Source organism: Mycobacterium sp. 852002-51613_SCH5001154, from assembly GCF_001667425.1.
In the GTDB taxonomy this organism is placed as follows: Bacteria; Actinomycetota; Actinomycetes; order Mycobacteriales; family Mycobacteriaceae; genus Mycobacterium.
This window is the reverse complement of sequence record NZ_LZII01000010.1, coordinates 1-57671: the sequence shown is the minus strand read 5'-3', so window position 1 is coordinate 57671 and position 57671 is coordinate 1. Positions and strand designations below refer to the sequence as shown.

General features: G+C 67.1%; 51 protein-coding genes (1 of these 51 running past the window's edge). 34 read left to right on the top strand and 17 right to left on the bottom strand.

What is annotated here, in order from left to right; genetic code table 11:
- The 5 genes from A5750_RS04320 to A5750_RS25160 all read right to left on the bottom strand — a co-directional run.
- Positions 1-1318, bottom strand: partial view of a LuxR C-terminal-related transcriptional regulator gene (locus A5750_RS04320; protein WP_066944887.1) — the 5' portion only. Its footprint begins 959 nt before the window's first position; only the first 1318 of its 2277 coding nucleotides appear in the window; the start codon lies at positions 1316-1318; its stop codon lies beyond the left edge, outside the window.
- A 1032-nt stretch (positions 1319-2350) separates the two neighbouring features.
- A complete protein-coding gene (locus tag A5750_RS04315) occupies positions 2351-3454 on the bottom strand; it encodes an alpha/beta fold hydrolase (RefSeq protein WP_082959032.1) in 1104 nt (367 codons plus the stop codon).
- A gap of 454 nt (positions 3455-3908) precedes the next feature.
- The gene (locus A5750_RS04310) at positions 3909-6722 is read right to left on the bottom strand and encodes a LuxR family transcriptional regulator (protein WP_066944879.1); all 2814 of its coding nucleotides are present in this window, start codon (positions 6720-6722) and stop codon (positions 3909-3911) included.
- A 93-nt stretch (positions 6723-6815) separates the two neighbouring features.
- Positions 6816-9608 (bottom strand): LuxR family transcriptional regulator, encoded by a 2793-nt coding sequence (locus A5750_RS04305; RefSeq protein WP_066944875.1) that lies wholly within the window; start codon positions 9606-9608, stop codon positions 6816-6818.
- 475 nt (positions 9609-10083) lie between these two features.
- Entirely contained in the window at positions 10084-10299 is a 216-nt protein-coding gene (locus tag A5750_RS25160; protein WP_082948373.1) for a hypothetical protein, read from the bottom strand.
- A gap of 369 nt (positions 10300-10668) precedes the next feature.
- Here A5750_RS25160 and A5750_RS04300 point away from each other — a divergent pair, with 369 nt between their 5' ends.
- From A5750_RS04300 to A5750_RS04245, 14 genes are all read left to right on the top strand, one after another.
- Positions 10669-12366: a sigma-54-dependent Fis family transcriptional regulator gene (locus A5750_RS04300; RefSeq protein ID WP_304441114.1), complete on the top strand. Its 1698-nt coding sequence runs from the start codon at positions 10669-10671 to the stop codon at positions 12364-12366.
- A 437-nt stretch (positions 12367-12803) separates the two neighbouring features.
- Positions 12804-13184: a hypothetical protein gene (locus A5750_RS04295; protein WP_066944867.1), complete on the top strand. Its 381-nt coding sequence runs from the start codon at positions 12804-12806 to the stop codon at positions 13182-13184.
- Positions 13185-13226: 42 nt separating this feature from the next.
- Positions 13227-13538 carry a protein UsfY gene (gene usfY / locus A5750_RS04290; RefSeq protein ID WP_156659082.1) on the top strand — a complete coding sequence of 104 codons (312 nt, stop codon included), beginning with the start codon at positions 13227-13229 and terminating at the stop codon, positions 13536-13538.
- Positions 13539-14094: 556 nt separating this feature from the next.
- Positions 14095-14451 (top strand): phosphoenolpyruvate carboxylase, encoded by a 357-nt coding sequence (locus A5750_RS04285; RefSeq protein ID WP_231989125.1) that lies wholly within the window; start codon positions 14095-14097, stop codon positions 14449-14451.
- Between the two features lie 649 nt (positions 14452-15100).
- Positions 15101-15346: a hypothetical protein gene (locus tag A5750_RS04275; protein WP_082948372.1), complete on the top strand. Its 246-nt coding sequence runs from the start codon at positions 15101-15103 to the stop codon at positions 15344-15346.
- On the top strand, positions 15346-16266 hold the full coding sequence (locus A5750_RS04270) for an NADP-dependent oxidoreductase (protein WP_066944855.1): 921 nt from the start codon (positions 15346-15348) through the stop codon (positions 16264-16266). The genes A5750_RS04275 and A5750_RS04270 overlap by 1 nt, the downstream gene beginning before the upstream one ends.
- A 259-nt stretch (positions 16267-16525) precedes the next feature.
- Positions 16526-16972, top strand: coding sequence for a cupin domain-containing protein (locus A5750_RS25155; RefSeq protein ID WP_082948371.1), 447 nt, complete (start codon positions 16526-16528; stop codon positions 16970-16972).
- Between the two features lie 84 nt (positions 16973-17056).
- Entirely contained in the window at positions 17057-17569 is a 513-nt protein-coding gene (locus A5750_RS26260) for a hypothetical protein (protein WP_231989124.1), read from the top strand.
- Positions 17566-19071 (top strand): NAD(P)/FAD-dependent oxidoreductase, encoded by a 1506-nt coding sequence (locus tag A5750_RS04265; RefSeq protein WP_066944850.1) that lies wholly within the window; start codon positions 17566-17568, stop codon positions 19069-19071. The genes A5750_RS26260 and A5750_RS04265 overlap by 4 nt, the downstream gene beginning before the upstream one ends.
- Positions 19072-19130: 59 nt before the next feature.
- Positions 19131-20060: an NADP-dependent oxidoreductase gene (locus A5750_RS04260; protein ID WP_231989135.1), complete on the top strand. Its 930-nt coding sequence runs from the start codon at positions 19131-19133 to the stop codon at positions 20058-20060.
- A gap of 51 nt (positions 20061-20111) precedes the next feature.
- Positions 20112-20501, top strand: coding sequence for a Rid family hydrolase (locus A5750_RS04255; protein WP_066944843.1), 390 nt, complete (start codon positions 20112-20114; stop codon positions 20499-20501).
- A gap of 46 nt (positions 20502-20547) precedes the next feature.
- A complete protein-coding gene (locus A5750_RS25145) occupies positions 20548-20697 on the top strand; it encodes a hypothetical protein (RefSeq protein WP_231989123.1) in 150 nt (49 codons plus the stop codon).
- A gap of 70 nt (positions 20698-20767) precedes the next feature.
- The gene (locus tag A5750_RS04250) at positions 20768-22234 is read left to right on the top strand and encodes an MFS transporter (RefSeq protein ID WP_231989122.1); all 1467 of its coding nucleotides are present in this window, start codon (positions 20768-20770) and stop codon (positions 22232-22234) included.
- Positions 22235-22521: 287 nt separating this feature from the next.
- A complete protein-coding gene (locus tag A5750_RS04245; RefSeq protein WP_066944838.1) occupies positions 22522-23277 on the top strand; it encodes an SDR family oxidoreductase in 756 nt (251 codons plus the stop codon).
- A gap of 347 nt (positions 23278-23624) precedes the next feature.
- Here A5750_RS04245 and A5750_RS04240 read toward each other — a convergent pair whose 3' ends face one another.
- Both A5750_RS04240 and A5750_RS04235 read right to left on the bottom strand, forming a co-directional pair.
- Complete coding sequence (locus A5750_RS04240) at positions 23625-24038, bottom strand: VOC family protein (protein WP_066944835.1); 414 nt, start codon at positions 24036-24038, stop codon at positions 23625-23627.
- A complete protein-coding gene (locus A5750_RS04235; RefSeq protein WP_066944832.1) occupies positions 24035-24577 on the bottom strand; it encodes a carboxymuconolactone decarboxylase family protein in 543 nt (180 codons plus the stop codon). Before A5750_RS04235 ends, A5750_RS04240 begins: the two co-directional genes overlap by 4 nt.
- Before the next feature lie 118 nt (positions 24578-24695).
- Between A5750_RS04235 and sigI the strand changes: the two genes are divergently transcribed.
- The 6 genes from sigI (at position 24696) to A5750_RS04205 (ending at position 30815) form a co-directional block, all read left to right on the top strand.
- The gene (gene sigI, locus A5750_RS04230) at positions 24696-25586 is read left to right on the top strand and encodes an RNA polymerase sigma factor SigI (RefSeq protein ID WP_066944829.1); all 891 of its coding nucleotides are present in this window, start codon (positions 24696-24698) and stop codon (positions 25584-25586) included.
- A gap of 118 nt (positions 25587-25704) precedes the next feature.
- On the top strand, positions 25705-26097 hold the full coding sequence (locus tag A5750_RS04225; RefSeq protein WP_197505344.1) for a nitroreductase family deazaflavin-dependent oxidoreductase: 393 nt from the start codon (positions 25705-25707) through the stop codon (positions 26095-26097).
- Positions 26098-26110: 13 nt separating this feature from the next.
- Positions 26111-26983 carry an alpha/beta fold hydrolase gene (locus A5750_RS04220; protein WP_066944820.1) on the top strand — a complete coding sequence of 291 codons (873 nt, stop codon included), beginning with the start codon at positions 26111-26113 and terminating at the stop codon, positions 26981-26983.
- A gap of 58 nt (positions 26984-27041) precedes the next feature.
- Positions 27042-27950: an alpha/beta fold hydrolase gene (locus tag A5750_RS04215; protein WP_067261319.1), complete on the top strand. Its 909-nt coding sequence runs from the start codon at positions 27042-27044 to the stop codon at positions 27948-27950.
- Between the two features lie 28 nt (positions 27951-27978).
- Entirely contained in the window at positions 27979-29388 is a 1410-nt protein-coding gene (locus A5750_RS04210; protein WP_067261316.1) for an acyl-CoA synthetase, read from the top strand.
- 98 nt (positions 29389-29486) lie between these two features.
- Positions 29487-30815, top strand: coding sequence for an MFS transporter (locus tag A5750_RS04205; RefSeq protein ID WP_082959030.1), 1329 nt, complete (start codon positions 29487-29489; stop codon positions 30813-30815).
- A 6-nt stretch (positions 30816-30821) separates the two neighbouring features.
- Here A5750_RS04205 and dapD read toward each other — a convergent pair whose 3' ends face one another.
- Entirely contained in the window at positions 30822-31775 is a 954-nt protein-coding gene (gene dapD, locus A5750_RS04200) for a 2,3,4,5-tetrahydropyridine-2,6-dicarboxylate N-succinyltransferase (protein ID WP_156659143.1), read from the bottom strand.
- Between the two features lie 36 nt (positions 31776-31811).
- Here dapD and dapE point away from each other — a divergent pair, with 36 nt between their 5' ends.
- Together dapE and A5750_RS04190 are read left to right on the top strand one after the other, a co-directional pair.
- Complete coding sequence (gene dapE, locus A5750_RS04195; protein WP_067261314.1) at positions 31812-32876, top strand: succinyl-diaminopimelate desuccinylase; 1065 nt, start codon at positions 31812-31814, stop codon at positions 32874-32876.
- Between the two features lie 116 nt (positions 32877-32992).
- Positions 32993-35641, top strand: coding sequence for an NB-ARC domain-containing protein (locus tag A5750_RS04190; RefSeq protein ID WP_231989121.1), 2649 nt, complete (start codon positions 32993-32995; stop codon positions 35639-35641).
- Positions 35642-35749: 108 nt separating this feature from the next.
- Here A5750_RS04190 and A5750_RS04185 read toward each other — a convergent pair whose 3' ends face one another.
- Positions 35750-37864: an AAA family ATPase gene (locus A5750_RS04185; RefSeq protein ID WP_067261308.1), complete on the bottom strand. Its 2115-nt coding sequence runs from the start codon at positions 37862-37864 to the stop codon at positions 35750-35752.
- Positions 37865-37924: 60 nt separating this feature from the next.
- On the opposite strand from A5750_RS04185, the gene A5750_RS04180 reads away from it, so the two are divergent.
- From A5750_RS04180 to A5750_RS04150, 7 genes are all read left to right on the top strand, one after another.
- The gene (locus A5750_RS04180) at positions 37925-38488 is read left to right on the top strand and encodes a TIGR00730 family Rossman fold protein (RefSeq protein ID WP_066946066.1); all 564 of its coding nucleotides are present in this window, start codon (positions 37925-37927) and stop codon (positions 38486-38488) included.
- 68 nt (positions 38489-38556) lie between these two features.
- Complete coding sequence (fadD6, locus tag A5750_RS04175; protein WP_067261305.1) at positions 38557-40341, top strand: long-chain-acyl-CoA synthetase FadD6; 1785 nt, start codon at positions 38557-38559, stop codon at positions 40339-40341.
- A gap of 141 nt (positions 40342-40482) precedes the next feature.
- Positions 40483-41307: a dihydropteroate synthase gene (gene folP, locus A5750_RS04170; protein WP_231989134.1), complete on the top strand. Its 825-nt coding sequence runs from the start codon at positions 40483-40485 to the stop codon at positions 41305-41307.
- Positions 41304-42308 carry a glucosyl-3-phosphoglycerate synthase gene (locus tag A5750_RS04165; protein WP_067261302.1) on the top strand — a complete coding sequence of 335 codons (1005 nt, stop codon included), beginning with the start codon at positions 41304-41306 and terminating at the stop codon, positions 42306-42308. The genes folP and A5750_RS04165 overlap by 4 nt, the downstream gene beginning before the upstream one ends.
- Before the next feature lie 50 nt (positions 42309-42358).
- Positions 42359-42706 carry a DivIVA domain-containing protein gene (locus A5750_RS04160; RefSeq protein ID WP_067261300.1) on the top strand — a complete coding sequence of 116 codons (348 nt, stop codon included), beginning with the start codon at positions 42359-42361 and terminating at the stop codon, positions 42704-42706.
- A 2-nt stretch (positions 42707-42708) separates the two neighbouring features.
- Positions 42709-43287 (top strand): DNA-3-methyladenine glycosylase I, encoded by a 579-nt coding sequence (locus A5750_RS04155; protein ID WP_067261298.1) that lies wholly within the window; start codon positions 42709-42711, stop codon positions 43285-43287.
- Between the two features lie 202 nt (positions 43288-43489).
- Positions 43490-43663: a DUF3117 domain-containing protein gene (locus A5750_RS04150; protein WP_003878471.1), complete on the top strand. Its 174-nt coding sequence runs from the start codon at positions 43490-43492 to the stop codon at positions 43661-43663.
- A gap of 22 nt (positions 43664-43685) precedes the next feature.
- On the opposite strand, the gene glgA is transcribed toward A5750_RS04150, so the two are convergent.
- Positions 43686-44849, bottom strand: coding sequence for a glycogen synthase (gene glgA, locus A5750_RS04145; RefSeq protein WP_067261296.1), 1164 nt, complete (start codon positions 44847-44849; stop codon positions 43686-43688).
- A gap of 159 nt (positions 44850-45008) precedes the next feature.
- Here glgA and glgC point away from each other — a divergent pair, with 159 nt between their 5' ends.
- Complete coding sequence (gene glgC, locus A5750_RS04140; RefSeq protein ID WP_066952894.1) at positions 45009-46223, top strand: glucose-1-phosphate adenylyltransferase; 1215 nt, start codon at positions 45009-45011, stop codon at positions 46221-46223.
- Between the two features lie 9 nt (positions 46224-46232).
- Here glgC and A5750_RS04135 read toward each other — a convergent pair whose 3' ends face one another.
- From A5750_RS04135 to A5750_RS04110, 6 genes are all read right to left on the bottom strand, one after another.
- A complete protein-coding gene (locus A5750_RS04135) occupies positions 46233-47918 on the bottom strand; it encodes a CocE/NonD family hydrolase (protein WP_067261293.1) in 1686 nt (561 codons plus the stop codon).
- 30 nt (positions 47919-47948) lie between these two features.
- Positions 47949-48623, bottom strand: coding sequence for an isoprenylcysteine carboxylmethyltransferase family protein (locus A5750_RS04130; RefSeq protein ID WP_067261290.1), 675 nt, complete (start codon positions 48621-48623; stop codon positions 47949-47951).
- 7 nt (positions 48624-48630) lie between these two features.
- A complete protein-coding gene (locus tag A5750_RS04125; protein WP_156664264.1) occupies positions 48631-50271 on the bottom strand; it encodes an ABC transporter permease in 1641 nt (546 codons plus the stop codon).
- Complete coding sequence (locus A5750_RS04120) at positions 50268-51182, bottom strand: ABC transporter ATP-binding protein (protein ID WP_066953040.1); 915 nt, start codon at positions 51180-51182, stop codon at positions 50268-50270. The genes A5750_RS04125 and A5750_RS04120 overlap by 4 nt, the downstream gene beginning before the upstream one ends.
- The gene (locus tag A5750_RS04115; protein ID WP_066952900.1) at positions 51172-51810 is read right to left on the bottom strand and encodes a TetR/AcrR family transcriptional regulator; all 639 of its coding nucleotides are present in this window, start codon (positions 51808-51810) and stop codon (positions 51172-51174) included. The genes A5750_RS04120 and A5750_RS04115 overlap by 11 nt, the downstream gene beginning before the upstream one ends.
- A 224-nt stretch (positions 51811-52034) precedes the next feature.
- Entirely contained in the window at positions 52035-52703 is a 669-nt protein-coding gene (locus A5750_RS04110) for an O-methyltransferase (RefSeq protein ID WP_066953042.1), read from the bottom strand.
- 202 nt (positions 52704-52905) lie between these two features.
- On the opposite strand from A5750_RS04110, the gene sigE reads away from it, so the two are divergent.
- From sigE to tatB, 4 genes are all read left to right on the top strand, one after another.
- Positions 52906-53667 carry an RNA polymerase sigma factor SigE gene (gene sigE / locus A5750_RS04105; RefSeq protein ID WP_067261287.1) on the top strand — a complete coding sequence of 254 codons (762 nt, stop codon included), beginning with the start codon at positions 52906-52908 and terminating at the stop codon, positions 53665-53667.
- Between the two features lie 131 nt (positions 53668-53798).
- Positions 53799-54197, top strand: coding sequence for an anti-sigma E factor RseA (gene rseA / locus A5750_RS04100; protein WP_066952904.1), 399 nt, complete (start codon positions 53799-53801; stop codon positions 54195-54197).
- A 187-nt stretch (positions 54198-54384) separates the two neighbouring features.
- Positions 54385-55899 carry a S1C family serine protease gene (locus A5750_RS04095; protein ID WP_067261284.1) on the top strand — a complete coding sequence of 505 codons (1515 nt, stop codon included), beginning with the start codon at positions 54385-54387 and terminating at the stop codon, positions 55897-55899.
- Positions 55900-56301 (top strand): Sec-independent protein translocase protein TatB, encoded by a 402-nt coding sequence (tatB, locus tag A5750_RS04090; RefSeq protein WP_066952906.1) that lies wholly within the window; start codon positions 55900-55902, stop codon positions 56299-56301.
- A gap of 50 nt (positions 56302-56351) precedes the next feature.
- On the opposite strand, the gene A5750_RS04085 is transcribed toward tatB, so the two are convergent.
- Positions 56352-57497: an Mrp/NBP35 family ATP-binding protein gene (locus A5750_RS04085; RefSeq protein WP_156664263.1), complete on the bottom strand. Its 1146-nt coding sequence runs from the start codon at positions 57495-57497 to the stop codon at positions 56352-56354.
- Positions 57498-57671 lie beyond the last annotated feature (174 nt).

Sequence of the window (57671 nt, the reverse complement as noted above, 5' to 3'; positions counted from 1 at the left end):
TTAGGGCGATCCAGGCGCGGGCTACGCTGAGCCGCGGATCCTGTAGAACGGTCTCCTCGGGAAGCAGATCAAGCAAACCGGAGACGGTCGACACGCCGCCCCCGTTGAATTCGTCGGCCCAGTCCGCGGCGATCAGATCAGCACTGCGGGCGATGTCACCGCCGGCGACCAGGTGGCGCACCGCCTCGTCGATGAGGCCCTCGGCCTCGAACCAGGTCGCGGCTCGTCGGTGCAGATCAGCGACGAGCTCCGGCTCGGTGCGACGCAGCTCGGTGCGCAGCAACTCTCCGAACAGCTGGTGATATCGGTACCAGTGACGCGATGTGTCCAGCGGCGCCACAAACAGGTTTTCGCGTTCGGTCTTCTCCAAGACCGAGGCCGAGCCGGAGGTTTGCAGCGTGGCGTCGCAGAGCGCACCGCTGAGCCGTCCCAAGACCGAGGTACGTAGCAAAAAGCTGCGCAGGTGCGGCGGCTGACCATCGAGCACCTCGGCCATCAAGTAGTCGACGATATGACGGTTGTCCCCCGCGAACGTTTTGATGAACGCGGCGGTGTCAGCACGCCCGGCCAGCGAGAGGGCGGCGAGGTAGAGCCCGGCCGCCCACCCCTCGGTGCGCCGATGCAAAAGTTCAATATCCGCCTGAGCCAGGTGCAACCCGAGCACATCCTTCAGCAGATGCTCCGCCTCACCGGCCCCGAAACGTAAATCGTCGGTTCGCACTTCGGCAAGGTCGCCGCTGGCCCTCAGCCGCGCTAACGGCAGTAAAGGATCCGATCGCGTTGCTAAGACCATGTGAAGGTTCGCCGGCAACCGGCTGATGAAAAATCCCAGCTGCTCATGAACTGCTCGATTTATGACCAGGTGGTAGTCATCCAGGATGAGCACCATCGGGCTGGCGATCGTGTCCAGATCATTGAGCAGGGTAGGCAGTACGACCTGCACCGGGTCGGCGCCCATCGCGAGGAGTTCGACCGCACGAATCCCCACCCCGGGACTGATCTTCTGCAGCGCGGCGATCACGTACATCCAAAACCACACCGGGTCGTTATCGGAGGGATCAAGCGACAGCCAGCCAAACTGCTGGTCCTCGCTCGCGGCCAGGGCCCACTGCGCCAGCACGGTCGTCTTGCCCCAGCCCGCCGGCGCACTCAATAGGGTCAGCTTGCGCCGGCGACCCGCCGACAGTATGTCGAGCAGGGCGGGCCGGTGAACGAGCTGGGCCCCGATGGCCGGGACGTTCAGTTTCGTCGCGAGCAGAACTGCTCGCGCGGCGGCTTCTCCGGCGCGTTTGTCGTTGCGTCCGGCTGAGCCGGTCATGTCCGAACTCCGCGAATTCGTTGGCCCCAGCGGCCGGGCGGGAAGCCTAGGCGTTGACGCGTCTTGGGTGGGCGCTGGCGTCTCGGCATCCCAATTGTTCTCTGCAGGGTCGGGCGGGCTCGTTCTGCCCGGCAATCGCGGTGAACCTATTGAATCAGACCTGTTGTCTTCGATTACCTCCGCCGCACGCCCGCGGTGCCCGTTCCGGCTGGCGGGCCCAAGTGCCGCCAACGGCTCGAGGATTTTCTTGTGCGCCGCGCTCACGCTGTGCCCGCTCACCGTATTTCCCCTCTTTTCCCATCGATGGGATGACTCCTGCAACTGATGACACCGCGGTGCGCGGATGGTGAGCGTCTCAACATGAGGTGATCGGACGTCTCAAAGTGAGACGCCGTGGTAGCGCCGGAGGGTCTGCCCTTCGGCGTCGTCGCATGCTCACGGTCGTCGGTTCTCCAACACGTACCCCCCGACGCCGACCACCACTGGGATCAATCATCAACATTCCCAACACCGCGCTCATCGTCGTTACTCAATTCCTCTGTGTCATTGCTCTCCGGCGCCGGTTCCTGGTCGAGCGGCGGCGGTCGCGGCGATCCAGAGCTCAATGACTACGTTCGCAGCGCGGACAGCCCGTCACCATCACCCAGCGGGTGATCTTTAGGACCGGGTCGGTGTATAGCTAGTGACCTTGATAATTGACCGACTGGTCAATCCGAGCGGCGCATGAGTTGCGCCAATTGGGCGCGCGGATCGGATGTCGAGCTCGGCGACGCATTGTGCACGTGGGTCGCCAGCGTGTAGGGGGAGTGCAGTTCTCAGAAAGATCGCAAGCGGGTGACGCGATCAGAGTCATTGCCGGCCAGGAACTCTCGTCTGAGCGGCGAAAGAAGCGGTCTTCGCACTGAGTCCTTGCACATGGAATTCGGCGGGCTGGAACGCGCTCACGCAGCCCCAGCCCGCCGAACGGTCATGCTGCCGACGTGTAATCGCCTGCGAAGACTCCGAGTAGGGCGGAGGCCGTGCCTAGCCGGGTCATGACGCTCGCTCCTCAATGTCAACGGGCGAGGCCATGGCTGCCGAATCGCTATGGTCGATGCGGAAGTCGCCTGGCGGGCTTTCCGACGCCGCGGTCGCGGCGGGGTCACACGCTCCAGAACGACCATGGTCGATGCCCCGGGTAACGGCGTCGGACTGTGCCAACCGACTTACCTGGCTCCCGGCCGCGAGCGCCGGACTGCCGGCGGCGATGGCGGAGCTGATGGCTCCGGTGACCACTTGTGGGACTTCATGCAAAAGCGTATGCCCTGCGGTGGGCCGGTGGATGAGCGTCGCCCCGGGGATAGCGTCGGCCAGCTCGCGGGCGTGCCACATCGGCGTGAGTCTGTCCGCTCCTCCACTGATGATGGTTGTTTTGGCCGTGACAGAGCTCAGGGTTTGAGTGCAGTCGTACTCTTTCAGACCGCGCAGGAAGCCGACTTTGGTAGTTGACGGGGTGGCGTTGATGGCGGCAGCGGACATCGCGACCAACGATTTTGGCGCGGCTTCACCGTATCCGCCATATCGGGTCAGTGCCGCGCAGACTGGCCGGGCGAGGAATTGGACTACCTCATCGGTACCCCCGCGGGGCATGCGGTGTACGAGGTGGTAGAGCATGCTTGTCGCGGGGGTGCTCAGCAGCCGGCCCAGCCCATGCGAGCAGAGGTTTCCCGCAGCGGTCGCGACGAGAACAAGGTTCTCCGGCTCAACGGGACGCTTGCTGGCCGGCCGGCGAAGATAGGCCAAGGCCGCCATGCCTCCCATCGAGTGCCCGACCAGGGTGGCCGGGCCCGTAACACCAAGTGCGACAAGCAACTCGGCGAGGTCGTCGGCGAGTCGGTCGATCCGGTAGGTGTGCATTGACGCATTCCCGGAGTCGCCGTGACCACGGTGGTCGTAGCTGATGATTCGGATGCTGTTGCCCCAGCGACCGATCAGCTGGCTCATCTGGATGTTCCAAGACTGTTTGTTCAAGCAAAAGCCGTGGAGAAGTACGACTGTATGGCCGGCGGTGTCAGATCCCCAGTCACGAACCGACAGCGAGACGCCATCGCTCGTGGTAACTGTGCGGTCGCGGGCCAGCGATCGGCGTGTCCGCATTCGCCTACGGCCGCATCGCGTTGGCGGCGTCTGGGGCGTCATCGCTTCGTTACCGGGCATGGCAGTTTTTCGCGGGCGAGGAATCCAGCCAGGCATCGTCATTGCCGCTCAGCTAGCCCGGCACGGGTGCGCATCGAGATGTACGGTCCTGCTTGCTGGTTCGGCGAGCTGGCGTGACCGGCGGTCATCGGGACACCATCGCGTACCCAGCAAGACCGAAAGCCACTGGCACCATCGCCAGCATTCCAAGCACCGCGTTCAACATTGTTCGCTCATTCCCTTGTGTGCTCACCCGCACGGGGCGTGGCCCAGCAGGCCGTCGGTTTGGGTGAAAACGTGATCAGTTGTCGGCTACCACGGTCGTCGTGCGGGCCGCGCAAAACCATCGCCCGAGGATTGATGTTTAGGGCCGGATGGGTCTAGTACCAGGCGGCGCCCGTATTTGACGTGTTGGTCAATCAGCGCCGCGCATCAGCCGCGCCAATTGGGCGCGGGAGGCAATGCCCAGTTTGGCAAATGCGTTGTGCACGTGGGTCTTCACCGTGTGGGGGGACAGATGGAGTTGCTGTGCGACGGAGCGGTTGGTCGCGCCCTGTGCGATGAGATTGATGACCTTGAGTTCGGAGTCGGTGAGGCTGTCCCAGCCCGTTTTAGCCCGCTGTTGGCTGACGATGCGGCGCTCCACACCTAGTGGGCGCAGCGCGCGGCCGACCCGGCGAGCATCGGCGATGGCTTCGCACTCGATGTAGGCGTCGAATGCTGCGTTCAGCTGGTCGAGCGCTTCGGCATTGCGCTGTGCGCGACTCAGCTCGGCGCCGGCGTCCTCGGCAGCGCCCGCGTACAGAAGCGGCCGCGAAGACGAGTGAAGCAACTGCGCGGCAGCCACCAATGCGTCGGCATCACGCTCGAGTATCCCGCGGGCATATCCGGCGACCCCAGAGAACACGGGCACGGCGGGCCGCTCGCACTCCAGCATCTCGGTGGCCTGCAGGACCCGTGCGCGCAAGCCGGCATCACCGGCGGCCGAGGCCACCCGCGCACTCAAGATCAGCCGATCCAAGGCATAGACCTGCAGTGGCGTTCCGAGTAGGGCGATGTCGCCGCCGAGCCAGCGCACCGCTTCATGAACGTCGTCGCGCTGCCAAGCCGCCAGCGCGAGCACATACGCTGCTCCTCGACGGATGGCAGGTGAGCCGCTCGAGTAGGCATCATGTGCGTCATTAGTCATCTGCTGCAACATGTTTCGGTCATCCGTGCGCACCGCCACCGAAGCCATAATCACGATGCGCAGCAGGTCCGGCTCACTCACGCCTGTCGGCTGTGGGGACGGCAGGGGCTCAGCCGCGTCGCGTGCGGCCGACAACCGGCCCGCAGCGAGGTGAACAATCCCACCAATGACAGTCCACATATTGAGGACCATCGCGTTGCCTTCCCGGCGGGCCTGCACTGCGCCGTCGGCGATCCGGGTCGTCGCGTCGTCCAACCGGCCGACCACTGCCAGCAGGATTGCGAAGTACATTGCGGCATAGTGATGCGCCAAGGCCGCATCATTCGTGTAGCCCAGCGAACAAAGCTGTTCGAGACGGCCTAGGGCGCGGACCCTGTGCCCCTCACCAATGTCGAGCAAAGCGAGGGTGACCTCGGCCATGATCGTGGCCTCGAGATCATCGGTGGCTGCCGCGGCGGCGGCAGCCTCGTCGGCTGCCGTGCGCTGTTGCCCCCTTTTGTCCTGCAACACAAGGTTGTATGCCAGCCACGCCAGGTGCCGCGCGCGGGTGACCTCGCTGATGTCGCTCAACTCGAGCGCTCGGCGATTCTCCTCCGCCCGCCATTGGGTGGTGTGCTTGGTGTGCGCCGGGAGCCGGAGGCGGATCTCGGCCTCGACTTCGGGCGAGACCACCCCTGAGAGCGCCACGACTGCTATTTCTTCGGCCTCACCGTGGCGGCCGGCCCTATTGAGCCACTCCACCGTTTCGGCGACCAGCGATCCATGCTCAGCGTCGTCGGCTGGCAACAGCTCCAACGCGCGCCTGCTTAAGTCCGCGGCCCCACTCGCATCGCCGCGGCCAACCGATTGGGCGGCTTGCCGTAGCGCGTCGATCGCCTCCCGGTCCCCCGGCTCGGCGCTACGCGCCAGCTGGGTGGCCACCTCGGCCGGGGCTGCGCCGATACTCAGCATGACCGACGCCGACTGGCGTTCCATCGCCCGCCGCAGCGACTGCGGCAAGCACTGGCGGGTGGCCTCACGCAGCAGGTCGTGCCGAAACCTCAACTGCTCACCGTCTTCGACGAACAGGTCCGCGCGCACCGCCTCCTCGAGCGCCGACAACAACGCGACCGGCCGACGGTCCAGCATCGCGGCCAGCAAGCCCGCCGAGAACCGGTCGGGCAGCACTGCGGCCACCCGCACCACCTCCGAAGCACCCTCGGAGAGCAGGTCCAGTCGCTGCTGCATACCGACGCCCAGCCGGCGCGGCAGCGCATCTCCGGTGGCCATCGCCCGTCCGCCGCTGACGTTCAGGCGGTTCTCCTCGCCCAAACCCTGCACAAGCTCGCTGACAAGGAATGGATTGCCGTGCGCTTTGGCGGCCAGCGTCAATAGAGACTCATCCGCCGTCGCCCGCACCGCGTCTTGAACCATGTCGGCGACCGCATCCGGCGCCATGGCCCCCAATCGTACGAATGTGGCGTTCGCGCGGTGCAGCACCGACAAGGTTTCCTGCACCGCCGGCCCACCGGCCCCGGTGCGGGCAGTCAAGACCCACAAAACCGCTGCATCCGGGCCTGCGGCGGCCAGCGACCGCAGTGCCAACAGCGTGCCCGTATCGGCCCAGTGAAGGTCCTCCAACACGATCACCAGCGGAGTTTCCGCCGCCGCGGCATTGATCGCATTGTGCAGATCGTTGACCACCCAATAGCCCAGATCCGCCGAGCCGCCCAGTTCGCGCAGTGCCTCGGCGTCTCCAACCGGGGGATCGGCGCGCAGCGTCGCCATGAACAGCGAGAAGAACGGCACCGTTTGCTGATACTCGAAGGCCTCGCCGAATAGTGCCCGAACACCGGCTTTCTCGGCGCGTGCCAAAACCTCGGTCAGCAAGCGGCTCTTCCCGATTCCCGGTGGCCCCTCGATGACCAGTACGCCCCCGTGCCCCTGGGCGACCGCAGCGAGCAGCGCGCCGATCACCTTCAGCTCGTCTGCCCGCCCGCGAATCGGCGGAGTGACCAGGCGCTGGCCGCCGACGTCGAATAGGCCGGTCGAAGACCCCATCGGGTGTCCTGTCTAGCGGATTGTCCACCGCACTGTGCATTGCAGTGCACGTCATTGTAGGCCGTGCACTGCATCGACCAGATTTGCTGTCGGTCAATCCGAAGGCCGCATGAGCTGCGTCAATTGGGCGCGGGATGTGATGCCGAGTTTGGCGAATGCGTTGTGGACGTGGGTCTTGACGGTGTGGGGCGAGAGGTGCAGTGCAGTGGCGACGTCGCGGTTGGTCGCGCCTTGTGCGATGAGGTTGATGACCTTGAGTTCGGAGTCGGTGAGGCTGTCCCAGCCGGTTGCTGCGCGCTGGTGGGTGACGATGCGCCGTTCCACGCCTTGTCGGCGCAGCGCGCGGCCGACCCGGCGGGCATCGGAAATCGCTTCGTGCTCGACGTAGGTGTCGAATGCCGCGTTGAGATGGTCGAGCGCCTCAGCGTTGCGTTGTTCATGGCTCAGCTCGCCGCCGGCATCCTCGGCCGCGCTTGCGTAAAGGAGCGGCCGCGCCGACGAGTGAAGCAACTCCGCGGCCGCCACCAATGCGTCGACGTCGCGTTCGAGGATTCCGCGGGCATATCCGGCCACCCCCGAGAACAGCGGCACCGGTGACCGCTCACGCTCCAGTGCCTCGGTGGCCTGCAGGACACGTGCGCGTAAACCGGCATCGCCGCCGGCCGAGGCCACCCGCGCACCCAAGGCAACCAGATCCAAGACCTCAGGCGTGAGTGGTGTCCCGAGTAGGGTGATGTCGCCGAGCCAGCGCATCGCGTCATGGACGTTGTCGCGCTGCCACGCTGCCAGCGCGAGCACGTGTGCCGCTGCCCGACGTACGGTAGATGCGCCGGTGGGGTACGCGTTACGAGCGTCATTGGCCGTCTGCTGCAGCAAGTTTCGGTCATCGGTGTGCGCCGCCACTTTGGCCAGAAGCGCCATGCGGATCACGTCCAGGTCGGTCGCGCCTGTCCGCCGCGGGCGTGGCAGGGATTCAACCTCGGCGCGAGCTGCGGACAACCGGCCCGCGGCGAGATGAACCCAGGCGTCGATGTCGGCCCAGATATCAAGGGCCATCGCGTTGCGTTCCCGGCGGGCTTGCTCCATTCCGTTGGCGATCTGGGCTGCGGCGTCGTCCAACCGGCCGACCACCGCCAGCAGGTTCGCGTGGTGCGCCGCAAGCAAGTCATGGGCCGGTGTCGGATCACTCGCGCGGGCGAGCGCGCCGGCCTCCTCGAGGCGGCGAAGGGCGCGGCCCGCATAGCCGTCCGCACAGTCGAGACAAGCGAGGGCGACATCGGCCACGATCTTGGACTCGATATCGCCGGTCGCTGCCGCAGCCGCAGCGGCCTCGTCGGCCGCCGCGCGCTCTTGCCCACGCTGGTCGTAGAGCAGGTTGTAGGCCAGCAAGGCCAGATGCCGCGCCCGGGTGACCTCGCTGACGCCGCCCAACTGCAGCGCTCGGCGATTCTCCTCGACCCGCCGCTGGGCACTGTGCATATTGATCGTCGGGAACCGGAGGCGAATCTCCGCCTCCTCCTCCGGCGACGCCGCCTCCGAGAGCGCGGTGACCGCCAATTCTTCGGCCTCGCCGTAGCGGCTGGCCCGGTTGAGCAACTCCACCGTTTCAGCTACCAGTGAGCCGTGCTCAGCGTCATCGTCGGGCAACAAATCCAACGCACGCTTGCACAAGTCCGCGGCCGCACTCGCATCGCCGCGGCCCACCGACTGAGCGGCCTGCCGCAGGGCACCGACCGCCTCCCTGTCCCCGGGCTCCGCGCTTCGGGCCAGCTGGGTGGCGACCTCGGCCGGGGCCGCGCCCATGCCCAGCATGACCGAGGCCGACTGGCGCTCCATCGCTCGCCGCAGCGACTGGGGTAACGACTGCCGGGTGGCCTCACGCAGCAAGTCATGCCGAAACCTCAGCCGCTCACCATCTTCCACGAGCAGATCCGCGCGCACCGCCTCCTCGAGCGCCGAGAGCAACGACGCGGGCGACCGTTCCAGCATCGCGGCCAGCAAGCCCGCCGAAAACCGGTCGGGCAGCACCGCGGCCACCCGCACCACCTCGGAAGCACCCTCGGAGAGCAGGTCGAGCCGCTGATGCATCGTTGCGCCCAGGCGCCGCGGCAACCCGTCTCCGGTGACCATCGCACGGCCCCCGGAGAGATTGAGCCGGCCTTCCTCGCCCAGACCCCCGATCAGCTCGGTGACCAAAAACGGATTGCCGTGCGCCTTGGCGGCCAGATCCAATAGCGATGCATCTGCCCTCGCCCGCACGGCGTCGCAGACCATGTCGGCGACGGCGTCCGGCGCCATGGCGGCCAATCGCACGAACGTGGCGTTCGCGCGGTCCAGCACCGACAAGGTCTCCTGCACCGCAGGCCCGCCAGCCCCGGCGCGGGCGGTCAGCACCCACAAAACAGGCACATCCGGGCGCATTGTGGCGAGCGACCGCAGCGCCAACGCCGTGCCGGTATCGGCCCAGTGGATGTCCTCCAGCACAATCGCCAGCGGGATTTCCGCAGCTGCCGCATGAATCGCGTCGGCCAGATCGTGTACCACCCAGTAACGCAGATCGGCCGAGCCGCCTAGGCGGCGCAACGCTTCCGCATCGCCGACAGGGGGATCCGCGCGCAGGGTTGCCATGAAGAGCGAGAAAAACGGCACCGTCTGCTGGTACTCGAACGCCTCGCCGAATAGTGTCCGAACACCGGCTTCCTCGGCGCGCGCCAAGACCTCGGTCAACAAGCGGCTCTTCCCGATGCCCGGCGGCCCCTCGATGACCAGGACGCCCCCGCGCCCCTGAGCCAGCGCCGCGACCAGCGCGTCGATCACCTTCAGCTCGCCCGTTCGCCCACGAATCGGCGGTATGCGCACGTTCCCCGACGTCCTGGCGGTGCTCACGCGAACAGCCGCCCCCCGACGTGAAGCAGGTGGGCGGAAGGCCTCCCCGTTGTATCGTCCACAGTTGTCGCGACCATTAGCGCTGGTAGCCAGTGTAGGCGTGTTACCGCGCCCCACCTCCTGTGAAACGGCTTCGACCATTTGTTGCGACGCACCTGGCACATTCACGCGCTCGGGTGGGCGCTGACGATCCACGGGAACACAAGGGGCAGAAGTTGGTGGCCTGACCGTCATCGGAGCCCGCCCCTACACGGTGCGGGGGCGTTAGCCTCGCTGGCCCACCACCGCAACGCGAAGTCGCCAGACTGGCTCCGGCGACCCTCGATCGCGAGCGAATGGCGGCGATCGGGATTCTGGATGTCCACCGCGGTGGGTGACCGGCGATCAAAGTTGTCGAAGGCGGTCTGAAACAGCGGCCTCGTCGGTGAGGGGATCGAGCCTGCCTCAAAAAGCGGTTCCGACTCCCCCCGCGACGTCATGCTGCCACCTGGACTTCGACCGACAGATAGTCCGCTATCTCGTGCGTTGCAGGCCAGTCACCATCGCGCACCGCTCGGCTGAGCAGCTCTACTAATGGACTGCAGGCGCCCAGCTCGGCCAGCCATGACGCCACTGTCGCCGCGATTTGATCTGCTTGGACGCGTACGGTGCGGCCGTCGTGTAGGCGATCGGTCAGCTGATAGATGGTCATTTCTCCACGCCTTTCGCTGCATCACCGCTGTGGTTGTCGCGCTGCATCGGGTGACTCGAGCGGGGATGGCCGGCCTTGGATCGCCCGGCGGCCAAGCCGCCGTTGCGTTTCGGCGCTGCATCCGCCGCGGCCTCACCATCACTCTTCCGATCCGTCCGATGTGTTAGCTGACATGACCCATGACACCGCCGCGGGCGTACACTGAACGTCTCAATCTGAGCAGGGTTGGCCGTCTCAATCTGAGACGCCAGTATTGGGGGGCGGCTGCACCGCTCTGTCGGGAGCGAGGTCCATGCGTCGATGATCTTGCGGGCCGGCGTCCAAACCGATGTTCGCCGGGTGAGGGAACGGTTCTTGTGCGAGGGGTCCTTGGAGGCGGAGACCTTGCCCCCAAGCGTGCTGGATTCCTGGCGTCGGTCCGAGGCCCTGCACGTTCACCCGGACCGGGTCGAGCTGCCGTATGTGCGTGAACCAAATATGGGTTCGCGGTTGGCGCGTGCGGCCGCGCCGGTGCTGCGGTGCGTCACCGATGACCTGGCTGCGCAAGCTGTCAGCGTCATCCTGACATCAACCGACGCGGTGGTGGTTGAACGGACCGCCGCAGAAGTGTCCATCCTCAACGCGTTGGACAGGGTGAGCCTCATACCGGGCTATAGCTTGGCTGAAGAGGTGGCGGGCACCAACGGGATTGGCACCGCGCTCGAGACCGGGCGGCCCGCGTTCATTTGCGGCGGCGAGCATTTCGTCGCTATGTTCACCGGTTTCGCGTGCGCGGGTTCGCCGATCCGGGATCCGATAACGCGCAGGGTAATCGGCACCGTCAATCTGAGTTGTCTGGCCGACGAATCCGACCCACTGTTGCTCGCGCTGGCTACCAGCGCCGGTCGTCAAATTGAGGATCGCATGCGGGCGGTGGCCCATCAGGGTGAGACTGCGCTGTTGGAGGCGTATCTGCAGCAGGCACGGCGGTCTTCGAGCGGTGTGCTCGCGATTGGTGGCGATGTGGTGTTGATCAACCCCTATCTGCGTCGGGCACTGGACGGCAACGAGCAGACCGCGCTGCTCGAACACGCCTCGGATCTGCTCAGCTCCAAGCTGTCGGGCACGGCGCTGGCTGTTCTGCCAAGCGGGCGCATCGCCAAAATCACTGCCGCCGACCGCTCGACGATACGCAGCGGCCGGACCAATGTCGTTTTCCACGTTGATCTTTCCGCCGAGACGAGCTCGCGCTCGGCGCCAGTCGGCCACTCGTCGTACACCCAAATCCCTGGTCTGGCAGGTCGCAACAGCGCGTGGTTGCGCTGCTGCCAGCAGGTGCGGCAGTGCTGCCGCGACCGAGACTGGGTAATGCTCGAAGGAGAGAAAGGATCCGGCCGGGCACGGTTGGCCCAGGCGGTGGGGCGGGACGTGAAACCGGGCCGAACTGTCCGGGTGATGCGCGCCGAGACCTTCCCCAACGCGACGCGTCTCGTTGCCGAGCTGGCGGCTGCGTCCGGCGATGAGGACTTCGCGGTGGTGATCGGCGACGTGGATGACATCGACAAGGACACACTCGAATCGATCACCTCGATGCTGGCCACGCGCGCAGGCCGGGGATGGATCGCGGCGACCAGGAGTTCCGGGCCTCCTTCAGCACCGATCAAGCAGCTGCTGCCGCTGTTCACCCATACCGTCACAGTGCCGGCGCTGCGACACAGGATTGACGACCTCGAGGAATTGGTGCCTCTGTTGCTGCGTGAGATCACCCGGGGTGCTGATGTGAAGCTTGCACCCGATGCCATGCGCCAACTCAGCAGGCTGCCGTGGCCGGGCAACGTCTCGCAGCTGCGGCGCGTTCTGACCGAAACCGTTGCCCGCCAACGATCGGGAACCATCAGCGCCGACAAGTTGCCACCGGAGTGCCGCTCCATCACGCGGCGGAAGCTGACCCAAATGGAAGCCCTCGAGCGCGACGCGATCGTCCGTAGCCTCCAAGACAACCGTGGCAACAAGCAAGAGGCGGCGCGCGCCCTGGGAATGTCGCGGGCGACCATCTACCGCAAGATAAACGACTACGGCATCGCGTAATCCCCGACGCTTGTCGGCCCAAAAGCATTGGCCCACAGTCATCCCGCGTAGCGCCGCGGCCCCCGTCATTTGCTGTCGCTGCCTCCGGATAGCCAAAGCAGAGGACTGCAGCGCACCGCGGCGTCTTAAAATGACGCGCTCAGCTTTGATTCACCCCGCGCTCGGTGGTGAACCCCGGTTGCCGGGAATTCGGAGAATCACCCGGGTGAATCGGCGACTCGGACGATGACAACTGACCCCGACTAGGCCCAGGATGTGCCCATGGCAACAACGGTTGACCACCCGGCAGCCATCGGCTCGCGGTTGGCTTCGCGCGACCCAGAGCTGACCTGCGCGGTTCGTCAACGACGCGCTCCCGTATCTGAACCAACTCGACGACTCGATGCACTGGATGCGTTGCCCGAGATCGAACTCGCGGACGCGTTGGCGACATTGCCATGAGACAAGTCGTCTTGTGGGCAGTTGTGCTGCTGGCATCGTGGGCGATCGGACTACTGATTGCGGCCTGGATCGTTCCTGCGGTTTCGTTGTCGGCATCGGGGTTCGTCGTCGCCGTAGTGGTGTTCGCGGCAGCGCAGGCGGTCCTGTCATTGTGGATCTTGAAGTTGCCCCATCCGTACGCGTCGCTGTTTCTTGGGGGCACCGGTTTGGCATTGACGATCGTCGCGTTGATCCTCGCGTCGGTCTTGACGCACGGGCTAACTATTGACGGCGTGCCATCCTGGCTGGCCACGACGGTTGTGGTGTGGCTGGTGACAACGATTGGGGCGATTACGCTGCCCGAGTTGCTCATCCGCGACGGGGCCGGCTCCGCTTGACCAAATATTTTGATATCTCATCCGACGACGGAGGGAGCCGTGATGGGAGACACCCATGACGATCCGACGGATCACGCCCGGACCACGCAACCGCACGCGGGTATTGCGATGAAGGATAACTTCTTCTGGCCAGGGCTGATCCTGCTGGTCGTGGCGATGTTCGGCCTGATCAGCACGGCGGCAGCCGCTGCCTATCGACATTACGAATGGCTTTCCACCACGGTGCTCATCGCCGTCCTCGGCGCGGTCGCCGGAGCGCTCTGGCTCATCATCGAGAACCACCGTGTGACCCGCATCGATGCGCAGTGGGACGCCGCACACCCAGGCAGTCGGACGCACCCGCGCACTCGCTGATCACACAGCGGAGCGCCCCGTCGACAATGACGTTCACGGACGTGCAAGCCGTAACGCCTGCGCACCTATTATGATGTTGCACTCCAACATATTTCGTATTTCTGCTTGTGAGTGAATCGCCCCCGCCCCGTTTCCAGGCGCTTCTTCCGTGATCGCCATTGCCGCAATCGCAAACCGATTACTGCCTTACCGCTAGCGATACTCGCCAAATCGCCCGGGTGAATCAGTTTGCGGGGTGATGTCCACTCATCCCACCTCACTGAATGCTGGCTTAACAGATCGCAGCCGAGGATACGTGGAACCGAACCTTGTACCCGGTCTGCGTTCGGAGCCGCATAAGTGAGCAACGGGTCGCGGTGGTGGTGGACACCTTGCTGCGTTAGCCACCGCAGAAACCATCGCCACAAATTGGAGAAATCAGATGAGGCGTCGCCAATTTCAACGACCGGCTGCTGAATGCGCATCCGGCGCCGCGCGAACACCATGGCTGCCGCATCGAATCCGGGACGCCGCCGCGTCTGCCCGGCGTTGGGCCCATCGGAAAGGAGATGCCGTCATGGAGACCGTGCCGACGATCGAAGATCAACTACACGCGCTGCAGCCCATCTGTAGTGCCCAGGGCGTGTCGACCGGCATTGCGTGCGGTGCGCCGGCGGTCGCGGTCGCCGAGATACACGCCGTCGACGGATGTGACCAGATGGGGCTAACCCCAGACGGCGACCTCATCGAGACGCTCTGTCAACCCTGTCTGGCTACCGTGCAGTGGGCGATGGCGACCTACGTCGGCGATAAACGCGAGGTGGCGTCCCGATGCGGCACACATCCGATGTGCGCCACATGCGGGCGTCCCACTGGATACCTGCGCAGCATCTTTGCCGTCCGCTCGATCGGGCTCGACGGGCTGGCGCCATGACGCGATTACGCATTGCCTCCCTGTTTGTGGCTGTGGCGGCCGGTGATTATGCGGTCCTCGTGTTGATCAATGGTCAGCTGGTCGATTTCGGCGTCGCCGCCGCCGTTTGTGCGGGATCCTTGGTTGCGGCCGGGATGATCGCCTGCGGGGGTAGGCGACGCCGCAAGGCGTTGGGGCGGGGACGAGCGGCCGTCTGGGAGCGCCGTGACCATCAGGCGGCTGCCGCCGGCCAAGAGTGCCCGGTGTGCGGAGGTGCATGTCAAAGACTGAGTGCATCACCAAGATTCGCCGACCGCCAGAGTGCGCGCTTATGCCGGGCATGCGCGTCGGCCGTCAAACCAGAGCTGGCACAATGAGCCCGGGGCCTGGCTCGGCGCCAGTGCACCATGACTGTGACACCGCGGCCGCGAGATGGCGGCGACTGGCGCTGACACCGCGCTGGCTGCGGTGGAACGCTGAACCTCGCCGTCTTGGGTAAGGGCAGCAGCGCTTGAGATGTGAACCCAGAGTCCTCCTGTCGCCGGCCTGATGCTCGCCGATCCGCCCAGTGATGCCTATGCATTCACCCGGGTGAATTAGCTCGCCGGGTGATGACGACTCACCCCGCGTCGGTGAACGCTGAATCATCAGCTGGCGAGCGGAGGATCAAGTGCAGCCGACGATGTACCGGATCTGCATTCGGGGCAGCCTGAGCGAGCGGCTCGGGTCCGCGCTAGAAGGGATGAGCCTGCAGGCCGGTCCGGCCGGAACCGAATTCACCGGTGAAATCCGCGACCAGTCACAGCTTTACGGGCTCCTGGACCGGGTCCGTGATCTGGGCCTTGAGCTCGTCAGCGTACAACCGCAACCCACGGCTGACCCGGCGACAACACCCAACATCAGGAAGGACGTGTAATGCAAGCCATCACTGTTTCAGATCGGGACGCCGGTGTCGCTGGCCTGTCGCTGACCGACCTGCCTTATCCCCAGGCCGCCGACAACGATGTCGTCGTGCGGGTACACGCCGCGGGTTTCACACGCGGGGAGCTTGACTGGCCGCACACCTGGATCGACCGCGCAGGCCATGACCGGATGCCGAGTGTGCCCGGCCACGAGCTTTCGGGCGTCGTGGTTGAGTTGGGCTACGGCACAACACTTTTAAGCATCGGTCAGCGGGTGTTCGGGCTCGCCGATTGGGCCCGCAACGGCTCGCTTGCGGAGTACACCGCTGTGGAAGCCCGCAATCTGGCACCGCTGCCGATGGACATCGACCATGTTGTGGCGGCGGCGCTGCCGATCTCTGGATTAGCCGCCTGGCAGGGCCTGTTCGACCACGGCCGCCTCGTACCCGGACAAACGGTTCTGATCCACGGTGCCGCGGGTGGGGTTGGGTCGATAGCGGTGCAGCTGGCTCGCGAGGTCGGTGCGCGCGTCATCGGTACCGGCCGGACCGCAGACCGAGACCGGGCGCGGGAGGTCGGCGTCCACACCTTCGTCGATCTGGAGACCGAAAAGCTAGAGGACGCCGGCGAAGTCGACGTGGTGTTTGACGTGATAGGCGGAGAGGTCCTCGACCGATCGGCTGCTTTGGTGCGGGCCGGCGGAACGCTCGTCACCATCGCCGAGCCGCCAAAGACCCAGCCGCGCGACGGGCGGGCAGTTTTCTTCCTTGTCGAAGCCGATCGCGCCCAGCTGGCCGAGCTCGCCGTGCGAGTACGCGATGGACGCCTCAAACCGGTGGTGGGTGCCGTGCTGCCATTGGCCGAAGCTGTCACCGCATTCGCTAACGGCAAGCGCGTCCCTGGCAAGACGATCCTGCGCGTCGCAGAAGATTGAAATGGAACCTTTCGTGATTGGAGTGCGTGCACGCGTGCATACACTCGTTTGCTCGCGTGTTACTGGGAGGCGTCTTACCCCCACGTCGGTCCACCGAACCCTTTGGGGTACAACAGAAACAAGCGACCGCGCGCCGTCGCTGCCAGCTACCGGTGCCGGTTACGGGGTGCGATCCGTCTCCGGGCGTGCGCGGGTCAGCCCAGATCGTGCAATCACCTCAGCTAGTCGTCAAGACATCCGAAGCGAAGGCAAGTCAAAAATGGTCTTAAAAATACCACTCGCCGCTCTCACTATTGCGGTGTTGCTCGCGCCCGCGGCCCATGCCGAACCGGCGCCAGAGAACTCTGATCAAAACCCGGTTGTCCGAACAGTTTTCAATCAACCGACCAACGTTCCGGGCAAATCATTTGAAGCGGTGACCGTGAGCTATCCGCCCGGAGCAAGAAGCGGAGCTCACCACCACGCGAAATCGGCGTTCATCATGGCCTACGTGATCTCCGGAGCGATCCGCAGCCAAGTCGAAGGTGAGCCTGCACGCATCTATCACGCCGGTGAGACTTGGAGTGAAGCCCCCGGCGCACACCACACGATCAGTGAAAATGCCAGCGCCACCGAACCTGCTGAACTTCTCGCCGTCTTCCTACTCGATACGGGCGACGCCCCGCTCACCACGGCCGACAACGCGAGAACTGAGCCGACGCGTTAGCGATCCAGAAGTTTGGATTGCTCGACATGAACGAATTTGACGACAATCATCCATCGCCGCAATACGACACAGCGGGAGCAGTCCATGCGCACGCATGATTCGAGCCAGGTTGTCCAGATAGCCCTACGGTTGTCGCTCGCGGCGGCCTTTCTGTCCGCTGTTGCCGACCGATTCGGTTGGTGGAAGCCGTTTGGGCAGGGTAGCTGGGGGAGCATGGGAGCTTTCGCCGGCTATGTCCACAGGCTTGTTCCGTTTGCTTCCGGATGGCTATTGACCGTCATTGTCTGGGCCGCCACCGTGACCGAAGCGACCCTGGCGGTCTTGCTCCTGGCCGGCTGGCGGCCAAAACTCGTCGGCGTGGCGACTTGCTTGGTGCTCATAATATTTGGAACCGCGATGGCTGTATCCCTCGGGATAGAGTCACCGCTTAGCTATAGTGTCTTCTCCGCAGCAAGCGCAGCCGCGGCCTACGCGATACTTGGCACAACGCCGCCGCCCACACCACACACACCTGGCACCTCGTCCAGTCCGGACACTCGCAACCGTCGCAAGCCAATACAGCCGCCCGTAGCGGCCATCGGGAGTGACGGTAGATGAAGGCCGGCAAAGACTTCGACGTGGTCGTCGTGGGCGGCGGGGTCGGCGGCGTGGCCGCCGTACGAAAGCTCGCGTCGGCAGGTCTCTCGGTAGCGCTCATCGAGGATCGTCTGGTAGCTGGGGAGTGCCATTACTGGGGCTGCAACCCGAGCAAAACACTGCTTCGTCCGATCGAGGTGTTCAATCTAGCGAAGGCCGTTCCTGGCGTGCGAGAAACCATTTCGGACGAAGGATTGGACATTGCGGCCGTCTTCGCCAAACGCGACGCGATCATCGAGCACCTCTCGGACCAAGACCGAACAGCATCACTGCGGCAAGCGGGTGTAGCAGTGTTTCATGGGCTCGGCCGGTTGAGCGGCGAGCGAACAGTGCGGGTGACGTGTGCCGATAACACCCAAGCCGTTTTGGAGGCACGCCACGCGGTCGTGGTGGCCACCGGCACACGTCCTAACGTGCCGGAGATACCTGGGTTGGCGCAAGCACGCCCGTGGACCAATCGGGACTTGACGACCATGACGGCAGTGCCACCTCGCGCGCTGGTGGTGGGTGGCGGCCCCGTCGGTGTGGAGTTCGCGACAATCCTCACCGGTTTGGGCTCGGCGGTAACACTTCTGGTACGCGGGAACGCTCTGCTTCCCGGCTGCGAACCCGAAGCCCGCGACCTGGTCGCGCAGTCACTGCGAAGCAAAGGCCTCACGATCCACTTTGACACGGAGTTGTCGGCGGTAGCCCGCCCCGTGGCGGGCGGGCCCGTCACCGCAACTTTCGACGGCCAGACCATCGAGGTAGACGAGGTCGTCCTGGCCGCCGGACGGCGCACCAACACCGACGACATCGGACTGGAAACCCTTGGCCTGCCAAGCGGCGGGTTCGTTTCTGTTAACGACCATCTTCAGGCGGTCGGCGTCATAGGCGACTGGCTGTACGCCTTGGGCGATACCACCGGGCGTGCTCGGTTGTCGCATATCTCCACCTACCACGGCCATCTCGTGGCCGACATCATCGCGGCGCGGGCCGCGGGGCGAGAACTCAGGGAGAACGAATTGGCCGCCCGTGATGCGGGCAGCCTTGCACAGGTTATCTTCACCGAGCCTCAAGTCGTCAGAGCAGGGCGGTCGGAAAGTCAAGCTCTAGCAGAAGGATTCGTGGTGCGGACGCGAACGGCCCGTTACCCCGGCACACTGTCATTTCTGGCCCTTTTCCGGGATGGTTTCCAGGGATGGGCGAAGTTGGTCATCGACGCCGAGACGAACACACTGCTCGGGGCGACATTTGTCGGCCCGGAGTTCTCCGAACTAGTGCAAGCAGCCACCCTGGCTATTGTCGCGAAGATTCCAGTCAGTCTCCTGCGCCATGCCGTCGCGCCACATCCGACGGTCAATCAGGTCTGGGATCTGCTACTCGACCAAGAGTCCGAACTCACCCCGTTACCGGAAAACGGGAGGCAGAGAACACAGGACGACAGCGGTCAAGCGAATCACCTTGTTTATCAGACCGGTTAGAGAACGACCCTTGAGAGGACCACAATGACTTACGCCTGGCTGGTCGTCTCACCGTGACCATGCTCGCAGCGGGGGTCCGAGCTTTCGGCGGCGAAGTGGAGACGATCGAAGTAAACGAACCGCGGCCATTGGCGGCCGACGAGGTCCTCATCGAGGTTCGCAGTGCCGGAGTTGGTAACTGGGACGACATCATTCGCACCGGCGGCTGGGACGTCGGCATCAGCCCTCCACTGGCGCTCGGCGTCGAGGCCGCCGGGGTCATCAGGGCCGTGGGTGCCCACCCGAACGGATTCAGTGTGGGTGATGACGTGCTGTGTCACCCGGTGCCGCTGCGCGACCAAGGCGCGTGGGCGCCCTTTTTGATCGCAGCCGTGGGATCGCTAGCCCGTAAACCGCAAGGGATTTCGTGGGAGACCGCAGCGATCTTTCCGGTGCCGGCGTTGACCGCCGAGCAGGTGGCCGGCGAGGCGTTGGCCCTTCACGCTGGAGGAACGTTGCTCGTTCACGGCGCGGGCGGAATCACCGGCGGGCTCATTGTCCAGCTGGCCGCCCTACGCGGCGTCGACGTGCTCGCCACCGCCAGCCCGCGGAGCGCCGACCGAGTCCGGGGGTATGGCGCGCGCGAAGTAATCGACTACCGCGATCGGATGTGGCCACAACAGGCAAGGGGATTGGCGAAGAACCCCATCAACACCGTCGCTAACGCAGCCCCCAGCGGTGCCGCTGCGGCGATGACCGCGCTTGCCGACGGCGGCCGGCTGGCCACCATCACTCCCGACCCGCCCGCATCCACCCGCGGCATCACCGTGACCGCGGTCTACGTCCGTTCCGACGGCGCTCAACTCGACCGCCTGACCGCGCTACTCGCCTCTCAGCGGCTGAGCATGCCAACCCCGCGTTCCTGCAGCCTGGATCAGGCCGCCTACACCCTCGCACAAGTCGTCGCAGGCCACGAGCCCAGCGGAGTGGTCATCAAGACAGACACCTGACGAAGATGCCATCACACACCGAAAAACCTCACACTACCAAGGAGTCTCGAGATGACCACCATTACCCGGATCCGCACCGGAGTGGCCGATCACATCGGCCAATACGCCGACGCTGTCGCCGTATCCGGCGGCGGCACAGAGATTTTCGTCTCCGGAACGCCCGGCGTGCGCGAAGACGGCACCCTGCCTGAGGACTTCGCCGACGAAGCCCGGCAGTGCTGGGCCAATGTCGAAAAGGCGCTCGCCAAGGCCGGCGCCAAGCTCACCGACATTGTCTACATGCGCCAATGGGTCACCAGCCGTGACAACGCGTCCGCCTACCTGGCGGTGAGCAAAGAGATCATCCGCCACGAACCCGCCGCAATGTTCAGCATCATCGACGGGCTGGTGTGGCCAAACATCCGCGTGGAAGTCGAAGTCACGGCCATCCTGCCGGCATGAGCGAGTACCTCGGGGCTTGGGAACCACGTGGACCGGGGTGACCGTAATGGCCGACGACGAGATGCGGGCCATCCTCGGCCTGCGCGAGAACGTCAATCACGCGACGACCATTCCCGCCGCCTACTACACCGGGACGACCTTCCGCCGTGCTCGACGGATTCCGCTCGACGACGTGGGGCATTTCGACCGGTGGTGAGCAAGCCAATGAATAATGCACACAACGGTTCTGACGCTCGGTCATCGCCACTCGCCGAACGGTGGCGGCAGTGACGTTGCGCGACGCGGCACCGACCAACCGTGCGATGGTGGTTGCGGTGATGGTGTCAATGGTCGCGTTCCTCGACTCCACCGTCATCAACCTGGCTTTGCCGGCCATCGAGCACGACCTCGGCGGCGGCCTGGCGTTGCAGCAATGGATCATCGATGGCTACCTGCTGGCAACGGCGGCCGCGATTCTTCCCGGCGGGTCCATTTCGGACTTGTTCGGACGCGTTCCGGTAATGAGGTTCGGGCTGTTGACGTTTGGGGCGGGCTCGGTTCTGGCGGCGGCTGCCACCTCACCGGCGACGCTGGTCACCGCGCGCCTCGTCCAGGGGCTGGGTGCGGCTTTCCTCGTGCCGGGTTCGCTGGCACTGATCAACACGGTGTTCGACAAGGCACGCCAGTCCGCGGCGATCGGCGTCTGGACCGGGTGGACGGGAACCGCCTTCGCGTTGGGCCCCCTGCTGGGCGGGATGTGCGTCGATTTCTTGGGCTGGCGTTGGATTTTCGTGTTGTCATCGATCCCCATGGCGGTCGCGTATGCACTCACGTTCTGGCTCTGTCCGATGTCGGGGCGCGTCGAAGGCGCCCGTGTCGATACGGCCGGGGTGGGCTTATCGGCGGTAGGGCTGGCCGCGACCGTATACGCGTTAATCGAATCGCAACGCGACGGCTGGACCGTCCCGACGGTCTTCACACCAGCGGTGATCGGGATCGCCGCACTGGCCGGCTTCGTGAGTTGGCAGCACCGCAGCAGGTCTCCGATGCTTCCGTTGCCGCTGTTCACCTTTCGCAACTTCGCTGCCGCCAACCTCGTCACCGCGTTCGTCTACGGCGGGTTGACGCTGGGATCGCTGGCCATCGCCCTCTACACCCAAGAAGTTGGCGGATACTCAGCCACCGCGGTCGGACTGGCCACCCTGCCGATCCCGGCGCTGTCGTTCCTATTTGCCCGCCATGTCGGCCGCATTGCCGCGCGGCTGGGACCACGTGCGTTCCTGATTGTCGGCCCCGCTTTGGCGGGAATCGGGTTGCTGCTGATCCGCCCGAAACCTAGTGGTTTCCAAGCGATCACCGACCTGGTTCCCGGGATGACCGTGCTGGCCATCGGGCTGGTCGTGACGATCACACCGCTGACGTCGGTGACACTGGCGTCGGTGCCGACCGAGAACAGCGGGGTGGCGTCGGCGATCAACAACGGCGTCTCGCGTTTGGCCGCGCTGGTATCGATCGGGTCCCTGGGCCTGATCAGCACTGATACGGCGAGCGCCATCGGATTCGCCCACGTGTTAGAGCTGAGCGCGGCACTCTTCGGCCTTGGCGCATTATGCGCCGCGCTGTTGATAACCAATCTCCCTGCGTGTGAACCTGTGCCCTGCGACATCGCGGCGCTATGCCGCGACCGGCCCGGTGTGCAACCCGCCCTGGCCAGCAGCCCCTCGGCCGCGACTGAACCATCACCTCCGCAGTGATCGTTCACCCGACCGACCCAATCACGCTTCGGTTCACGGCGGCGTACTACTCACCCCGGGTGAATAGGTGGTTGGGGTGATGACAACTCACCCCGCCTCGCTTCATGCTCAGTACGACCAGACCCGGGCGGGATCGTCACTTCCTTTGCGGGGCGCCTGATCACGGGCCGTATGCGGCGTCGATACGAAGAGCCCATCGGTGAGACTACCGACTTTCGGCGGTTCGAACGGCGGCGGAAGGCACGAAACCGAAGTGACCAATCAAACGCAACTCTGAAAGGTTCATCATGAAGATCGTAGTCATGGGCGGGCGCGGGCTGATCGGCTCGAAAGTAGTGTCCAAACTCAGCGTGCAGGGGCACGACGTGATCCCCGCCTCACGCCGATCAGGTGTCGATTCACTCACCGGTGAAGGCCTCGCCAACGCCGTCGCCGGCGCGGATGTCCTGGTCGACGTGGCCGATTCACCACTGTTCGACGACGGACCTGTGATGCATTTCTTCACAACCACGACCACGAATCTTCTTTCTGCTGAACGGGAAGCAGGAGTCAAGCACCATGTCGCGTTGTCCGTAGTGGGCGCGCAGACCATGCCAGATAGCGGTTACAACACCGCGAAAGCAGCTCAGGAAGACCTGATCAAGGACTCGGGCCGGCCCTATTCGATCGTGCGGGCAACTCCGTTCTACGAATTCGCGGTTGGCTTGGCCGATTCCGCGACAGACGGAGACATTGTCAGGTTGCCCCACGCGTTGTTCCGTCCTATCGCGGCCGACGATGTCGCCACCGCCGTGGCCCGCGCGGCGGTCGGGCATCCCATCAACGGAGTAACGGAGATCGCTGGACCCGAAGCAATGGGAATGGACGACTTCGTCCGCACGGGCCTTGCCGCCATTGGTGATCAACGTCAGGTCGTGACTGACGCCCTGGCGCCATACTTCGGTGCGGTGATCGACGATCACACCCTCGCACCCGACGAGGACGCCACCATCTTCACGACTCGATACTCCGACTGGATCGACGCGTACTCCAGCCGCGTTTAGCGAAATTGAGTGGAACTCAAGTGATCCCAATCGACCGCCCCGCGCTTGCCCGCGTAGCAGGCAGTTTGCATTGTCTCGGAGCGTTAGCCTGCGTTTAACGTCGACGGAGGCCCGGCTGTGCTTCCGTTTTCGCAACCACAAGGGGGATAACAAATGTTGCAGAATACGACTGACTCCGAATCGAAATCAACAATAACCGTGGTGCAGGAAGTACGGCCACCGTCGATTCCTGACGATGCCCATGTGCTGACCGTTCTCGTCAACCATCCACCGGGCACCCCTGGTTACCCAGTCCGCGGACGAGTTGGCGACCCTGCGGGCAGAGCGGGTCATCGGCGAGCGGCTGCTCAACGCCTGAAATCTTCTGTGGTGGAGGACGAAACATTGATGAGGTGGCCGTAGGGGTCGCGCAATAGCATCGACCTTCTGCCCCAGGGTTGCGTCGTGGGCGCCATCAACCAGGCCGCGCCCAGGGTGTTGATGCGCGTATATTCGCCGTCAACATCGGCGGCTGTGAAGTCGAGAATCATCTCGCCTTCCTGTGCCGCCAGGGCCATCTTGCCTGCCGCACGCGGCGCACGGTCCTCGGTGAATCCGACTCGGGAGAATCCGACCGACGCCGGACCCGCCGGCATTTCGAGGTAATGACCATTGAACGGCACCGAGACGCCCAACAGAGCCGCATAGAACGCGGCGATCGGTTCGATCGCTGCCGAGACGAAGCGCACCTGCGCCAGTTCGAGCCGCGGCGCAGTCGTCATACCGCAACCGGAACGTCGAGATCGGTTTCCGCATAGTTCAGGAAATAGGCGGTGAACACGGCCAGACCCAGATACGCGAAGGCCTCCGCCAGCTGTTCGTCATTCCAGCCGGCATCGAGTGCCTGGCTCCACGTGGTGTCGGCGACCTTCCCACGGTTGGCAGCCGCTTCCCTGACCAGTCCGGCGATTGCGTCGATCTTGTCGTCGCCAGTGGCGCTTCCGACGCGCAATGCCGCGACCTGTTCGTCCGTCCATCCCGCCAGCTGTGCCAGCCGACTGGTGATTCCGGCGACATAGTCGTTGGCGACGGCGCCGCCCGCCGCGAGCATCAGGGCGGCAGACAACTGCGGGCCGAGCGTGCCGTGCTCAGCGGTTGCTGCGCGAAGCGATGTGTATGCGACGAACACCGCCGGTGAATGCGCCATCTGAGCATGCAGATTCATCGGGCGCCCGGTCGGCGAAAATTGGATCACGTGTTCCAGCAGGCCGCGGCAGGCTTGCGGGGCGTCGCCAACGGTGTGTGTGGGTATCCGGCTCATCTTTCTAACCTCGTCTGATCGGTTTGGATGGGTGACTGGAAGGACGGTGCAGCGCCCTGAAATGTGACTGCCGGGGCCGCGATGTCACATTCGGCCGGCCCATCCCGTCCTTAACTTCATGGATGCTCAAGACGACCGGATCAGTGCTGCGTGGAAGGCGAATCGCGCATATCTGGTCGACCTCGCTTTCCGGATGCTGGGCGACGTCGGGGCGGCCGAAGATATGGTGCAGGAGGCATTCTTTCGGCTGCTGAAGGTGCCGGTCGGCGACATCAACGACGAGCGGGGCTGGCTGATCGTGGTGACCAGCCGGCTCTGCCTTGATCACATGAAGGCGGCGTCGGCGCGTCGCGAACGCCCGCAAGACATCGCCGAACAACAACGCGACCGCGACTTGTCAGCCATCGATCCCGCCGATCGAGTGACGCTCGACGAGGAGGTTCGGCTGGCCCTGCTCATCATGCTCGAACGCCTCAGTCCCGCAGAGCGAGTGGTGTTTGTATTGCACGACGTCTTTCAAGTGCCCTTTGACACCATCGCCGCCACGGTCGGAAGCCACGCGCCCGCATGCCGGCAATTGGCGCATCGGGCCCGGCGCAAGATCAACGGGTATCAACCGGGAAGCTCGGCGGGCTCCGGCCTGGTGGAACCGGCCCAGCACCGCCTGATCACCAGGGCGTTCATCGAAGCATGTTCGACGGGTGACTTCGACGCGCTGATGACTCTGTTGCATCGCGATGTTTCCGGCGAAATCGATGCGCGCGGTGGTGTTGTCGTCATCGGCGCCCACCAAGTCGGCCTAAACATTCTGCGTTACTGGGGCCGGCCCGACACCGTCCTGGTGGCGCAACCGGTGTGCGGTCAACCCGCGATCCTGGCGTTCGTCAACCGTCGCCTTGCCGGTCTGCTGGCGCTGACGATCGAGGACGGCAGGGTAGTGAAAATCCATGTTCTCGTTCGGGATTCGGCACTAGGTCCGTTACGCGCCGAACTCGGTGCGGCCCGGTAGGCGTCACAAAATCGCCGGTCTTCTCGTCCTCTTATGCATGAGTACGCCAGCACGACAACCAGATTCGGAAACACGCAACGGACAATTCGTTGCCGTAGGTCCTTCGAGGACCGTTCGGTTGGTCATCAGGCCATTGACCAAAGCGCTCAACCCGCTCGTCGGCACGGTTGCCGGACGACGCTTCCTGCCGATGATGGCCCGGGTCCAGCACGTCGGGCGTCGGTCCCGCAGGCTTTACGTCACTCCGACGAGCGCCGCCGTGGCGGGCGACACGATCGTGGTTCCGTTGTCGTTCGGCAATCGATCGGATTGGGCGCGCAATGTACGGGCCGCCGGGCACTGCGTTGTGCAGCTACGCGGCAGGCGCTATCACGCAGTGCGACCCCGGTTCGTCGACACGGTGGAAGCAAAGCAGCCGGTGCGCCAGGCCTTCAACGCCTTCGAACGATTCGGATTCAAGCTGCTGGGCGTCAGGCAGTTCTTGCTGCTGCGCATTCAAACCACCCTATGAAGGAGGCTTCCTCATGAAAACGCTTGCCATACTTGATCGCCCAAGCTGGCTGCCGTCGTCGGCGTGGCCATGGGAGACGTACGCGCTGAGTCATGACCGAGGTCGCATTGCTGTCACCGACATCGGCGGCGGCCCGACCCTGTTGTTCGTTCACGTCGGAAGCTGGAGCTTCGTTTGGCGTGATGTATTGCTGCGCCTGCAAAACGACTTTCGCTGCGTCGCTGTTGATGCACCCGGTTGCGGGCTCAGCGACCGGCTGCCATCCCCGACGCTTGCCCAAGCGGGCGAAGCGGTCGCCGCCGTCATCGACGCGCTGCAATTGCGTGACGTCACGCTGGTTGCCCACGACCTGGGCGGGCCGGCCGGAATCCTGGCCGCGGCGCGCTGCGCCGACCGAGTCACGGCGCTGGCCGCCGTCAACTGCTTCGCGTGGACGCCGACGGGCCCGGCCTTCCGAGGCATGCTCGCCGCGATGGGGAGTGCCCCCGTCCGCGAACTGGACGCCGCCACGGGCGCGCTCCCTCGCTTGACGTCGACCAGCTTCGGGGTTGGCCGACACTGGGGCCGCGCGGATCGCGCGGTCTTCCGGAAAGGCATCGACGCATCGGCGCGCCGCGCCTGGCACGCCTACTTCCGAGACGCGCGCGGCGCGCCGGCGCTCTACGCAGAAGTCGAGACCGCTTTGCGGGGTGCCCTTGCCGACCGGCCGGTGCTGACGGTCTTCGGCCAATTCAACGATCCGCTGAGGTTTCAACCGCGTTGGAAGGCGTTGTTCCCCGCAGCACGCCAGTTGAAGGTTCGCCGGGGCAACCATTTTCCGATGTGCGACGACCCCGACGTGGTGGCCGCGGCCCTGACGTCATTTGTTGAGCGACCGCAGTCTTAGCCTGCCCTCGCCCCCGTGAGCCTTTGGTAAACGGCTCGTCACATGCGAGGCTGCTGGCATGGTCATCGAGATCGCCCGCCCCAAGCTCGAGGGAAACGTCGCCGTCGGCGAGGACCGCCAGATCGGTTTCGCCGAATTCGGCGACCCGCAGGGGCGCGCGATGTTCTGGCTGCACGGCACCCCCGGCGCTCGCCGGCAAATCCCGGTCGAGGCCCGGGTCTACGCCGAACAGCACAACATCCGCCTGATCGGCCTGGACCGGCCCGGCATCGGTTCGTCGACGCCCCATCGCTACGAGAACATCCGGGCGTTCGCCGACGACCTGCGGACGATCGCGAACACGCTCGGCATCAACGACATGGCCGTCATCGGCCTGTCCGGGGGCGGCCCGTACGCCCTCGCGTCGGCCGCGGTGCTGCACGAAAGGGTGGTGGCGGCCGGCGTGCTCGGTGGCGTCGCGCCCTTCCTCGGCGACGAGGGGATCACCAGCGGCCTGATGAACCTGGGCAAGCGGGTGGCGCCGCTGCTGCGGCTGGGCGGTGACCCGCTGCGGATCGGCGCGAGCCTGGTGGTCCGGGCAATCCGTCCGGTCGCCAATCCCGCGCTGTACCTGTACGCGGCGATATCGCCCGAAGGCGACCGGCGCCTGCTGACCCGGCCCGAGTTCGGCGCGATGTTCCTCGACGACCTGCTCAACGGCAGCCGCAAGCAGCTGGCGGCCCCGTTCAACGACGTCATCCTGTTCACCCAGGACTGGGGATTCCGGCTCGACGAGGTCAAGGTCCCGGTGCGCTGGTGGCACGGCGACAGCGACCACATCGTCCCGTTCGCCCACGGTGAGCACGTCGTGTCGTTGCTGCCCGACGCCGAGCTGTTCGTGTTGCACGGCGAGAGCCACCTCGGCGGGCTGGGGCGCGGTGAGGAGATCTTGTCCACCCTGATGAAGATCTGGGACGAGCGGGGCTGACCCGGCGGCCGCCGGGTAGCCTGCTCACGTGCTGCTGGCGTCCCTGAATCCCGCGGTGCTCACCGCCACCGACATCGCCGACGCGGTACGCATCGACGGAGCCGTGTTGAGTCGTAGCGACCTGGTCGGCGCCGCCACATCGGTGGCCGAGCGGGTTGGCGGCGCGAACCGGGTCGCGATCCTGGCCACGCCCAGCGCGGCGACGGTGCTCGCGGTGACGGGGTGCCTGATCGCCGGCGTGCCCTTCGTCCCGGTGCCCGCCGACGTGGGTGCGGCCGAACGCCGGCACATGCTCACCGATTCGGGAGTGCAGGGCTGGCTAGGCCCCGTCCCGGACGAGCTGGAGGGCCTGCCGCACATCCCGGTGCGACTGCACGCCCGCTCCTGGCACCGCTACGCCGAGCCGTCACCCGACGCCACCGCGATGATCATCTACACCTCCGGCACCACCGGCCTACCCAAAGGTGTGGTGCTGAGCCGCCGCGCGATCGCGGCCGACCTCGACGCCCTGGCACAGGCCTGGCAGTGGACGGCCGACGACGTGTTGGTGCACGGGCTGCCGCTGTTCCACGTGCACGGGCTGGTGCTGGGATTGCTCGGGTCGCTGCGGGTGGGAAATCGCTTCGTGCACACCGGAAAACCGACGCCGGCGGGCTACGCCCACGCAGGGGGCACCCTGTACTTCGGGGTGCCGACCGTGTGGTCACGGGTGGTGGCCGACGAGGCCGCCGCCCGGGCGCTGCGCCCGGCGCGGCTGCTGGTCTCCGGGAGCGCGCCGCTGCCGGTGCCGGTGTTCGAGGGGCTGGCCCGGCTCACCGGGCACCGGCCCCTCGAACGGTACGGCGCGTCTGAATCGCTGATCACGCTGTCGACCCGCGCGGACGGCGAGCGACGCGCCGGATGGGTGGGCCTACCGCTCACCGGCGTGCAGACCAGGCTGCTCGACGACACCGGCGGCGAGGTGGCGCACGACGGGGAAACCGTTGGCAAGCTTGAGGTTCGGGGTCCGATGATGTTCGACGGTTACCTGAATCGCCCCGGGGCCACCGCCGAGGCGTTCGACGCCGACGGCTGGTATCGCACCGGCGATGTCGCCGTCATCGACGGCGGGGGCATGCACCGCATCGTGGGCCGCGAGTCGGTCGACCTGATCAAGTCCGGCGGCTACCGGATCGGCGCCGGCGAAATCGAGACGGCGCTGCTCGGGCATCCCGGGGTGCGGGAGGCCGCGGTGGTCGGCATGCCGGACCAGGATCTGGGCCAGCGCATCGTCGCGTTCATCGTCGGCGCGGAAGGCCTGAACGCCGACGACCTGATCAACCACGTCGCGCAAGAACTTTCGGTGCACAAACGGCCTCGAGAGGTCCGCCTCGTCGACACACTGCCCCGCAACGCGATGGGCAAGGTGCTCAAAAAGCAGCTGCTGGCCGACGGCTGACACGCAGCAAGTTGCCAGCTTCAGCGAAGAGCGTGACCGCGGAGCTTCACCTACCGTCGTAACCGTGTATCGACGCAACCGGAGCGTGAGCGGCGCCCATGGGTGAGCCGGGCACCGTTGCCACCACTCCCATGCGGCGGATAGCGGCGGCCTGTCTCGTGGGCTCGGCCATCGAGTTCTACGACTTCCTGATCTACGGGACCGCGGCCGCCTTGGTGTTTCCCACCGTGTTCTTCCCGCGCCTCGGCCCGACGCTGGCCACCATCGCCTCCATGGCGACGTTCGCGACGGCGTTCCTGTCCCGCCCGTTGGGCGCGGCCGTCTTCGGATACTTCGGGGACCGGCTGGGCCGCAAGAAGACGCTGGTCGCCACCTTGCTGATCATGGGCGCGTCGACCGTAAGCGTGGGCATGGTCCCCAGCACAGCGTCGATCGGCATCGCGGCGCCGTTGATTCTCATCGTTCTGCGGTTGCTACAGGGATTCGCGGTCGGCGGCGAATGGGCGGGGTCGGTCTTGCTCAGCGCCGAGTACGCGCCGTCCGGCAAACGCGGCTGGTACGGCATGTTCACCCTGTTGGGCGGTGGCACCGCCGGGATCCTGGCCAGCCTGACCTTTCTCGCCGTCGACCTCACCATGGGTGAGAAGAGCACCGCGTTCATGGAATGGGGATGGCGGGTGCCCTTCCTGATCAGCAGCGCGCTCATCGGTATCGCTCTCTACGTCCGACTCAACATCGACGAGACCCCGCTGTTCGTGGAGGAGAAGGCCCGCGACGAGCTGCCCAAGGCGCCGCTGGCGGAGCTTTTGCGGTTCCAGCGGCGCGAGATCGTGCTCGTCGCGGGCGCCTTCCTGGGCGGCATGGGCTTCGTGTACCTGGGCAACACCTTCCTGGTCATGTACGCCCACAACCATCTCGGCTATTCGCGGAGCTTCATCTGGGGCGTCGGCGCGCTGGGCGGCCTGACCAGCATGGCGTGCGTGTCGTTCTCGGCGTGGATCTCCGATCGGGTCGGCCGCCGCCGGGTGATGCTATGCGGGCTCGCGGCATGCCTGCCGTGGGCGTTCGCGGTCATCCCGCTGCTGGACACCCGCAAGCCGGTGTTGTACGCGGTCGCCGTCCTGGGCATGTTCGCGGCCGCGGCGGTGGCCAACGGGCCGACGGCGGCGTTCGTTCCCGAACTGTTCGCCACCCGGTACCGCTACAGCGGAGCGGCGGTGGCGATGAACCTGGCCGGCATTCTCGGCGCCGCCGTGCCGCCGCTAGTCGCCGGCACGCTGCTGGCCACCTACGGCAGCTGGGCGATCGGGCTCATGATGGCCACCCTGGTCGTGGCCAGTTTCGTCTCCGTGTATCTGCTGCCAGAAACCATGGGCAAGGCGCTGCGCGCCGCCCCGGCCGCCGAGAAGGTCGCCGCCGACGTATAGCTGCGCTCAGTTGGCGTGCAAGTCCTCGTTGAGGGCGATGCCCTGACCACCGCGCGGCACCACTTCGACGGCGCCGCTGACCGAATTGCGGCGGAACAGCAGGTTGTTGCCGCCGGACAGCTCGGCGGCCTTGAGCACCTGGCCGTCGGGCGTGGCGACCTTGGTGCCCGCGGTCACGTACAGGCCGGCTTCGACGACGCAGTCGTCGCCCAGCGAGATGCCCAGCCCCGCGTTGGCGCCGAGCAGGCACCGCTTGCCGATCGAAATGACCTCCGTGCCGCCGCCCGACAGCGTGCCCATGATGGACGCGCCGCCGCCGACATCCGATCCGTCACCCACCACCACGCCGGCCGAGATGCGGCCCTCCACCATCGACGCACCCAGCGTGCCGGCGTTGTAGTTGACGAAGCCCTCGTGCATGACCGTGGTACCCGGCGCCAGGTGGGCACCCAGCCGCACCCGGTCGGCGTCGGCGATGCGAACCCCGGTCGGCACCACGTAGTCGGCCATCCGCGGGAACTTGTCGATGCCGTAGACGGTCACGGGTCCGTGCCGCCGCAGCCGCGCCCGGACCGCCTCGAACCCGTCGATCGCGCACGGTCCGCGGTTAGTCCACACGACATTGGTCAATACCCCGAACAAGCCGCCGGCGTTCAGCCCGTGCGGCGCCACCAACCGATGCGACAGCAGATGCAGCCGCAGGTAGGCGTCGTAGGCGTCGGCGGCCACGTCGTCGAGCGAGCCGATCACCGTGCGCACGGCGATGCTCTCGGTGCCGCGGTCGTCGTCCCGGCCGACCAGTGCGACCAGCTCCGGGGGGATGTCCGACAAAGCGAGCCGCGACGTGCCACCGGTGCCCGATTCGGTCAGTTCCGGTGCGGGGAACCACGTGTCGAGGATCGATCCGTCGGCGGCCAGCGTCGCCAGCCCGATGCCTACAGCTGAAGTCACGGCGGTCAGGTTACTTGCCGCTCGGCAGCGGATAACCTGGGACCCGTGCTGGACTTGCGCGGGAATCCGATCGAGCTGACCGCTGCGATGGTCGACATCCCCAGCGAATCGCGAGACGAGGCGCGCCTGGCCGACGAAGTGGAGGCCGCGCTGCGCGCCCAGACGTCCGGCTTCGAGATCGTTCGCAACGGCAACGCCGTGCTCGCCCGCACCCGGCACCAGCGGCCGTCGCGGGTCCTGCTGGCGGGGCATCTGGATACCGTCCCGGTCGCCGGCAACCTGCCCAGCCGCCGCGTGAACGGCGACCTGTACGGCTGCGGCGCCGCGGACATGAAATCCGGTGACGCCGTCTTCCTTCATCTGGCCGCGACCGTCGTCGAGCCGGTTCACGACCTGACGCTGGTGTTCTACGACTGCGAGGAAATCGAAGCGGCGGCAAACGGTTTGGGCCGCATCGAGCGTGAGCTGCCGGACTGGCTGTCCGCCGACGTGGCCATCCTGGGCGAACCCACCGGCGGCTACATCGAAGCCGGTTGCCAGGGCACGCTGCGCGTCGTGATCTCGGCCACCGGCACGCGCGCCCACTCGGCGCGACCATGGTTGGGCGACAACGCCATTCACAAGCTGGGGGCCGTCCTGGATCGGCTGGCCGCATACTCCGCCCGCACCGTGGATATCGACGGTTGCGAATATCGCGAGGGGTTGTCGGCGGTGCGCATCGACGGCGGCGTGGCGGGCAACGTGATTCCCGACGCGGCCGCGGTCACGGTCAACTTCCGCTTTGCCCCCGACCGGTCGTTGGCCGCGGCGCTCGAGCACGTGCATGAGGTGTTCGACGGGCTCGACGTGCGGATCGAGCAGACCGACGCGGCCGCGGGCGCGCTGCCCGGGCTGTCCCAGCCCGCGGCCAAGGCCCTGGTCGAGGCGGCCGGGGGGCAGGTCCGGGCGAAGTACGGGTGGACCGACGTCGCACGTTTCGCCGCGTTGGGCATCCCGGCGGTCAACTTCGGGCCGGGCGATCCCAATCTCGCGCACCGGCGCGACGAGAGCGTTCCGGTCGCCAACATCACCGCCGCAGTGGCCATGCTGCGCGGCTACCTGGGCGGCTAGGCATTTCGCCGGCCGGTCGCCTGCGCGGCGGCGTCGGCGGCCAATGCGAGTTCCACGCGCGTCTGTTATGAGATGCTGCGGATGTGTCCGCTTCTTCGGCGGCTGCTCCTTCGGGAGTGGTTACGTTTTTATTCACCGATATCGAGGGTTCGACTCGTCGGTGGGAGACGGACGCGGAGGGCATGGGGAAGGCCCTGGCGGCCCATGACGACGTGTTGCGCTGGGCGATCGAGGCGCAGGGCGGTTGGGTGTTCAAGCACACCGGGGACGGAGTGTGCGCCGCCTTCGGGTCGCCCCGGTCCGCGATCGATGCCGCGGTGGCCGCGCAGCGGGAACTGCAATTGCCGGTGCGCATGGGCATAGCGACCGGCGAGGCCGAGCTCCGCGAAGGCGATTACTTCGGGGCGGTGCTCAACCGCGCGGCACGCTTGATGGCCGCCGGACACGGCGGTCAGATCCTGGTAGCGGATTCGACGGCCGGTCTGCTCGGTGGAGTTGATCTACTGGATCTGGGGCCGCGCCTGTTGCGGGATCTGTCCGCCGCGGTGGGGGTGTTCCAGGTCTTGGCATCCGGACTGCGCACCGAGTTCCCGCCGCTGCGGACGCTGGATACGACCCCGGGCAACCTGCGGGCGGCGGTCACCAGCTTCGTCGGGCGTGAGTCCGAGGCCGCCGAGGTGCAGGCAGCGGTACGGGCCCGTCGGTTGGTGACGTTGACCGGGGTCGGCGGTGTTGGCAAGACCCGCCTGGCGACCGAGGTCGCATCACGTATATCGCATGAATTCCCGGATGGTGTTTGGGTTTTCGAGCTCGCCGCGGTCGCCGATCCAGCGGCTGTGCCCGATGCGGTGGCCGCGGTGCTGGGTATCACGCAGCAGGCAGGCAAGAGCGTGGTCGAGAGTGTGGCCGCCGCGCTCGAGGGCAGGGTGCGGTTGCTGGTCTTGGACAACTGCGAGCACGTGCGCGATGCCGCCGGTGATCTGGTTGAGGCCGTGCTCGCGGCATCGGCGTCGGTGCGGATTCTGGCTACCAGTCGCGAAGGCCTGGGAGTTGCCGACGAGCAGTTGTTCGTAGTGCCGTCGCTGGATGTGGGCTCGGGCACGGACTCAGCCGCGGTGGCCTTGTTCGTGGAACGTGCCCAGAGCGTAGGCGCTCGACTATCGATGGCCCCGTCCGATGAGCTGGCCGCGGTGGCAGAGATTTGCCGCCGCCTCGATGGGATCCCGTTGGCCATTGAGTTGGCGGCCTCGCGGATGGCGTCGATGACTGCCGCCGAGGTGCGTGATCGTCTCGATCAGCGGTTCCGGCTGCTGGTCGGCTCGCGGCGCGGCCTCGAGCGCCACCAGACGCTGCGGCAGGCGGTGGCGTGGTCGTATGACCTTCTCGATGACGCCGAAAAGTCGCTTTTGCAAGTATGTTCGGTGTTCGCGGGTGGATTCGACCTCCAAAGCGCCTGCGCCATAGCAGGATCCGGAGACGGCGACGAATACGTCACCTTGGACCTGCTCGATGCGCTGGTGCGCAAATCGTTGCTGACCGCCGACCGCGCGGCGGGGCGAACCCGATTTTCGATGCTGGAGACGATCCGCCAGTTCGCTGAGGAGCAGCTCGTCACGAGCGGGAAGGCGAACGATGCGCGAAATGCCCACGCCCGCTACTTCGCCCGGCGCGAGGCCGACATCTTGGCTCTGTGGGACAGCCCGCGACAGCGCGAGGCCCACGAATGGTTCAGGGCCGAACTGGCCAACCTGCGTACGGCGTTTCGGTGGGCCGCCGATCTGGGCGACGTCGACACTGCGGCTCCGATGGCGATCTACGGGGTGATCCTGGGCAATCAGGCCGGAAATTACGAGCCGATAGCGTGGGCCGAAGAGCTGATCGAGCCCGCCCGCGCCGTCGACCATCCCCGGCTCGGGGCCCTCTACGAAATGGCGTCGCTGTGCTATTTCACCGGACGGATCGAGGCGGCAGTCGGGTATAGCGACGCGGGTTTGGCGCTGCTCGGCAGCGGCAGGGACTACGAGTTGCCGTTCCGCGGCGAGGGCGTGCTTGCTGGTTCATACCTGATAGTCGGGCAGCCCGAACGGACCGTCGAGTGGTGCCGCGCCCAGCTGGCACGCGGCGGCGACACGCACGCAATGATTCAGTTACACCTGGTTCTGGCATTGGCTGCCGCCGGCGCTGTTGACGAGGCGGTGACGGCCGCCGAGGGCCTGATCGACGTCGCGGAGGCCACCCGCAACCCCTTTGTGCTCTCGTATGCACTTTCCGCCTATGGGTTCGCCTTCCGCGATGTCGACCCGGCAGCAGCGCGGGAGGCCCTGCGCCGGGGCATAGTGCTCGCGCGGGACAGCGGAAACCGCTGGAACGAGGCAACTTCGGCGGTCGCCCTGTCCACCCTCGAGATTACGCACGGCGACAGGCTGGTCGCGCTCGACTGCGTCATGGTGGCTCTCCGCCACTTCGACGACGCGGGAGCCTCCGGCCTCTTAAGTACCCCCCTCGCGGTCCTCGTCGCGTTGTTGGACCGGCTCGGACGCTATGAACCGGCGGCGGTCATCGCCGGCTTCGCCGTCGACCCGTTCAGCACTGCCAGCTTCCCCACAATCGAAACGACGATCACCCACCTCCGCGCTGTCCTCGGCGACCAGGCCTACGAATCGCTGACCCACAAGGGCCAGGCCATGGCCCCAGCGGAGATGGCGGCGTACGCATACGGCCAAATCGACAGCGCCCGAGTAGAACTCGAAACGGTTACGAATTAGCCGACAAGAGACGTTCGTTAGGCGAGCGACGCGGAGCCGCATTGTCTTCGCCGAGTGTCAAGCCAGCATGTCCCCCGCAGGCGGGTGGCGCCCCAGCTCGGGGCGCGTTCAGCTCCCGCAGCGCTGCGCCTGCGCTGCGGCGTCGGCGGACGCCGCGCGCATCCCGACCTCCGCCAGGGCGCCCGACACCGCCAGCAGCGCCGCGCCGTCGCCGGCCGCCAGCGCCTGCGCGTGGGAGAGCGCGAGTTTGCCAACGGCGCAGTCGATCTCGTCACAGAGCCGGGCCAGCGGATCCGCGGCTCGGGCGTCACCGAGCCGCACGGCCTCGTGCCATGCGCGCAGCGCCACCGCCCGCTGCCCGCCGCGCTCGGCCATCCGGGCGGCGTCACGGGCGGCCGCCACCGCGCCGTGGCCGTCGCGCATCGACGCCAGCCGCCATGCCCGCGCGACACCGAGTTCCGGTGCGAACAGCGCCGACTTGGTTCCGTGCCGGGATTCGGCCCGGCCCAACGCCTTTCCCGCGGCGGCGATATCGCCCTGCTGGGCCAGCGCGGTGGCCAGCAGCGTCAACGACAGCGGACCCCACGAATAGCCGGTGCGTTGCAACGTTGCGGCCGCCGGGCCGAGGAGCGCTGCAGCTTGGGCGAATTCGCCGTCGGCGAGCAGCACGTGGGCCAGCAGCACGTCACCGATCGCGCGGCCCGGCTGCTGCAACTCGGCGAAATCGGTGAATTGCTGGGCGAGTTCGCGGGCGGCGTCGAGCCGGCCCGCCATCAACAACGCGGTGGTCTGCCCCAGCCCGATCGTGAAGCGCAGCAACCCGGGATGTTCGGCGGCCAGGGCGCGCTGGGCCAGCGGCTCGACGTCGCCGAAGCGGCCCTGGCGCGCCGCGCACAACGCCGCCGCGCTGGCCGCCCACGCCACCGCCTGGTCGTCGGCTTCTGGGGCGGCGAGCACCTCGTCCGCGACTTTCACGGCGTGCCCGACGTTGCCGGCGTTCATCGCGAACGTGGCGCTCAACGCGTCCAGCGTGGTGCGCGCGCCCGGATCCGAGACGCGATTGCGGATCGTCCGCAAGAACGCGGTGGCCCGCTCGGGCTCGCTGAGCATCCAGAACTGGTTGGCCGCGCGCAACAGCGTCCAGTCCATCAGGGCGGCTTCGGTCAACGCGGCGGGGTCCACGCCGGCCAGCACCGCGTCCGCCTCGCGGCCGCGACCCTGCCACGCCAGCGCGTGTGCCAGCGCCAGCCGCGCCGCCAACCCGCCCGAGCGCTCCAGCGCGGAGGAGGCCAACCGTTCGCCGAGGGCCAGGTCGCCCAGCCGCAGCGCCTCCTGCGCGGCGCCGACCACCTCGGCCGTCGGCTGGCGTGCGTCGCTGTCCAGGGCGAGGGCCGCCAACCGGAGCCGGTCGCTGAGGTGGTCCGACGGATGCTGCGACAGCAGCCGCACCAACTCGGTGCGTCGTTGCCGGGCGCCGTCGCCGCCGAGCGCGGCCCGCGCTCGCTCGGCGAACAGCGGGTGGGCCGTGTACACCACCGGGTCGTCCGACGCTCCGCCGCGCGCCCGCGTTTCCGCCGCCCCGCAATCCGTCGCCTCGCCGATCGCGTCCGCGCCGGTGAGGACGCTCAGATCGGCGAGCGACAGCGGCTCCGCGACGGCGAGATAGTCCAGCACCGACCGGGCCCCCGGTGGCATTTCGGCGAGGAAAGCGTCGACCTCGGCCGGTGTGGTCATCCCGCCCGGCGGTTCGATGTCGATCCGGGGGAGCAGCCCGTCTGCCCACAGCGCCGCGATGGCTTCGGGAGCCGAGTCGGCGCGGCCGGTGACGATCATCCTGGCCGAGCCCGCCAGCGCGAGCTGGTACACCAGCGTGGCCGACAGGATGTCCAGGTCGTGGGCGTCGTCGACGACCAGCAGCAGGTCGTCACCGTCCAGCGACGCCCGGGCCGCGCGCAACAGCGCGGCCGGTTTGCCGAGGTCGGCGATCCGTACCAGGTGGCTGAACGCGCCGAACGGCACCGCCCGTTCGGTCGGGGTGCCGGTGACCCAGCGGATGCGCGTGCCGGGGTGCCGGTGGCCGAAGCCTTCGGCGGCCGTTCGGGCCAACGTGGATTTGCCGCAGCCGTCCGGCCCCAGCACGGCGGCGCCCCGCCCGTCCGTCAGCGCGGCGTTGAGCCGCTCGAGGGCCGACGCGTGCTGGGGAACGTTCCATCGAATCGGCATCGCCGGATTTTATTGCGCGGGGTGTGCGGCCCGCAGCAAGCTTGGTCTACGTTTCGTTGTATGCGCTCGGAACGCGAGTCGTCAGGCGACTGGGCGGTGTGTGTGTACTGCGCGTCCGGCCCGGAGCATCCCGAATTGCTCGCGGTCGCTGCCGAACTCGGCGAGGCGATCGCCGAGCGCGGCTGGACGCTGGTGTGGGGCGGCGGCCGGGTGTCGGCGATGGGCGCGGTGGCAACCGCGGCGCGCGCCCGCGGCGGCCGGACCGTCGGCGTCATCCCGCAGGTTCTGATGCGCGTCGAGATCGCCGACCCCGAAGCGGACGAGCTGATCGTCACCGAGACGATGCATGAGCGCAAACACGTGATGGAAGAGCGCGCCGACGCGTTCATCGTGCTGCCCGGGGGCGTCGGCACCCTCGACGAGTTGCTGGACTCGTGGACCACGGGCTACCTCGGCCTGCACCGCAAACCCGTCGTCATGCTCGATCCCCTGGGGCATTACGAAGGCCTGTGGCTCTGGCTGTGCGGACTGCTCGACAGCGGGTACATCTCGCAGCAGGCGATGGACCGGTTGATGCTGGTCGACAAGGTGAGCGCCGCCGTGGAGGCGTGTGCGCCCGATTGAGCCCGCCGGCAATCTGGTGATCCCTACTAGGCTGTCCGCCGAGTTGCTTACAGGAAACGAGGGATGACTTGTCCGATCACGACGGCGGAGCGCGCACGGCGGTCAAACTGACCGATATCGCATCTCGGGCGCCGGGCCTGCTGGCCGACATGCCGGTGATCATGCGCGGGGCGATGACCGGCCTCCTGGCCCAGCCGGGTTCGAAGAAATCCATCGGAACGGTGTTTCAGGAACGCGCGGCCCGCTACGGCGATCGGATCTTCTTGCGGTTCGGCGACCAGCAGCTGACCTACCGCGACGCCAACGCCGCCGCAAACCGGTACGCCGCGGTGCTGGCGGCGCACGGCGTCGGCCACGGCGACGTCGTCGCGATCATGCTGCGCAACTCGCCCAACGCGGTGCTGACCATGCTGGCCGCGGTCAAGTGCGGCGCGGTCGCCGGGATGCTGAACTACCACCAGCGCGGTGAGGTGCTGGCGCACAGCCTGGGCCTGCTCAAGGCCAAGGTGTTGGTCGCGGAGACGGACCTGGTCAGCGCGGTGGCCGAGTGCGGCGGGTCGGGCGACACCGAGACCATGACCGTGGAGGACCTGGAGCGCTTCGCCGCCAGCGCACCGGCCACCAACCCCGCGTCGGTATCGGCCGTGCAGGCCAGGGACACCGCCTTCTACATCTTCACCTCGGGCACAACGGGATTCCCCAAGGCCAGCGTGATGACCCACTTGCGGTGGCTGAAGGCGCTCGCGGCGTTCGGGGGCATCGGGCTGCGGTTGAAGAGCTCCGACACGCTCTACAGCTGCCTGCCGCTGTACCACAACAACGCGCTGACGGTCGCGCTGTCGTCGGTGATCAACTCCGGGGCGACGCTGGCGCTGGGCAAGTCGTTCTCGGCGTCGAAGTTTTGGGACGAGGTCATCGCCGCCGAAGCCACGGCGTTCATTTACATCGGCGAGATCTGCCGGTACCTGCTCAACCAGCCGCGCAAGGCCACCGACCGAGCGCACCAGGTGCGGGTGATCGCCGGTAACGGGCTGCGACCCGAGATCTGGGACGAGTTCACGAATCGGTTCGACATCCCGCGCGTCTGCGAGTTCTACGCCTCCAGCGAGGGCAACACCGCGTTCATCAACGTCTTCAACGTGCCCCGGACGACCGGCGTCTTCCCGATGCCGTTGGCCTACGTGGAGTACGACCCCGACACCGGCGCCCCGTTGCGCGACGACGACGGGCGGGTACGCCGGGTGCCCCCCGGGGAGCCCGGCCTGCTGCTCAGCCGCGTCAATCGGCTGCAGCCGTTCGACGGCTACACCGACAAGGAGTCGAGCGAAAAGAAGCTGGTGCGCAACGCGTTCCGTGAGGGCGACGTGTGGTTCAACTCCGGTGACGTGATGAGCCCGCAGGGCATGGGGCACGCCGCGTTCGTCGACCGCCTCGGCGACACGTTCCGATGGAAAGGCGAGAACGTCGCCACCACGCAGGTGGAGGCGGCGCTGGCGTCCGACGAATCCGTGGAGGAATGCACGGTGTTCGGGGTCGAAATCCCCCGCACCGGCGGCCGCGCCGGCATGGCCGCGGTCAAGCTGCGCGACGGCGCGGAGTTCGACGGCAAGTCGCTGGCCCGCGCCGTGTACGGCCAGCTGCCCGCCTACGCGCTGCCGCTGTTCGTGCGGGTGGTCAAGTCGCTGGAGCACACCACGACGTTCAAGAGCCGCAAGGTGGAGCTGCGCGAGCAGGCCTACGGGCCCGACATCAAGGACCCGCTGTACGTGCTGGCCGGCCGCGACGAGGGTTACGTGCCGTACTACGACGAATACCCCGACGAAGTGGCCGACGGGAAGCGCCCGCAGGGCTGAGCCCGCGTCGAGTGTGCGGCCTGCCGCACGTTCGGCGTCCAGTGTGCGGCTGGCCGCACGCTCGCGGACCAGACCAGGCACCATAGACAAGTGCAATCGACCTTGTGTGGCCGTCCGGTCGCCGGTGATCGCCCGCTGATCATGGCGATCGTCAACCGCACCCCCGACTCGTTCTACGACAAGGGTGCGACCTTCGGCGACGAGGCCGCCCGGGCCGCAGCGCACCGCGCCATCGCCGAGGGCGCCGACGTCATCGACGTCGGCGGGGTCAAGGCGGGCCCGGGCCAGGAGGTCGATGCCGAAACCGAGCTGACCCGTCTGGTCCCGTTCATCGAATGGTTGCGCGGCGCCTATCCGGACCAGCTGATCAGCGTCGACACCTGGCGCTCCGAGGTGGCCAGGGTGGCCTGCGCGGCCGGGGCGGACCTGATCAACGACACCTGGGGCGGCATCGACCCGGGCCTGGCCGAGGTCGCCGCGGAGTTCGGTGCGGGCCTGGTGTGCTCGCACACCGGCGGGGCGCTGCCCCGCACGCGACCGTTCCGGGTGAGCTACGGAACCACCACGCGCGGCGTGGTCGACGACGTTATTCGCCAGGTCACCGGCGCCGCGGAGCGCGCGGTCGCCTGCGGGGTGGCCCGCGACCGGGTGCTGATCGACCCGGCCCACGACTTCGGCAAGAACACCTTCCACGGGCTGCTGCTGTTGCGCCACCTGGGCGATCTTGTTAACACCGGATGGCCCGTTCTCATGGCTTTGAGTAACAAGGACTTCGTCGGGGAGACTTTGGGGGTGGAATTGACCGAGCGGCTCGAGGGAACGTTGGCGGCCACCGCGCTGGCGGCCGCCACCGGTGCCCGCATGTTTCGCGTGCACGAGGTCGCCGCTACCCGACGGGTGCTGGAGATGGTGGCCTCCATCCAGGGATCCCGCCCGCCGGCCCGCACGGTGAGGGGGCTGGCATGACGGCATCCGACCTGGTCGGCGACCTCACCGACGACGCGGTGCTGGCCGCCCGGCCCGGTGATACCTGGCTGTCCGATCGCAGCTGGAACCGTCCGAGCTGGACGGTCGCCGAGCTCGAGGCCGCGAAGGCGGGGCGAACCATCTCGGTGGTGCTGCCGGCCCTCAACGAAGAACAAACCATCGAATCCGTGGTCGAAAGCATCTCGCCCCTGGTCAAAGGCTCTGGGGGGCTGGTGGACGAGCTGATCGTGCTGGATTCCGGCTCGACGGACGACACCGAGATCCGCGCCGTCGCCGCCGGCGCCCGGGTGGTCAGCCGCGAGCAGGCGTTGCCCGAGGTGCCGATCCGGCCCGGAAAAGGCGAGGCGCTGTGGCGCTCGCTGGCGGCGACCAGCGGTGACATCGTCGTGTTCGTCGACTCCGACCTGATCAACCCGAACCCGATGTTCGTGCCCTGGCTGGTCGGTCCGCTGCTCATGGGCGACGGCGTCCGCCTGGTCAAGAGCTTCTACCGGCGGCCGCTACAGGTCGGCGACGTCGGGGGCGCCGCGGGCGCCACCGGCGGGGGGCGGGTCACCGAGCTGGTGGCCCGGCCGCTGCTCGCGGCGCTGCGGCCGGAGCTGGGTTGCATCCTGCAGCCGCTCGGCGGGGAGTACGCGGCGACCCGCGAATTACTGACGTCGGTGCCGTTCGCTCCGGGCTACGGCGTCGAGATCGGCCTGCTGCTGGACACTTTCGACCGGTTGGGCCTGGGCGCCATCGCCCAGGTCAACTTGGGAGTGCGCGCGCACCGCAACCGGCCGCTGGCCGAGTTGGGTGCGATGAGCCGCCAGGTCATCGCGACCCTGCTCTCGCGCTGCGGGATTCCCGATTCCGGGGTCGGGTTGACGCAGTTCTTCGCCGTTGGCCCCGAGGGGCCCGATGGTCAGAGCTACACCCAGCACACGTCGCCGGTGTCGCTGGCGGACCGTCCGCCCATGAAGGTCCTGAGGCCGCGCTAAAGCCGCGCTGCGTGGTCGCGCTGTCGGTGGCATAGGGCAGTATCGACGGCGTGGCGTTGGTGTTGCTTTACCTGGTGGTGCTGGTGCTGGTGGCGATCGTGCTGTTCGGCGCGGCGAGTCTGCTGTTCGGTCGCGGTGAGCAGCTGCCGCCCCTGCCCCGGGGGACGACCGCGACAGTGTTGCCCGCCTACGGGGTGACCGGCGCGGACGTCGACGCAGTCAAGTTCACCCAGGCGTTGCGCGGATACAAGACCAGCGAGGTGGACTGGGTGCTGGACCGGCTCGCCCGCGAGCTGGAGGCGCTGCGCGGTCAGCTCGCCGCGGTGCCGGTCCCCGCGGCGGCCGAGGACGATTCCCAACCGGTGGAACCCGAGGACGGCGGGGATCGTCAGGACTAGATGTGAGCGATGACGGGCTGGTTCGGTGCAGCTGGGCGGCCATTCGGCCCGGACCCGATTTCGAGTTGTACCGCGACTATCACGACCAGGAGTGGGGCCGCCCGGTGCACGACGGGATGGCGCTGTTCGAGCGGATGAGCCTGGAGGCGTTCCAGAGCGGGCTGTCGTGGCTGATCATCCTGCGCAAACGGGAGAACTTCCGGCGCGCCTTCGCGGGGTTCGATTTCGAGCAGGTCGCCGGTTACACCGATGCGGACGTGCAGCGGTTGATGGCGGACACGGGAATCGTGCGCAACCGGGCCAAGATCGACGCGACCATCGCCAACGCGCGTGCCGCCGCTGAGCTGGGATCCTCGGCGGACCTCGCGGAGCTGTTGTGGTCTTTTGCGCCAGCACCGCGCCCCAGGCCGGCGGATGGCTCCGAAGTGCCCTCGGCCACACCGGAATCGAAGGCCATGGCGCGCGAGCTCAAGCGGCGCGGGTTCCGCTTCGTCGGGCCCACCACCGCCTATGCGCTGATGCAGGCGACCGGTATGGTCGACGACCATATCCGGGGTTGTTGGGTGCCTTCCCCCCGGTGACACGCGGCCGGGCAATCGGCGTTCAGCGGCCCCCAGGCCCGCAGAACCGGGTCTTTGTTCAACTCGTGACCTGGATAGGGAACAATAGAGGGGTGATTTGGCAGTTCGATGTCGGGTATGGCTGGAAAATCGCTGGCGGGGCATGCTCGGCGCCGACCAGGTCCGCAACGTCGGACCAGCTCGAATTTGGAGGGAGCACTCGATGGCGGCGATGAAGCCCCGGACCGGCGACGGTCCTCTGGAAGCAACCAAGGAGGGGCGCGGCATCGTGATGCGGGTACCACTTGAGGGAGGTGGTCGACTAGTCGTCGAGCTGACGCCCGACGAAGCCGCCGCCCTCGGTGACGAACTCAAGGGTGTCACCAGCTCCAGCTAAGGTCTGCCGGCGGACCGCGGGGCTACGCACACACCTTTCGGTAGATGTCCAGGGTTTGCTCGGCGACGCGGGCCCAGGAGAATTCCTCGACGCAGCGCTGGCGTCCCGCCTCGCCGTAACGCTTCGCCTTCTCGGGGTCGGCGACGAGCGCGTTAACCGCTTTGGCCAGTCTGGCCTGGTAACCGGCCGGGTCTCCGGCGTCGTAGTGCGCCAGCGAACCGGTCACCCCGTCGAGAACCACCTCGGGTATCCCGCCGACATCGGACGCCACCACGGCCGTCGCGCATGCCATCGCCTCCAGGTTCACGATGCCCAGCGGCTCGTACACCGAGGGGCAGACGAAAACCGTTGCCGCCGATAATATTTCACGTATCTCGCCGATCGGTAGCATCTCTCTGATCCAGAACACGCCCTGCCGATCGTGGGCCAGCCGCGCCACCGCGGACCGAATCTCCTCGGCTATCTCCGGGGTGTCGGGGGCTCCCGCGCACAACACCACCTGCACCTCGGGGTCGAACTGGTGCGCCGCCGCCACCAAGTGGGCGACGCCCTTCTGCCGGGTGATCCGGCCGACGAACGCCACCGTGGGCCGGTCGGGGTCGACGCCGAGTTCGGCCAGCACAGACCCGGCATGCGCCGGCCCGGCCGGATGCCAGACGTCGGTGTCCACCCCATTGCGGATGACGTGCACGACGCTGGGATCCAGGGCGGGGTAGACGCGCAGGATGTCTTCGCGCATCGCGGAGCTGACCGCGATGACGGCGTCCGCCGCCTGCACCGCGGTGCGCTCCGCCCACGTCGACACCTGGTAACCGCCGCCGAGCTGCTCGGCCTTCCACGGCCGCAGCGGCTCGAGCGAATGCGCCGTCAGAACATGGGGGATGTCGTAGAGCAGCGCCGCCAGGTGACCGGCCATGCCGGTGTACCAAGTGTGCGAATGCACGACGGTGGCCGCCGACGCGGCGTTGGCCATCATCAGGTCCGCGGACAACGTCGACAGCGCCGGGTTGGCGCTGTGCAAGCGCGGATCGGACTGGTGCACGATGGCGTTCGGCCGCGGCGCACCCATGCAATGCACATCGACCGCGCACAATCGGCGCAGCTGGGCGACCAGTTCCGTGACATGTACACCGGCTCCCCCGTAGACCTCTGGTGGGTATTCCCGAGTCATCATCGCCACCCGCATACCCGCACGGTAGTTCGGTCGCAACGAGGAGCGCGAGTCGGGGGCCGGGGCAATCGGTGAGCGGCCCGGCGGACCAAATACCTTGACGGACAGCCGCAGAACACCGCCAATAGCGCCGTCCCTCTGGCAGCGCCTCGCGACGGCCGATAGGTTTGAACCATGAGGGAAGCGCCACACGTGCTGGGCATTGTCCTGGCCGGCGGTGAGGGCAAGCGGCTGTATCCGCTGACCGCGGATCGGGCCAAGCCCGCGGTTCCCTTCGGCGGCGCCTATCGGCTGATCGACTTCGTGCTCTCCAACCTCGTCAACGCGCGCTACTTGAGGATCTGCGTTCTCACCCAGTACAAGTCGCATTCACTGGACCGTCACATTTCGCAGAACTGGCGGCTTTCCGGTCTGGCCGGTGAGTACATCACCCCCGTGCCCGCGCAGCAGCGCCTGGGCCCCCGCTGGTACACCGGCTCCGCCGACGCGATCTACCAATCGCTCAATCTGATCTACGACGAAGACCCCGACTACATAGTCGTTTTCGGCGCCGACCACGTTTATCGGATGGACCCCGAGCAGATGGTCCACTTCCACATCGAAAGCGGGGCCGGCGCGACGGTGGCCGGCATCCGCGTGCCGCGCGGAGAGGCCACCGCATTCGGGTGTATCGACGCCGACGATTCCGGCCGCATCCGCGAATTCGTGGAGAAGCCGTTGGACCCGCCCGGCACACCGGATGACCCCGAGGCGACGTTCGTGTCGATGGGCAACTACATCTTCACCACCAAGGTGCTCATCGACGCGATTCGCGCCGACGCCGACGACGACCATTCGGATCACGACATGGGCGGTGACATCATTCCGCGCTTGGTGGGCGACGGTATGGCCGCGGTTTACGACTTCAAGGACAACGAGGTGCCGGGCGCGACCGATCGCGACCGGGGTTACTGGCGTGACGTGGGGACGCTGGACGCGTTCTACGACGCGCACATGGACCTGGTCTCGGTGCATCCGGTGTTCAACCTCTACAACAAGCGCTGGCCGATCCGCGGTGAGTCGGAGAACCTGGCACCGGCCAAGTTCGTCAACGGCGGCTCGGCCCAGGAGTCGGTCGTCGGCGCCGGCAGCATCATTTCGGCGGCTTCGGTGCGCAACTCGGTGCTGTCGTCCAACGTTGTGGTCGATGACGGCGCGATCGTGGAGGGCAGCGTGATCATGCCCGGCGCCCGGGTCGGCCGGGGCGCGGTGGTGCGCCACGCCATCCTGGACAAGAACGTCGTCGTCGGGCCCGGCGAGATGGTCGGCGTGGACCTCGAGAAGGACCGGGAGCGCTTCGCGATCAGCGCCGGCGGTGTGGTCGCGGTGGGCAAGGGCGTCTGGATTTAGTGCCCCGTGCTACCCGGGGATCTCTGGGATCAGCAGATGCGCGTCGTAGCGCGGGCCCCAGTGCAGCTTGACGCGGCCGCGCGGCGAGCCGGCATAGGCCGCGGGGAGCTGGCCGGTGAGCGGGTTCCTCGGGGACAACCAGCGCCCTGCGACCACCAAGCGCAGCTGCTCACCGGCGCGGAACAGCGTCGCGGACGGGCCGAGCGCCACGTTGACCTCGACGACCTCGTGCGCGGCGACGGGTCGCGGGTTTGTGCACGCCGCGACGGGTTCCCACGGCCGCGAAAGATCGGCGTCCAGCGCACGCAGCGAGACTCGCTGCCAACCGGTGCTCACCCGATCGCGGCCGTAGCCGTAGGAGCCTTCGAATGCGACAAACCGTCCGGCACGCCACTTCTCCACGCCGACGAACAGGTTGGCGTCGTCGCAGCCGTCCAGCTCGATCCACAGCCGCGCCGCCATCGGGCCGGTCAGCTCGATATCAGCCGGGACGGTCCAGCTGAAAGCTGCTGCGCCGGAGCGGGTTCCGAACGTGATGCCACTTTCCTCCGATGGCCGCTGGGCGGTCAGCAGTCCACCCTCGGCCAAATACATTGGGCGCCAATGGGTGCGCGCCAGCGGCCATTCGGCCTCTTCGCGCACTGCTGCGACGGTGTCGCGGTCTTCGCGGACCTCGAGGCGGACGCTGCGGGAAGCGGGCACCCCGTCCAGCACTGCGCGGAAGAACCGCAATTGCTCGGTCAGCGCGGGCTTGGAGTAAAAGGTCGCCCACTTGCCGGCGCGGTGGGTGTAGAGGCGGGCGTGGCTGGAGCCGGCGTGCGTGAACGCGCGGATGGAGCCGCGGCTGTGCAGGTTGTTGTCGGAGAAGCTGCCGCACACCAGCATGGGCACCTTGATCGCGGAGAGGTCCGGGACCAGCGAACGCCAGAACTCATCGCGCAAGGGGTGGGCGTCCTGCATCCGTTCCAGGTCGTAGGCCTGCCGGGTGTCGCGTCGCACGTTTCGCGACCACACCCTGGTGAACCCGGTCTCGCGAACGCCGCCCGGGAAGGTCAGGTCACGGTAGGCGTCGGTGAAGCCTTCCCACGGGCAGATCGCCCGTAGTGCCGGCGGCTGCAGCGCGGCAACCGCGTACTGGCTGATGGCCAGGTACGACACCCCGAGCATGACGACGCGTCCATCGCTCCATGGCTGTCCGGCGATCCACTGCACCAGGTCGTAGGTGTCCTCGGCCTCCTGGCGCGACAACAGGCGCCCGTTTCCGTCGGAGCGACCACAGCCGCGCGAATCGGCATTCACCATGACGAAGCCCTGCGCTGTCCACCACGCGGGATCGGGCGCCTCCCAGCCGGTCAGCGCCGAGAAGCGCACCGGTCGCGGCTGGCGCAGGATCCGGTACTGCATGGAGAACGTCCACCTGTTGCCGCGCCGCCTCGGCAGATTGTCCTTGCCGTAGGGGTGGATGCTCAGAATCACCGGTCGAGCACCGGTATCGCGCTGCCGGAAAACGTTGACCCGCAATACCGTTCCGTCGCGCGTCGGCACGCCTACATCGCGTTCGACGTCAAGGTCGGCCGGTGGATCGGTCACCGTGACGGGTGGCTTGGCGACGCCGCGTATCCGGCTCATCGCGTACCGGAGCGCGCCGGGGCGTCGCCACGGCCGATCTCGCGCGGGCGCGGGATTTCGGGCCACGCGAATACCCTAGGCGCGTCGGCCCGGCCGTTACCAGATGTAGGGAACCAACCGATAGCGCACCCGTTGCCGGTATTCGCGATACCCGGTCAACTCCTGGGTGAGGAGCGTTTCCTCGTCGAGGATGCGGAGGGCGAGCAGGATGCAGCCCGGGATGACCAAGAGCAACGCCCAGTAGGAGCCGAGCCCCAACGGCATGCCGATCATCATGACCACGTTCCCGACATACATGGGGTGGCGCACGAATCGATAGAAGCCATCGGACACCAGTGTCTGGCCTGACTCCACTGTGATAGTGGCCGCGGCGTAACCGTTTTGGACGATCACCAGCATGGCGATCCCGAGCCCCGCCGCCACCAGGACATCGCCGAGCACGGACAGCCACGCCGGCACGGACGACCAGCCGAACCGGTGATCGAGCGCGCTGAGCACCATCGCCGCGAATAGGACCAGGAACGAGCCGGTGATGATGAATTTCTGGGCCGCCCGGGGTTCGGCCCGCGGGCCCGCCTTCATGCGGCGCTGCAGGGCCGCGGGATTGTTGCGCGCCAGGTAGACGACGGGGACGATCGTTGCCGCCATGAACACGGCGATGAAAACCCATGCCTGCCAATAACGCAACGTGCCGGCGGGCAGGAAGAGGATCAAGCCGAAAGAGAGGATTCCCCAGATCGATTGCACCGTCACGCGAAGACCGGTTTTCACAGCGCTCCTAACCACGCAGATCGCGGCGTCGGACGCCCATGACACCGAGGGTAACGAGTGCGGCGTCAATGGCCAATAGCCACAGCAGTGGCGTGGCGGTGAAACCCGCGCCGACCCGGGGAATGTGGGCGAACGGTTCCAGGTCGAGCAACCATTGCGAGAACCCGGCCAACGAACCGATCAGGTATAGGGCGATGAATCCCACCAGAACACCCCAAGCCACGGGCGTGAATCGTGGTGCCAGGCCGAATAAGCCGACCGTCACCGCGGACAACAACCAGACCGCGGGCAGTTGCACGGCCGCGCTTGCCACCACGACAGCCACCTTGCCGCCGACGTCGCCGGCGGCGGCGCCGTAGACCAGGCCGCCGGCCAAACCGCTGACCAGCATCGCCACCGAGGATCCGACCAACGCCGCCAGCAGGTGGCTCGCCAGCCAGCGGGCTCTCGACACCGCACCGGCCAGCGTCGCTTCGGCGCGTTGGCCCGCTTCCTCCTGGTGCAATCGCAACGTCAGGGAGACGGCGAATGCGGCGGCCGCCATCCCCATCATGGTGAACGCAACGGCGATGAAGGCCTCCTCCAAGGCGCTGGTGCCGCCCATCCGGACGACGATGTCGCGGGCGGCGTCGCTGCCGCCGAGCTCGTCGCCGATGCCGTGCACCACACTGCCCATCAAGACGCCATACAGACACAGCCCCACGGTCCAGAGCAGGAGCGCAGCACGGTCCAATCGCCAGGCCAGCCCGAACACATTGCCCAGCGCGGGCGCGGCCGAGCCGGGGCCGGGGCGTTCGGCAAAGAGCCCGGCACCGACGTCACGGCCGGCGAGCAGCCGGTTTGCCACCGCGGTGAGCGCCACGGCTGTGGTCAGATGCAGCGTCAATACGGACCAGTGATCACCGGCGTACGGCCGGACCTGCAACGACCACCCGAGTGGCGAAAGCCACGACAGCGCACCGGAACCGGCGTCACCGACGGCGCGCAGCGTGAAGGCGGCCGCCAGAACCGCGAACGCGGCGCCGCGCGCGAACCGCGCGCTTGGGGACAGTTGCGCGGTCACCGCGGCGACGGCGGCGAACACCAGGCCGGAGCAGGCCAGCGCCGCGCCGAACGCGAGCGACCCACCGGCGGGGACGTCGGTGGTGAGCAGTCCCGCCGCACCGATCACGCCGGTGGCGATGGAGGCCCCGAACGACAACAGCAGCGCGGCGGTGAGGCTGGCATAGCGACCGACGGCGGTCGAGTCCACGAGTTCGGTTCGGCCCGCCTCCTCGTCGGCCCGGGTGTGCCGGATGACGGTCAGGATGACGGCCACCGCGATCAGCAGGTGGAACATCCCCGCCTTCCAAATGCCAACGGCGCCAAGGCTGTCGTTGTAGACCTGTCCGTAGAGCGCGCGCTGCGCCGGGCTGGCCATGATGGAAGCGGCGAAGCCGGCCCGGGCGGCCTGGGTGGGGTAGACCTTTTCGATGCTGCCGACGTACACCGTTGCCAGCGGCACCGACAGCAGGAACACCCACAGCGGCAGCGAGATTCGGTCGCGGCGCAAGTAGAGCCGCAGCATCCCCAGCGTTCCGGCGAAGTTCGAGCCCCGCGGCGCGGGGTGCGCCGGGCGGTGTGAGCGATCCAAGGTTGCGGTGCTCATGATGCGGAAACCTGGTCCGCCGTGTCGTAGTGGCGCAGGAAGAGTTCCTCGAGCGTCGGCGGCTGGCTGACGAGGCTGCGCACGCCGGCGTCGCCGAGTGCCCGGATGAGTTCCCCGAGGCTTTCGCCGTCGACCTGAGCGCGCAGGATGGTGCCCTCGACGGTGACGTCCTCGACCCCCTTGATGCGAGTGAGGTCCCCGGGATCGCCGGTCATTTCGGCCTTGATCGAGGTGCGGCTGAGATGCCGCATCGAGTCCAGGGTCCCGCTCTCGACGGCCTTGCCGGCCCGGATGATGGTCACCCTTTCGCACAGCGCTTCGGTCTCGGCGAGGATGTGACTGGACAACAACACCGTCGCGCCGCGGTCGCGCGCCTCGGCAACGCACTGCTGAAAGACGTTCTCCATCAAGGGGTCCAGGCCGCTGCTGGGCTCGTCCAACAGCAAAAGGCGGGCCCGCGACGAGAAGGCGGAGATCAGCGAGACCTTTTGCCGGTTGCCCTTCGAATAGGTCCGCGCCTTCTTGTGTGGATCGAGGGCGAAGCGCTCGATCAGCTCGTCGCGACGTTTGCGGTCGATGCCGCCGCGCATCCGGGCCAGCAGGTCGATGGTCTCACCACCGGTCAGCGTCGGCCACAGTGTGACATCGCCGGGCACATAGGCGATCTGGCGGTGCAGGGCGACCGCGTCGGTCCACGGGTCGCCGCCCAGCAGCCGCACGCTGCCGCCGTCCGCCTTGACCAGACCCAGCAGGATGCGGATGGTCGTCGACTTCCCGGCGCCGTTGGGGCCGAGGAAGCCGTGCACTTCACCTTCGCGCACGGTGAGATCCAGGCCGTCCAGCGCCCGCACCGCTCCGAAGTTCTTTGTCAGATGGTGAATTTCGATGGGCGCGATCTTGTCAACTGGCATGGTTTTCTCCTTGATCATCTGCGGCCAGGAATGCGTCATACATGGTGCGGTCGACCATCAGTCCTTCGGTGTAGATCTCGAGCGCGGGCAGGATCATGTCTCTGGAGTAGTCACGCAGGACCGCGCGCAAATCGGTTGGTGTGTCGTGCATCTGCAGATAGAGCAGGAAGCCCCCGCCTCCGGTGATGCCGAGATACTTGGCCCTGGCTTTCGGATCGCGGCTGGGCTTGATCGTCCCGGCCCGCACGCCTTCCTCCATGTACTCCTCGGCGTTGTCGATCATCCTGCGCCACAACATCTTCGCGAGGTCGCCACCGGTCTGCATGCTGCGTACCAGGTACGCCATCATCGGGGCGTAACTCTCGATCTCGGCCATTTGCGCGAACCAGGTTGCCGGGTCGTTCGACCTGATCGTCTCGGACTTGCTGTTGCGGATCTCGTCGGCAATGTAATCGTCACACGCCTTGCGCAGTCCCTCCTTGGAGCCGAAGTGGTGAATGACCAGCGCGGCGCTCACCCCCGCCGCCTCGGCGATCGCGCGCAGCCCCACGCCGAACCCGGACTCGCCGAACTGCTCGATGGCCGCGTCCCGGATCCGGGCGGCGGCGGTCAGGTCGGCTGAACGCATGTTCAGGACATTAAACGTACGTTCAGTCTCAAGTCAAGGAGGTAGCGCGTCAAGAATTCATAAAGGCGATCGCAAGCGCGGCGTCGCCGGGCGCGGCGGGTCGCCACCATCGGGTCAGTGGCGATCGCGAGCGCGGCGTCGCCGGGCGCGGCGGGTCGCCACCATCGGGTCAGTGGCGATCGCGAGCGCGGCGTCGTCGGGTGCGGCGGGTCGCCACCGCCAGATCAGTCGCGCACGGCGGCCAAAATGCCGTCGCCGAGCGGAACCAGGGCCGGGGTGAGCCGCTCGTCCTCGGCGATGAGTCGCGCAGCTTCCCGCACCGCGACCACCTCGGCGTCGCGGGCGGCGGGATCGCCGGCTCGCCCGCCGAGGGCCGCGCGGTGTACCACGATGACGCCGCCGGGTCGCAGCAGCCGTACGCCCTCGACGACGTAGTCCGGCTGGTCAACCGGGTCCGCGTCCACGAACACCAGGTCGTAGGACTCGTCGGCGAGGCGGGTGAGGACATCTTGGGCCCGGCCGCTGATCAGCCGGGTGCGCGACGGCCCGATGCCCGCTTCGGAGAAGGCTTGCTTGGCGAGCCGCAGATACTCGGGCTCGATGTCGATCGTCGTCAAGACGCCGTCCTCGCTCATGCCGGAGAGCAACCACAACCCACTGACCCCGGCGCCGGTGCCCACCTCCGCGACGGCCTTCCCGCCGCTGAGCTTGGTCAGCAGGCTCAGCAGCGCGCCCACCGCGGGCGTCACCGCGCCCGCACCGATGTCCACGGCACGCTCGCGAGCGGCCGCCAGCAACGAGTCTTCGGAGATCGACCCCTCGGCGTGCGCGAACAGGGATTCGGCTCGACTGGGCGCCGGCTGGCCGGGGGTTTCTGCGTCGGTGCCGTCCATGCCCGCAGCGTATTCCACTTCGGTGCGCACCCCGGCATGGCGCGCCTAAGCTGCACCGTTACGACACGCCCGGCGAGGTCGCTGCGTTTAAGCTCACGCCGCGGCGGATATCTCCTGGACAGCGCTGGTAACGATACGGTTTCTCAGCCTCAGCTCAGACTGTTCATATACCGCACATACGCCGATACGCGACGGTGTCCCTATGGATCGCGGAGCGCGTGCGCACGGGAATACGGACTGGCGGCTACGTGTTGCCGCCGCTGACGACTTGTCGCTCTTCGGCAGGACTGATTCGGAGGATTCGATCATCACCACGCTTTTGGGCCCGACCAGCATGCCGCACGCGCAGGACTGCCCCACGGACGAGTGGGTGGAGGCGTCCGACGGCTTGCAAGGCACCGCGGTCTTCGACGCGACCGGGGACAAGTCCACGATGCCCTCGTGGGACGAGTTGGTGCGTCAGCATGCCGACCGGGTATACCGGCTGGCCTACCGCCTCTCCGGCAATCAGCACGACGCCGAGGACCTCACCCAGGAGACCTTCATCCGGGTGTTCCGGTCCGTGCAGAACTATCAGCCCGGAACGTTCGAAGGCTGGTTGCACCGCATCACCACCAACCTGTTCCTCGACATGGTCCGCCGGCGCGCCCGGATCCGGATGGAGGCGCTGCCCGAGGATTACGAGCGGGTGCCCGCGGACGAGCCCAACCCCGAGCAGATCTACCACGATTCACGGCTCGGGCCGGACCTGCAGGCGGCTTTGGATTCGCTGCCGCCGGAGTTCCGCGCCGCGGTCGTGCTGTGCGACATCGAAGGCCTGTCCTATGAGGAGATCGGCGCGACGCTGGGCGTGAAGCTCGGGACCGTACGCAGCCGCATCCACCGCGGACGTCAGGCGCTGCGCGACTACCTGGCCGCCCATCCAGGCGCCGGCCGGGGTGCACTGCACGCGGAGCCGGCGTAGCCGGCGAACTCCCGAATCGACACAGCGGGTCGCCGCCCGGATGTGAGCCAGCGGTTTTGTGGTCTTGAGATGCGCTATTGCGCACCCCTCGCGCTACATTCGAGGGGTAGGCGCTACGAAAGGACCCGGTGATGCCCGATCGAGGAGGACATCTCTTCCGCCGCGCGTTCTCCTGGCTTCCCGCACAGTTCGCCTCCCAGAGCGATGCGCCCGTCGGCGCGCCGCGCCAGTTCGGTTCGACCGAGCACCTTTCCGTCGAAGCCATCGCGGCGTTCGTCGACGGTGAGCTGCGGATGAACGCGCACCTTCGGGCGGCGCACCACCTGTCGCTGTGCCCCGAGTGCGCGGCCGAGGTCGACGATCAGAGCCGGGCCCGTGCGGCGCTGCGCGACTCGCATCCGATCCGTATACCCAGCACGCTGCTCGGAATGCTCGCTGAGATTCCCTATGATTCGCCCGATGACATGACCACCAGGTCGTCCGACCGTTTTGCTGAGCGCGACGCCCGTGAGCAGCGCAAGCGTCCGTAGCTCGACACCCTCTGGCCGAACTCCCCATGGTTGATCCCGCCGACTTTTGCGCACCCCGCCCGCGCGCTCATGGGCGGCCGGCGCCGAACCGTGGATACTAGGGTGGACACGGCCACGCCGGTGTCGGGTATATCGCCCGGTGAAGGGCCTGTCTCGAGCGCTCAAGAAGAGGATCCAAAGGGGTAACGTGACCTCCGATCAAGGCAACGACAGCGGCAAGAACAGCGGCAACCGCTTAGCGCCGCGCCCCATCTCCCGTCCGCCGGTCGACCCCGCATCGCGTCAACTGTTCAGCCGTCCCGACGGGCTGCGCGGATCCTTCGTGGCCGACCGCGTCCGCCCGCAGAAGTATCGCGAACAGACCGACTTCCGGCTGCACGAAGAACCGGCTGATCCGGTCCTGCAGGAGGCGTTCAGTCGCCCGGTCGGCAGTCCCGACTCGCTGCAGCGCCACCCGGTCGACGCCGGTGCGCTGGCGGCGGAGAAAAACGGTGCCGAGACGGACGAGCTCGACGATCCCTGGCGAGACCCGTCGGCGGCCGCGGCGCTGGGCACTCCGGCCGTCGCCCCATCGGGGCCGCGAGGGCCGCGGGGCTACGGCGGCAAGCTCGGCGTGCGCGACGTGCTCTTCGGCGGCAAGGTGTCCTACCTGGCGCTGCTGGTCTTGCTGCTGATCGCGCTGCTCATCGGGGTGATCGGCGGGGTGGTCGGCCGCAAGACGGCCGAGGTCGCCGAGGCGTTCACCACCTCGAAGGTGACGCTGTCGACCAACGGCAACGGTGAAGGGCCGGCGGGTCGCTTCGCCAAGGTGGCCGCGGCGACCGCCAACGCGGTGGTGACCATCGAGTCCAAGAGCGACCAGGAGGGCTTGCAGGGCTCCGGCGTGGTGGTCGACGGTCGCGGCTACATCATCACCAATAACCACGTGATCTCCGAGGCGGCCAACAACCCCAGCCAGTTCAAGACGACCGTCGTGTTCAACGACGGCAAGGAAGTGCCCGCCAATCTGGTGGGGCGCGACCCCAAGACCGACCTTGCCGTGCTCAAGGTCGACAACGTCGACAATCTGAGCGTGGCCCGGTTCGGTGACTCGGACAAGGTGCGCGTCGGCGACGAGGTCCTTGCGGCGGGTGCGCCGCTCGGTCTGCGCAGCACCGTGACCCACGGCATCATCAGTGCGCTGCACCGTCCCGTCCCGCTATCGGGCGAGGGCTCCGACACCGACACCGTCATCGACGCTCTGCAGACCGACGCGTCGATCAATCACGGCAACTCCGGAGGCCCGCTGATCGACATGGATTCGCAGGTGATCGGCATCAACACCGCGGGTAAGTCCTTGTCCGACAGCGCAAGTGGGCTGGGTTTCGCGATTCCGATCGACGAGGCGAAGACGGTGGCCGACACGCTTATCAAAGACGGCAAGATCGTGCACCCGACGCTCGGGATCAGCACCCGGTCGGTGAGCAACGCCATCGCCTCCGGCGCCCAGGTTGCCAACGTGAAGGCGGGAAGCCCCGCGCAGAAGGGCGGCATCCTGGAGAACGACGTCATCGTCAAGGTCGGTAACCGCGGGGTCGCCGACTCCGACGAGTTCGTCGTCGCCGTGCGCCAGCTGACCATCGGCCAGGACTCACCGATCGAGGTGGTCCGCGACGGCCGGCATGTCACCCTGACCGTCAAGCCCGACCCCGACGGCAGCTAAATGTTCGGCAGCCTGAGCTGGGAGCACATCCTGGTCCTCGTCGTGGTCGGGCTGGTGGTCCTCGGGCCGGAGCGACTTCCCGGGGCCATCCGCTGGACGTCGACCGCGCTGCGGCAGGCCCGGGACTACCTCAGCGGGGTGACCACCCAGCTGCGCGAAGACCTCGGGCCCGAGTTCGACGATCTGCGGGTTCCGCTGAGCGAGTTGCAGAGGCTGCGGGGGATGACGCCGCGCGCCGCGCTGACCAAGCACCTGCTGGACGGCGACGATTCCTTCCTCACCGGGAACTTCGACAGGCCGGGCCCGGCGGTCAATGGGGTGCCCGCCGCTCCGTCGGAGCCGTCGACAGCGCCCCAGACGCACGCCCCCGGACCGGCACCCTTCGACGCCGACGCGACCTAGCGCGGCGATCGCAGCGCGCAGCGAAGCCGGGCGATGGGTCGCCCCGTGGCCTAGCGCCGCGTCGGATCGAGCCCGAGCGACACGCCTGCCAATCCGCGCCGTCGCGACGACAGGTTGTCGGCCACGCTGCGCAGTTCCTTGCCCGCCGGGGAGTCCGGCGCGCTCAAAACGATCGGGGTCCCCGAATCGCCCGCGGCCACCAACGCGGGGTCCAGCGGGATCTGACCCAGCAGCGGCACGTCGGCACCGACCGCGCGGGACAACCGTTCGGCCACCTGACGGCCGCCGCCCTCGCCGAACACCTGCATCGTCGAGCCATCCGGCAGCGTGAGGCCCGACATGTTCTCCACCACGCCGGCGATGCGCTGCCGGGTTTGCATCGCGATGCTGCCCGCCCGCTCGGCGACCTCGGCGGCGGCCAGCTGCGGCGTCGTCACGACCATGAGCTCGGCGCTCGGGATCAGCTGAGCCACCGAGATGGCGATGTCGCCGGTGCCCGGCGGCAGATCCAGCAACAGGACATCCAGGTCGCCCCAGTAGACGTCGGCCAGGAACTGTTGCAACGCCCGGTGCAGCATGGGCCCGCGCCACACCACGGGTGTGTTGCCCTCGGTGAACTGGGCGATCGAGATGACCTTCACCTCGTGGGCGATCGGCGGCAGGATCATCGACTCGACCTGGGTCGGGCGGTCGGTGGTGCCCATCATGCGGGGGATGGAATGGCCGTGGATGTCGGCGTCGAGTACGCCGACGGACAGTCCACGGGCCGCCATCGCGGCGGCGAGGTTGACCGTGACGGTGGACTTGCCCACCCCGCCCTTCCCGGACGCGACCGCATAGACCCGCGTCAGCGAGTTCGGCTGGGCGAAGGGGATGACGGGCTCGCGGGCGTCGCCGCGCAACTGCTTGCGCAGTTCGGTGCGCTGCTCGTCGTTCATCACGTCGAGGGTGACTTTCACGGCCCCGGTGCCCGGAACGTCGGAGACGGCCTGGGTGACCCGTTCGCTGATTTCGGTCTTCTTCGGACAGGCGGCGGTGGTCAGGTAGATCGCCACGTGCACGCCGCCGTCGGGCTCGGTGTCAATGCTCTTGACCATTCCGAGTTCGGTGATCGGGCGCCGTAACTCGGGGTCGATCACCTTCCCCAGTGCGGTGCGGATTGCTGCGCTCAGGTCGGCAGTGTCATGAGGGGACATCACCGCCGAGTGTAGGCGCGTGACGTTGTCGGCTGGTCAGCCGCCCGTAGCGGGACCCGGCTGCTTCGGCGCCGCCGCGTTTGGCGGGCCGGCCGGCTTGGGCGCCGGTGCGGCCGGGGGTGCAACGGCGGGCGGGGCCGCCTGCGGGTCCGGGGCAGGCGGTGGGCCCTGCGG

Coding starts and splice junctions, on each gene's coding strand:
- A5750_RS04315 (WP_082959032.1), bottom strand. CDS start 3,454: ATGCGGACACGCCGATCGCTGGCCCGCGACCGCACAGTTACCACGAGC.
- A5750_RS04310 (WP_066944879.1), bottom strand. CDS start 6,722: ATGGGGTCTTCGACCGGCCTATTCGACGTCGGCGGCCAGCGCCTGGTC.
- A5750_RS25160 (WP_082948373.1), bottom strand. CDS start 10,299: ATGACCATCTATCAGCTGACCGATCGCCTACACGACGGCCGCACCGTA.
- A5750_RS04295 (WP_066944867.1), top strand. CDS start 12,804: ATGAGACAAGTCGTCTTGTGGGCAGTTGTGCTGCTGGCATCGTGGGCG.
- usfY (WP_156659082.1), top strand. CDS start 13,227: ATGGGAGACACCCATGACGATCCGACGGATCACGCCCGGACCACGCAA.
- A5750_RS04285 (WP_231989125.1), top strand. CDS start 14,095: ATGGAGACCGTGCCGACGATCGAAGATCAACTACACGCGCTGCAGCCC.
- A5750_RS04270 (WP_066944855.1), top strand. CDS start 15,346: ATGCAAGCCATCACTGTTTCAGATCGGGACGCCGGTGTCGCTGGCCTG.
- A5750_RS25155 (WP_082948371.1), top strand. CDS start 16,526: ATGGTCTTAAAAATACCACTCGCCGCTCTCACTATTGCGGTGTTGCTC.
- A5750_RS26260 (WP_231989124.1), top strand. CDS start 17,057: ATGCGCACGCATGATTCGAGCCAGGTTGTCCAGATAGCCCTACGGTTG.
- A5750_RS04265 (WP_066944850.1), top strand. CDS start 17,566: ATGAAGGCCGGCAAAGACTTCGACGTGGTCGTCGTGGGCGGCGGGGTC.
- A5750_RS04260 (WP_231989135.1), top strand. CDS start 19,131: ATGCTCGCAGCGGGGGTCCGAGCTTTCGGCGGCGAAGTGGAGACGATC.
- A5750_RS04255 (WP_066944843.1), top strand. CDS start 20,112: ATGACCACCATTACCCGGATCCGCACCGGAGTGGCCGATCACATCGGC.
- A5750_RS25145 (WP_231989123.1), top strand. CDS start 20,548: ATGGCCGACGACGAGATGCGGGCCATCCTCGGCCTGCGCGAGAACGTC.
- A5750_RS04245 (WP_066944838.1), top strand. CDS start 22,522: ATGAAGATCGTAGTCATGGGCGGGCGCGGGCTGATCGGCTCGAAAGTA.
- A5750_RS04240 (WP_066944835.1), bottom strand. CDS start 24,038: ATGACGACTGCGCCGCGGCTCGAACTGGCGCAGGTGCGCTTCGTCTCG.
- A5750_RS04235 (WP_066944832.1), bottom strand. CDS start 24,577: ATGAGCCGGATACCCACACACACCGTTGGCGACGCCCCGCAAGCCTGC.
- sigI (WP_066944829.1), top strand. CDS start 24,696: ATGGATGCTCAAGACGACCGGATCAGTGCTGCGTGGAAGGCGAATCGC.
- A5750_RS04220 (WP_066944820.1), top strand. CDS start 26,111: ATGAAAACGCTTGCCATACTTGATCGCCCAAGCTGGCTGCCGTCGTCG.
- A5750_RS04215 (WP_067261319.1), top strand. CDS start 27,042: ATGGTCATCGAGATCGCCCGCCCCAAGCTCGAGGGAAACGTCGCCGTC.
- A5750_RS04205 (WP_082959030.1), top strand. CDS start 29,487: ATGGGTGAGCCGGGCACCGTTGCCACCACTCCCATGCGGCGGATAGCG.
- A5750_RS04185 (WP_067261308.1), bottom strand. CDS start 37,864: ATGCCGATTCGATGGAACGTTCCCCAGCACGCGTCGGCCCTCGAGCGG.
- A5750_RS04180 (WP_066946066.1), top strand. CDS start 37,925: ATGCGCTCGGAACGCGAGTCGTCAGGCGACTGGGCGGTGTGTGTGTAC.
- folP (WP_231989134.1), top strand. CDS start 40,483: ATGGCGATCGTCAACCGCACCCCCGACTCGTTCTACGACAAGGGTGCG.
- A5750_RS04165 (WP_067261302.1), top strand. CDS start 41,304: ATGACGGCATCCGACCTGGTCGGCGACCTCACCGACGACGCGGTGCTG.
- A5750_RS04150 (WP_003878471.1), top strand. CDS start 43,490: ATGGCGGCGATGAAGCCCCGGACCGGCGACGGTCCTCTGGAAGCAACC.
- glgA (WP_067261296.1), bottom strand. CDS start 44,849: ATGCGGGTGGCGATGATGACTCGGGAATACCCACCAGAGGTCTACGGG.
- glgC (WP_066952894.1), top strand. CDS start 45,009: ATGAGGGAAGCGCCACACGTGCTGGGCATTGTCCTGGCCGGCGGTGAG.
- A5750_RS04125 (WP_156664264.1), bottom strand. CDS start 50,271: ATGAGCACCGCAACCTTGGATCGCTCACACCGCCCGGCGCACCCCGCG.
- A5750_RS04120 (WP_066953040.1), bottom strand. CDS start 51,182: ATGCCAGTTGACAAGATCGCGCCCATCGAAATTCACCATCTGACAAAG.
- A5750_RS04115 (WP_066952900.1), bottom strand. CDS start 51,810: ATGCGTTCAGCCGACCTGACCGCCGCCGCCCGGATCCGGGACGCGGCC.
- A5750_RS04110 (WP_066953042.1), bottom strand. CDS start 52,703: ATGGACGGCACCGACGCAGAAACCCCCGGCCAGCCGGCGCCCAGTCGA.
- sigE (WP_067261287.1), top strand. CDS start 52,906: ATGGATCGCGGAGCGCGTGCGCACGGGAATACGGACTGGCGGCTACGT.
- rseA (WP_066952904.1), top strand. CDS start 53,799: ATGCCCGATCGAGGAGGACATCTCTTCCGCCGCGCGTTCTCCTGGCTT.
- tatB (WP_066952906.1), top strand. CDS start 55,900: ATGTTCGGCAGCCTGAGCTGGGAGCACATCCTGGTCCTCGTCGTGGTC.
- A5750_RS04085 (WP_156664263.1), bottom strand. CDS start 57,497: ATGTCCCCTCATGACACTGCCGACCTGAGCGCAGCAATCCGCACCGCA.